The organism is Cohaesibacter celericrescens, assembly GCF_002866925.1.
Taxonomy (GTDB): domain Bacteria; phylum Pseudomonadota; class Alphaproteobacteria; order Rhizobiales; family Cohaesibacteraceae; genus Cohaesibacter; species Cohaesibacter celericrescens.
The window spans coordinates 1-57,671 of sequence record NZ_PKUQ01000012.1 but is presented as its reverse complement, the minus strand read 5'-3'; the positions used below and the strand labels follow the sequence as shown (position 1 = coordinate 57,671).

The following is a 57,671-nucleotide window of genomic DNA, read 5'->3' as shown; positions in this document are numbered from 1 at the left end:
TCCGTCATGCAGCTACTCTGACTGCAGCTATCGGAATCGCGCTCTCACTGAGCGCATGTAAGATTGTCAAAAACGAACCACCACGCAAAAAAGCAGAGGGCGAGTTGGAGATCTTTTTCTCTGACGACAAATTCAATCCAGACAAAATTGTTGCAGACATGTGGAGCGACAAGCTCCTGCCGTTCGCGGATAGTGCAGCCAATGACCTGGGTGAAGTTGTTGGCGCCTACAAAAGTAACGCTGCTGAAGCTGGCAAGAAATACGGCCATCGCGAAAAAGAAGAAGGCAGCCCCTGGAACTTTATAGTCAAAGGCACTGCAAAGATCGTCGAAGTTAACACCAAGTCGCGCGCATCGACTTTGGGCCTCGATCTGCCTCCCTACGATGGCACCAAAGACATGTTACTTCAAATTGGTCCGGTTCTTAAGGGCTCATCAATTCGCGACAGCCTCGATTTCCTGAAATTTGATGACTTTACCAATCAGCTTGAATATGCCCGCATTTCCAACGCCATAAACAAGCGGGTGAATGCCGATGTGCTTTCCGGTTTGGATCGCGAAGCGCTGGACGGCAAAGAAGTGAGCTTCACCGGCATGTTCACCGATGACGGTGCCAGCAAGCCCGTGCTTGTCACACCCGTTCGCCTGACAGTGGGCGATGGAGGCTGATATGACCAAGGAAGATGACGTCATTCTCCGCACAGAAGGCATCAGTATGGTGTTTCCGGGCACCAAGGCGCTCGATGATGTGGATTACAAGGTCTATCGTGGCAAGGTGAATGTATTGGTCGGCGAAAATGGTGCCGGCAAATCCACCTTGATGAAAGTGCTTGCAGGGGTTCAAAAACAATCCCAAGGCAAGATCTTTTTGGCATCGGGTGAAGAAGTGAGTTTTAACTCCACCCGTGATGCTGAAGACAAGGGCATTGGTATCATTTTCCAAGAGTTGAACCTGTTTCCCAACCTCTCAGTTGCTGAAAACATGTTTATGGCGCAGGAAATCACCAAGCCCGGCATGAAGATCGATCATGCGGAGCAAATAGCGCGCGCAGCAAAAATGATGACGCGTTTGGAACAGACCATCGATCCTAAAGCCGAAGTTGCCGATTTACGCATCGGCCTGCAACAGATTGTCGAAATCGCCAAAGCCCTGACCAAGGATGTCAATGTCTTGATCATGGACGAGCCGACTTCGGCATTGTCGTCTGCAGAGGTAGAAATTCTGTTCCGCATCATCGAAGAGCTCAAAGCGCGAGATGTGTCTATAATTTACATTTCCCATCGCCTCGAAGAACTTGTGCGCATTGGTGACTATATTTCCATCCTGCGCGATGGAAAAATGGCCGCCGAAGCGGCGGTCAAAGACATTGATGTGCCTTGGATCATCGACAAAATGGTTGGTGGTGTCAAAAAGACCGTCGAGCTGAATGATCTGGTGGATTATGGCGATGAAGTCATAAAAATTGAGGGTCTGACTTTACCCAGACAAGGCGGTGGATACACCGTGGACCATGTTGATCTTTCTGTACGTGCCGGCGAAATCGTTGGTGTTTATGGCTTGATGGGGGCAGGGCGCTCGGAAATGTTCGACTGTCTGATGGGGCTCTATCCAGAAAGCACGGGGAATGTGTGGTTGGATGGCGAAGCAATCTCTGGTGATGTGGGCGATCGCATTCGGCATGGGCTGGCGTTGATACCCGAGGATAGACAGCGTGAAGGCTTGGTGCAGATCCTTTCTGTGGCGGAAAATATGACCATGTCGAGCCTGTGGAAGTTCCTCAAGGCCAAATTTGTCATCAATGAAGGTGCAGAAAAAGAAGCCATTCAAACCAAAATCGGTGAAATGTCGATCAAGGTGGCTTCTCCGGACAATGAAGTCAGTTCATTGAGCGGAGGCAACCAGCAAAAGGTTGTCATCGGTAAGGCTCTTCTGACATCGCCCAAGGTCCTGCTTATGGATGAACCAACGCGGGGCATCGATGTCGGTGCCAAGGCTGAAGTCTTCCAGATCATGACCGATCTCGCCGCCAAAGGCCTCGCAATCATCTTTGTCAGCTCGGATCTGGATGAAATTAAATCCATGTCTGACCGTATTATTGTCATGTCCAACGGACAGGTCACAGGACGGTTCGAACGCAATGATGCTGCTGAAGAAGCACTCGTCGCTGCCTCCGCTATTGGCCATCGTGCCTCTGAACAAAGCAACAGAGTTTAAAAGGGGGATTCCAATGGTTTCCGTCGCATCTACCCCAGAAGTCAAAAAGCAATCCTCTCTCCCAATCGGCATGCTTTTGCTCAAATTGAGAACTTTCATCGCACTGATTGTCGTAATTGCCTTCTTTGCGGTCCTTGTGCCCAATTTCCTATCGGTCGCCAACCTGATGATCATGTCCAAGCACGTGGCCATCAACGCCTTTCTGGCCGTGGGCATGACTTTCGTTATCATTACAGGCGGTATTGATCTATCCGTCGGCTCCATCGTTGGACTTGCTGGCATGGTTGCCGGTGCCTTGATCCTGCATGGTTTGCCGCTCGACTTTCTCGGATACACGCTTTATTTTAACATTCCAGAAATCGTCATCATCACCCTCTTTTTGGGCGTTGTTATCGGGTCTGTGAACGGTTTTTTGATAACCAGGCTGAATGTCGCCCCCTTCATCGCGACTTTGGGTATGCTGTATGTAGCTCGTGGTATGGCTTTGTTGTCTTCAGGCGGTAAAACCTTCCCCAATCTGGAGGGCACTCCCGAATTGGGGAATACCGGCTTTCCATGGTTGGGTGCTGGCAGCATTGCGGGCATTCCGGTGTCGATTGTTGTGCTCACCTTCCTTGCTCTTGGTGCTGCATATCTGTCGCGCCATACCCCACTTGGGCGGCATATTTACGCGGTTGGTGGCAACGAAGTTGCTGCGCGCCTGTCGGGAATTAAAGTCAATCGCACCAAAATGTTTGTCTATATGTTCTCCGGCTTTTGTGCAGCGATTGCCGGTTTGATCGTAGCCTCGCAATTGGTCGCATCTCATCCCGCGACAGGTAACATGTTCGAGCTGAACGCCATTGCCGCTGCCGTCTTGGGTGGCACATCCATGGCAGGTGGCCGTGGCCGGATTGGCGGCACCATCATCGGTGCTTTTGTGATCGGTATCCTGTCTGATGGACTTGTCATGATGGGTGTGAGCTCCTTCTGGCAAATGGTCATTAAAGGCGTGGTGATCGTCGGCGCTGTTGTTATCGACCAAATTCAACGCGACTTGCAGCGTAAAGCTGCCTTGCAGCAAAATCAGGAACAGTAAGGGGCCCGCTATGAGGACCACAGAAAAACGGACAACACTAGGACTGGTTGTTGGCACACGCAATATCTTCAATGGCGAAATGGCCATTGATGCCCGCAAGCAGCTCATGAAATTGATGGATGAACTGGGCTTTGGCTCAGTTATACTCCCGCTCGATGCCACTCCTTTTGGCGCGGTTGAAACCCGCGCTGATGCCTTCAAATATGCCAAACTGTTCAAGGAACAGCGTGAAGAAATTGACGGTATAGTTGTTATTTTGCCAAACTTTGGCGATGAAATCGGCATTGTCGAAACCATCCATGGTGCCGGTCTCAACGTGCCTGTCCTCGTGCAGGCCTGCAATGACGATGTCGAAAAAGTTGATGTTCGCAGCCGCCGCGATGCGTTTTGTGGCAAGATTTCAGTCACCAACAATTTCTACCAATATGGCATTCCGTTCACTGACACCACGTCGCACACCAGCGATATCGATGGGCAGGAATTTAAACATGACCTGCAGAATTTTGCTGCCACCTGCCGCACTGTTCGCGGCCTGTCCAATGCTCGCATTGGTTCGATAGGGGCTCGTACCGGCGCATTCCAGACCGTTCGATACAGTGAGAAGCTGCTGCAAGCCAGCGGCATCACTGTGGTCACTTGTGACTTGTCGGAAATGATTTTCGGAGCACAACGTCTTAAAGACGACGATGCGGCGGTTCAGCAAAGGCTCGAAGAATTGCAGGACTACGGCAAAATTGCCCCGTGCATTGCCAAAGAAAAGGTCCTTCGACAAGCCAAGTTTACCACGGTCGTGAACCGTTGGATGGAAGAAAATGAATGCGACGCAAGCGCTATTCAGTGCTGGACATCCATTCAGGATAATTATGGTTGCGCCACATGCGCAACTATGTCGATGATGGGCGAAGACCTGATGCCGAGTGCATGTGAAGTGGATGTTGCTGGTGCCATTTCCATGTATGCATTGACGCTCGCCGCCGGTACACCATCGGGGCTGCTGGATTGGAATAACAATTACGCCAGTGATCCGGACAAATGCGTCTGCACTCATTGCTCCAATTATCCAAAGAGCTTTATGGGAAGCGAAGTCGAAATCGGCAATTTGGATGTTTTGGGCACTGTTCTTGAAGAAGATTCATGCTTTGGTGCCATCAAAGGAAAAGTTGCTCCGGGCCCAATGACCTACTTCCGCCTGTCTACCGATGATGCCAAAGGCACAATTCGTACCTATGTCGGCAAAGGAGAATTCACCGATGACCCATTTGGTATGGACGGGGGTATTGCAGTTTGCCATGTAACTAAGCTACGTAAGCTGCTGAAACACATTTGCGCAAATGGATTCGAGCATCATGTTGCTATGGTGCGCGGTGATGTTGCAAATGTCGTCGATGAAGCCATTTCAAAATACTTGAAATGGGATTTGTATCATCATGGCTTGGATGAATAGGAAGCATGAAACAAGATAAGAAGCCTCTGCTCGGCGAAACTCGGCGCAAAAAAATCCTCGATCTTTTGATGGAAGAAGGCAGTGCGCGTGTCGCCAAATTGAGCGAGATGTTTCATGTTTCTGAACCAACCATACGACAGGATTTGGAGAAACTAGAAGCAGAAGGCCATATCGTTCGCGAGCATGGCGGTGCTTTCTCCAAATCCATGCCGAAACAGGTTCAACAGCTGGCCTTGCATCATCTTGACCACTTGGACAAGAAAGAAGCCATTGGGCGCAAAGCTGCTGAACTGATCGAGGATGGTGATACCATCATCCTCGATGCCGGCTCAACAACAACCATGATAGCCAATCACTTGGGCGAAAAGCGCCGGCTAAAAGTGATGACCAATGCGTTGAATATTGTGTTTATCATGGGACAGGAGCCATCCCATTCAATTCATGTCACCGGCGGTGAATTCAAAGCACCAACCCTATCGCTCTCTGGCGAAAAGGCGGGGGCTTTCTTTGAGAATATGTTTGCCCAGAAACTGTTCTTGGCCGTGGGAGGGCTTTCCTTTGAGGCTGGCCTAACCTATCCGGGCTTTAATGATTTGCATGTCAAATCTGCGATGATCAATTCTGCAGCCCATATCTATCTGGTCGCTGACTCCAGCAAACTCGGCGAAGTGTCCTTCGCGTCCTTGGGCGGGATTGAGCTTGTCCATAGCCTGATCATCGATTCCGGTCTGTCAGACGCCGATAAAAAGCGTTTCGAAGACCGTGGCATCGAAGTCATCATTGCAGACTGATCCGCAATTGCTTTAATCTGGTATCAAAATGCCACCTTTGTGCAAGCACAAGGGCAGCTGCCGCCTGACTATGCGGACAGCAGATTTGGCATCCACATGTGTCTGGGCGGGGAAGTGCGATGAAAAATGTAGCAATGATCGGTTTGGGCATCATGGGTGTGCCTATGGCACGCAACCTTGCAAAGGCTGGCATGGCCCTGTCTGTCTGGAACCGTTCTCCAGACAAAGCACAAACACTGGTCGATGAGGGCGCAACACTTTGCCCCGATCTGGTGTCCTTGGCGTCAGGGGTGAGCCACATCGTCATTATGGTTTATGGCCCCGAGGCTCTGTTGGCGATAGCGGAAAAACTGGCCAAATCTGATTTAACTGGCAAGACCATCATCAACACCAGCACGGTCTCCCCACAAGCCACCTTAGCCGCAAATGCCTATATCGAGACAGCGGGCGGGGTCTTTCTGGATGCCCCGGTTTCTGGTTCCGTGGGGCCAGCAACCGCAGGTGAGCTGGTGTTCATGGTCGGTGGCGACAAAGGCTCGATGGAGGAAGCTACAGATCTGTTTGATGCAATGGGCAAAAAGACCGTGCATTGCGGTCCAGTTGGATCTGGCACCCGCATGAAGCTGGCCATACAGATGTTGCTCGGTAATGTGCTGGGGGGATTGTCTGAGGCCATGGTCTTTGCCAATGCGGCAGGGCTTGATTTGTATGATTTTATGGCGGTCGCCAACAATGGCGCCATAGCCTGCCCGATGGTGGCAGCCAAAGGCGGCGCCATCGCCGATCAGGATTTTACTCCCGTCTCACCCATGCATCAATTGGGCAAAGATGTTGGCCTTGCGATTGATGAGGCCAATGCAAAGGGCCTCACATTGCCCCAGTCGTCAGACCTATTGGCATTGCTCACCGCCGCGATGCAAAGCGGATTTATCGAACAAGATGTCTGCGCCATCTATAGTCATTTGCAAGCAAGCCAGTAGAAGCACAGCAATAAGCCCGACCAGAGATGGATCGGGCTTTGTCGGTGATGGACCTCAGTCCATTTGGCCTCTGTTGTGCGGCGCAGAAAAATCAATATCCGGCCCCAACGGTACAATGCGTGTCGGGTTGATGGTGTCGTGGCTGGCGTAATAATGGTTCTTGATGTGCGCCATATTGACGGTTTTCGCAACACCGGGCTGCTGATACAGATCACGCACATAGTGAGACAGGTTAGAGTAGGATCCAATGGTGCGAATATTGCACTTGAAATGCCCCACATAGACCGGATCAAACCGAATGAGCGTGGTGAACAATCGCCAGTCCGCTTCGGTCGCGCCATAGTCGAGCAGGTAGCGAGAGGATGACAGCTTTTCTTCTAACCAATCCAGTGTCTCGAACAATGGCACCACGGCCTCTTCATAAGCTGCTTGTGTGGTTGCAAATCCGCCCTTGTAAACCCCGTTGTTGACCGTGTGATACACGCGTTCATTGATGGCGTTGATTTCTTCTCTGTGCTCGGCAGGGTAATAGTCACCAGCCTTGGCCCCCAAGCCATTGAACGCTGTGTTGAACATGCGAATGATCTCAGAGGATTCGTTGGACACGATGGTACCGGTCTTTTTGTCCCACAATACCGGAACGGTGACCCGCCCTGTGTAGTCTGCATCGGCCTTGGTGTAGATCTGATGCATAAAGTCTGCGCCAAACAGTGGGTCGGGGATAACGCCTTCTTCTGGGGTGAAGGTCCAGCCATCCTGCGCCATATAGGAGTTGACCACCGACACAGTGATAAATTTCTCCAGCCCTTTCAGCGCGCGAAAAATCAACGTGCGATGGGCCCAAGGGCAAGCATAGGACACGTAGAGATGATAGCGGCCCGGCTCGGCCTTGAAACCGCCTGATCCGCTGGGGCCCGCAGAACCATCAGCCGTTATCCAGCTGCGAAAGGCGGCATCTTTGCGAACAAAGCGTCCGCCTGATGATTTGGTGTCATACCATTGGTCTTGCCATTGGCCGTCAACGAGTAGTCCCATTTGAATATCCTTCCAACAGCTCGATCAAAGAGGGAAGGGGGCACCATGCCCCTTCCAAGAGATTGAAATCGAGAAAAAACGCTTCAGTGCGCTGGTTTGATAAAGGTGCCGTTGCGCAGCTCTTTAATGGCCTGCTGAATTTCGGCCTTGGTGTTCATCACGATCGGACCATGCCAAGCCACAGGCTCTTGCAAGGGAGCGCCGGAAACCAGCAAGAAACGCACCCCTTCGGGTCCAGCCACCACTTCGACTTCATCTCCGGTGCCAAAATTGACCAGCGTACGATTGCCGGACATGTCGCGAATATTCACTTCTTCGCCGCCGACTTCTTTTTCCAGCAACACACCCCATGGTTTTGAGGAATTGTCGAAGCTACCAGCCCCTTCAAAGACATAGGCAAAAGCATTGCGATAGGTGTCGATCTGGAAGCGTTTGCGCACACCGGCGGGCACAAAAATATCCAGATACAATGGGTCAGCCGCGATGCCATCCACGGGGCCCTTTTTGCCCCAAAACTCACCAATGACGACTTTTACGCTAGTACCATCGTCATCGATGATCTGTGGAATTTCCTTGCCCTGTACATCCTGATAGCGCGGAGCGGTCATTTTCAGGCTGGCGGGCAGATTGGCCCACAGCTGAAAACCGTGCATCTGGCCCTGTTTGTTTCCTTTGGGCATTTCCTGATGCATGATGCCGGATCCCGCTGTCATCCATTGCACATCCCCCGCGCCCAGCGTGCCATGGTTTCCCAAACTGTCCCCATGTTCCACGGTGCCATTCAGCACATAGGTGATGGTCTCGATGCCGCGATGGGGATGCCAAGGAAACCCCTGTAAGAAGTCTTGTGGATTTTCATTGCGAAAGTCATCAAACAACAAATAGGGATCTGCCATGGCCGGATCGTGAAATCCAAACGCGCGGTGCAGCTTAACGCCAGCGCCTTCCATCGTGGGTACGGCCTGACTGGTGGAAACGACGGGTCTGATAGACATGTGATCTCTCCATTTTGTCGCAGTGGTCTAGGCTGCGGGCAACGCTGTGCGTTGTGACTGTTGGAGCAATCGCTTCCAGCCAAGTTGGTCTGGCGGACAGCGGCTCGTTTCTTCATGGTAACATAAGTAATTCAACGTGGCCGGATAGGAAGAGATACCCCACTCATGCGCCATATGAGTGGTGACTCATGATTCATCAACTTTGGTCATAAATGCAGGAAGGGGGTCGCCTGCCACTGCAATCCTCACTATTGTCGGCTGGAACCCAGACGATAAGGAATCTGAAATACAATGTCCTCGTTTATTGCTGACAACGCCTGCTTTGCTCCGCTGTTTGAAGACACCCAAATCTCTCGGCTTTTTAGTGCGGAGAAAACCATTGAGCATTGTCTGGCCTTTGAAATGGCTCTGACCGAGGCTTTGGGAGATCATGGTCTGGTGACAAAGGACGTTGCCGAGCAGGCCCTCGATAAAATGGCAGATTTCAGTCCTGCTGCTGAAGCCTTGGGGCAGGGAAGCTTGGCCGATGGTGTGCCGGTTCCCGAATTTGTGCGTTTGCTAAAGAAGCATGTCGGTGCCGAGCTTATGCCGGCTGTGCATATGGGCGCCACCAGTCAGGATTTACTCGATACTGCCTTGGTGCTCACCTTGCGCGATGTCAGCGCGATTTTGGTCGAACGCATGGGCATTTTGGCCGAAAAAATATTGATGCGCTATGAAGAGTTTGGCAGCAAACCGATGATGGGCCGAACGCGCATGCAGGCTGCCTTGCCCATTATGGTGGCTGACCGGATTTACACCTGGCTTACGCCACTGGTCAATCATATCGAAGATTTGGGGCCGCTGCGCACAAAAGTCGAGCAATTGCAGTTCGGTGGCGCCGTCGGAACCCGTCATGCCTTGGGTGACAAAGCCAATGATGTCGCAGAGCAAATAGCAGACAGATTTGGCCTCGAAAACCCGATCAAAGCGTGGCACACAATGCGCAGCCCTGTGGTGGCCTATGGTGACTTTCTCTCACAAATCACCGGTAGTCTGGGCAAAATGGGCATGGATATTTGCCTGATGGCTCAGCAAGGTGTTGAAGAGATCCAGCTCAGTGGCAGTGGCTCCAGTTCGGCCATGCCTCATAAACAAAATCCGGTTCTGGCCGAAACGCTGGTGTCCTTTGCCCGTTTTAATGCTGTGCAGGTGTCTGGCCTCCATCATGCGATGGTGCATGAACAGGAGCGTTCGGGTATGGCGTGGACGTTGGAATGGATGATCCTGTCGTTGATGGTGGAAACAACCGGCAAAGCCCTGCTGCATGCCGATGCCCTGATCGACCAGATTGAAACCATCGGCATAGGCAATGGCTGAGTGTGTAAAGCCTGACGATCAAACCATCTTTTGGCTTCATCATCAGGCTTTATTCAGACGGGAAGAATGGTCTGTATCAGATGTCGAAAAACACGGTCTCGTTATCGCCCTGTAAGCAGATATCAAAGCGATAGACGATTTGCCCATCGCGCACTTGGCGCTTGGCTATCAAGGTTTGACGCCGTTTTTCCCATTCGACGATGTTGATCACTGGATCGGACGCATTGGCTGTCTCTTCATCCGAGAAATACAGCCGCGTGTTGAGACCAATATTGATGCCGCGTGCAACAATCCAGAGATTGATATGCGGTGCCATCATTCTGCCATCGCGTCCCATCACAGCGCCTGGTTTGATGGTGTCAAAACCCCATTCACCAGTGTCAAAATCGGTGATCACGCGGCCCCAGCCACGAAACCCTTCTTCCACTTCGCCTGCATGCTCGGGGTGCGCATAAACGCCGGCGCTGTTGGCCTGCCATGCTTCCAGCATGACGTCTTTCACAGGCGATCCGATGCCGTCAATCACCAACCCCTCAACGCGAATGCGCTCGCCCTTGGCGTTTGGTCCGGCAATGTCCCAACCCAGTTCCTTTTCATAGATATCAAATCCAGCAGCCCCTGGAGCAAGACCAATATGAACGTAAGGGCCTGCCGTCTGGGATGCAGTTTCTCTCAAATAGGGCAATTCCTGAGCCATGATCTAGTTCCCTTCCAACCGGTTCTCAAACAAAGTAGAGCGTCGTCCACGTAAGATGATGTCGAATTTGTAGGCGATGGAATCCAGTGGAATGGTGGCATTCATATCTACCAGCGCGATGAGCTGTTCAACGGCATCAGCGTCCGGAATGCTGTTGAGGATCGGACATGTTTTGATCAGTGGGTCGCCTTCAAAATACATCTGGGTAATCAGGCGTTGTGCAAAGGCTGTCCCAAACACAGAAAGATGAATATGCGCCGGACGCCAATTGTTCACCCAGTTGCGCCACGGATAGGCTCCGGGTTTGACCGTGCGGAAGTAATAATAGCCATTCTCATCGGTCAATGTGCGACCACAGCCACCAAAATTGGGATCAATCGGGGCCAGATAGGTATCTTTCTTGTGGCGATAGCGGCCACCGGCATTGGCTTGCCAGATTTCAACCAGTGTCTTGGGAACAGGATTGCCATTTTCATCCAGCACGCGACCGTGAACAATGATCCGCTCACCGATCGCACACGCGCCATTGGAGGCATAATTGTGGATCAGGTCTTTGTCCATCGGGTCGATGTCATTATGCCCAAAGGTCGGACCTGTGATCTCGGAGGCCGAGTTCTGAAGACTTATCAGCGCATAATTAGGTGAGCGTGCGACGCTGGTTTTATAGTCCTTGGTGTAAGCAGGCGGGTGCATTGAACGATCCCGCTGATAAAATTCGCCAGGTTTCATAACTTTTCCTCCCAAACTGTCTTACTTGTTCGCCGTTTCAGTTTCCATCTCGACAAAAGTCTGCTTGGCCAATTTGATGGCATGATTGGCGCGCGGTACTCCCGCATAAATCGCCACATGCAAGAAGGCCTCTAGAACATCGTCTTTTGTGGCGCCGGTGTTTGCGGTGGCACGAATATGCATCGGGATTTCCTCAAAATTGCCCATCGCTGCCAGTATCGCCAAGGTCAGCATTGAACGATCCCGCATCGACACCCGATCTGACGCCCATACGGTGCCCCATGCCCCCTCGGTGATGAGTGTTTGGAACGGCTCGTCAAATGCCTCTTTGTTGGCCTCTACACGATCAACATGGTTGTCGCCCAAGACAGTGCGGCGGGTTGCCATTCCTTTTTCAAAGCGACTAGACATGATTTATTTCCTCGAAAAATGGGATCAACAAGTCTGCGTAGGTCTGGGGGGCTTCCACACAGGGTAAATGTCCGACGCCAGCAATTGTTTCAAAGTGGGCGTTGGGTAGTCGGTCAATAGTGGCACGCACCAATTCTGGGCTGCTGGCTCCGTCAAGCGCGCCTGCAATCCCGAGTGTCGGCTGGGTAATATCTGGCAGGTTGCTCGTCAGATCAGTGTCAGCAATGGCCGCGCAACAGCCCCAATAGCCCTCTTGCGGCACGCGGGTCAGCATGTTGCGCCATGCTTCCAGCTCATCGGTTCGGTGGAAAGGCGGTGAGAACCAGCGCTCCAATATGGGGCCGGCCATCTCCGACAATGCGCCATCCTGAACCATTCCAATACGTTGTTGCCACATGGCAGCATCGCCCATTTTTGCGGCTGTGTTGGACAGAACCAATGCCTTGATCAGGTCAGGCCGCTTGGTCGCCAGTCCTTGGCCGATCAAGCCGCCTATCGACAGGCCGATAAACACCACACCAGTTAGCCCCAGATGGTCCATCAGGTCTTCAGCGTCACAGATCAGATCGTCCATGCTGTAGGGCGCGGGCGGGCAAGAGGACAAGCCATGGCCTCGCTTGTCAAAGCGGATAAGGCGCAGGGATTGGGGCAACAGCGGTATAATTTTGTCCCACAGGCGCAAATCTGTCCCCAGTGAGTTGGCAAACACCACGGGCTTGCCGCTTGGATTGCCATCTTCGCGCCAATGGAGGCGAGCCTTTGATAAGTTTGCAATATTCATCAGTAGGGGAGCCCAACATAATTTTGCGCCAGAGCGCTCTGGGCTTCATTGTTGCTTTGCAAAAAGGCAAGCTCTGCTGACTGCATCTTGAGATCAAAGGCATTCTGCTCTGGGAACCGGTGCAGCAAGGACGTCATCCACCACGAGAACCGCTCCGCTTTCCAGACGCGCGCCAAGGCCCGCTCGGAATAGCGGTCGATGCCCTCGTTGTTATTGTCGTGAATGGCTTGCACCAGACCATGATAAAGATAGTGAATGTCGGAAGCGGCGGTGTTGAGGCCTTTGGCGCCGGTTGGCGGCACGATATGGGCGGCGTCGCCACACAAAAACAATCTGCCCCAGCGCATTGGTTCTGTCACAAAGGACCTCAGCGGCGCGATTGATTTTTCAATCGACGGACCTGTGACCAACTTATCCGCATAGTCGCTTGGAATGCGTCGCTTCAGTTCGTCCCAGAACAGCTGATCTGACCAATCATCGGGACGATCGGACAGCGAGCATTGGATGTAATAACGGCTCAGATTGTCGTTGCGCATCGAACACAGCGCAAAGCCTCGTTCGGAACTGGAATAGATCAGTTCATGATGCACGGGCGGCGTCTCAGACAAAATGCCGAGCCAACCGAACGGATAGACTTTCTCATACTCTTTGCGCACCGTCAGAGGGATGGTCTGGCGGCTGACCCCATGAAAACCATCGCAACCGGCCACATAGTCGCAATCAATGCGCTGTGCGATGCCATCTTTCTGGAAGGTGACATAAGGCCTGTCGCTTTTGGCATCGTTGATTTCGACATGCTCAACTTCATAAATGATCTCGCCATCCGCCGCTTCGCGCGCATCATAGAGGTCGCGCGTCAGTTCGGTTTGGCCATACACCACCACTGGGGTGCCAGTATGCTTGGTGAAATCAATACGGAATTGCTCGTCTCCGCAGGCGATGACCGTGCCGTCATGCACATAGCTTTCCCTGTCCATGCGTTCGGAAACACCCGCCTTGCGCATGAGCTTTACCATTCCCTGTTCCAGAATTCCGGCACGAATACGGCCCAAAACATAGGAGCGGGTTTTTCGTTCCAGCACGATGGTATCAATGCCCTTGCGGTCAAGCAGCTGAGCCAAGAGCAGGCCAGACGGTCCTCCACCAATAATCAACACTTGGGTGCGCATGCCATGTCCTCCCAACACGTCCTCCCTGACTTTTTACCAATAGTGATTATTTGAAAATGGAATGTAAAATGATTAAATTGACGATTTACTTTCCATTTTGGGCAATTAAAAATGATAGACCGCCGTATCAAGTTCCGTCACATCCAGTGTTTTGTTGAAATTTGCCGCCAAAAGAGCCTGAAAAAAGCGGCGGAAAAGCAATTTTTGACCCAGCCCGCTATTTCCAAAACCCTCAAGGAGCTTGAGGAAATCCTCAATACCCAATTGTTGATCCGAAGCCGCGCAGGGGTAACCCCGACGACGGAGGGGGAGGTCTTTTTGCATTTTGCCGAAATGAGCGTCGCCTCGTTGCAGCAAGGTTTGTATGGCGTAGAACAAGTGTCGTCCGGCGGTAAAACGAGGTTAGCTGTCGGGGCTTTGCCCAGTGTTGCTGCCAGTCTGATGCCCGCCACCGTTGAAAAGCTCGATGCCATTACGCAAGATGTGAGGCTGACCATTTCCGACGGGCCGCATGGCTACCTGATCAATCAGTTAAGACAAGGGGAATTGGATCTCGTCATTGGCCGCCTTGGTGCCCCCGATACCATGCAGGGCATTTCCTTCACCCAGTTATATAATGAGCATGTGGTGTTTGTTGCGCGCCCGCAGCACCCAATGACGGTCGATCCCGATTTAACACAGCTCACCAATTGGCCGGTTCTTTTTCCATCGGCAGCCTCTGCTATACGCCCATTGGTGGAGAGATTTTTGATTGCAAATGGCGTTGGCGACATCCCTAATCGGATTGAGACGGTTTCAGGGGCATTTGGTCGGGCTTACGTCGCCAAGACCGATGCTATTTGGATCATATCGGCCGGAGTTGTTGCCAATGAAATAGAAGATGGTCGCCTTGTGCAGCTGCCATTTGAGATGGATGGAACCAAAGGGCCGGTGGGCCTGATGGTGCGGCAGGACAATGAACCCAGTCCCGCAGAACGGATGTTTCGTTTGGCAATTACCCAAGCGATCAAGGATTTGAAAATGGCCTAACGAAAGCAACGATCTGACTTGTTACTTTCTATTTTGGGAAACTAAATGGTCATTTTTATTATTTTACAACGCCGGATTGATAATTCATGGTGAGAATGGCTTGAAAAAAAGACGCATAATTTGAGTTACGGCCAGCTATTTGAGGAAATGCTGGAAATTCACAAGTGATCTGGGAGGAGACACTCGATGAAAAAAACACTAAACAGACGCAATATTCTGACGAATTTACTCAAGGGCATGACCAGTCTTGCTGGTGCTGCCACTATCTCTATTATGGCCATGGGTGCGGTTGCGACTGATGCCAATGCTGCAGATGTTACATTGCGCATGCATCAGTTCCTGCCCGAGCAGGCAAATGTGCCGCAAAATATTCTGATTCCCTGGATTAAAAAAATTCAGGAAGAATCCGGTGGCCGGATCGAAATCCAGCATTTCCCTGCCATGCAGTTGGGTGGCAAACCACCACAATTGATGGATCAGGTCATTGACGGTATCGCTGATATCGTCTGGACGCTTCCAGGATATACGCCGGGTCGATTTTCGCGCACTGAAGTGTTTGAATTGCCCTTCACCATGACCAATGCCGAGGCCGTGTCAAAAGCCTATTGGGAACTGGGTGAAGAGCTGATGCTTGATCAGGATTTCAAAGAGATCAAGGTGCTTGGTTTGTGGGTGCATGGCCCGGGTCTTATTCATTCAAAAGAGCCGATCCGTAGCGTTAAGGATCTCAACGGGGTCAAGCTTCGTGCGCCGACCCGTGTGACCAACGCAATGTTCAAAAATCTTGGTGCTACGCCGATTGGTATGCCGATTCCTGCCGTGCCAGCAGCTTTGTCCAAGGGTGTGATCGACGCAACGGTTATCCCTTGGGAGGTCACCGGCGCGCTCAAAGTTTCGGAGCTGGTCACCAATCACACCACATTCGGTGACGACACGCTTTACACAGCGACCTTCGTTCTTGCGATGAATAAAGACCGCTACAATGCACTGCCTGACGACCTAAAAGCCGTCATCGATGCCAACTCCGGCTTGAATTTCTCTGCTTTTGCAGGCAAGCAAATGCAGGCTGATGATGCTGCTCCGCGCAAAGCGGCGATGGATCGCGGCAACACCATTATCGACCTGACACCGGATCAAGTGGCAGAATGGAAAGCGGCTGCTGCAAAGACCACCACAGACTGGGTGGCCGAAATGGACGCCAAGGGTCTTGATGGCACCGGATTGCTGTCCAAAGCGACGGATTTGATCGCCAAGCATACGAAATGATGCGGTGACAAGACGGCTCTCGAGGGAAATACTCCTCGAGAGCAAAATAGTCTTCTGGAGAAAATGTCATGCTAAATTGGGTAGAGCGTGTCGCACGAGCGATGGCGGTCATTGGAGGTATTGTGCTTATCGCGCTGATCCTTCTGACCTGTATGAGCGTCTTGGGTCGCGGGCTGAACACCTTTGGGCACTCTTCCCTTTTGGAAGGCCTGTCTCAGGGTTTGGCTGATCTGCTATTGGCAACCGGTGTGAGCCCGATCAACGGTGATTTTGAAATCGTCGAGGCCGGTGTTGCCTTTGCCATCTTTTCCTTCTTGCCGATTTGTCAGCTTTATGCTGCGCATGCCACAGTCGATATTTTCACCTCCACATTATCGCCCGCTAAAAACCGGCTCATCAAAGCCTTTTGGGAAGTGGTGCTCACAGCCATCATTTTGTTGATCACCTGGCGCCTTTATGCCGGAATGGAAAGTAAAATGTCTTACGGCGAAACCACCTTTCTGTTGCAATTCCCCGTTTGGTGGGCCTATGCCGCCAGCTTTGTCTCTGCTGTTGTTGCGTCCTTTGTCGGCCTCTATTGCGCCTATGCACGCGTCGCTGAAATCATCACCGGCCGTCACTATCTGCCCTACACTGAAGGAGCGGTTCATTGAGTATGTTGGAACTGGGCTATCTGTCTTTTCCGGTTTTGCTGGTCCTGATTTTTTTGCGGGCACCCATTGGACTGGCGATGATGATCTGTGGAGCAGGGGGGCTGTATCTCGCCATGGGTGGATCGTCCATGGTACTGGCCAAATTGAAAAGCGAAACCTATACGACCTTTTCAAGCTATTCTCTCACCATCATTCCAATGTTCCTTTTGATGGGGCAGTTCGCCTCTCTGTCTGGCATGTCTACCTCATTGTTCAAGGCCGCCGAAAGTTGGCTCGGTCACCGCAAGGGTGGGGTGGCGATGGCCGCTGTTGGGGCCTGTGCTGGCTTTGGTGCGATTTGTGGCTCCTCCCTTGCCACAGCGGCCACCATGAGCCGCGTTGCTCTGCCTGAATTGCGCCAATATGGCTACGCCGGTGGTTTTGCCACCGCAACATTGGCGGCTGGCGGCACGTTGGGTATTCTCATTCCGCCTTCGGTCATTCTGGTGATTTATGCCATTCTGACCGAGCAAAATATTGCCAAGCTGTTTTTAGCAGCGTTCATTCCCGGTATCCTCGCAGCCATTGGCTATATCATCACCATCTCGATCTATGTGCGCGTATACCCCAAGGCGGCTGGCACAAAAGCGCCGGTGCCCTATTCCGAACGGATGAAAGCTCTGCTGGATGTTTGGCCGGTGTTGCTGGTCTTCGGACTGGTCGTCGGCGGGATTTATCTGGGGTGGTTTACCCCGACCGAAGGGGCATCCGTCGGCGCGGCAGGGACCGGCCTCATCGCGCTTGTGCGCGGCAATCTGAACTGGGGCGTGCTCAAGGCCAGCATCATCGCAACCGCGACAAGCACTGCGATGATATTCTTCATCGTGCTCGGAGCGGGCTTCTACAACAGCTTCCTTGCTCTCAGCCAAGTGCCTCAAGAATTGTCCGGTTGGGTCGTCAGTCAGGGGTTTAGTCCATGGACTGTACTCACACTGGTGCTGATCTTCTATTTGGTCTTTGGGTGTCTGATGGATAGCCTCAGCATGATCTTGCTGACCATTCCGATTTTCTTTCCGGTCATCAGTGTGCTTGATTTTGGCATGAGCCAAGAACATGTCGCTATCTGGTTCGGGATTTTGGTTTTGATCGTTGTGGAGGTGGGGTTGATAACGCCCCCCGTGGGGATGAACCTCTTTATTATCAATGCCATGGCAACTAAAACCAAAATGAGCGAAACCTACAAGGCCGTGATCTGGTTTGTCGCTTCCGATCTGGTTCGGGTCGTCCTTCTGGTGCTGTTTCCCGTCATCACGCTCTTCCTTTTGCCAGACTGACCGGGCGATCTGTCGCCGCCAAGACCCTTTCAATAGAGGAATGGAAAAATGCAAATTGCCAACCAGATTGCTCTCGTGACTGGCGGAGGCAGCGGCTTAGGTGCCGCGACCGCCCGACGATTGGCCGCCCAAGGCGCAAAGGTGGCGATCCTTGATTATAACTTGCTAGGCGCCACCAGCGTAGCAGAACAAATCGACGGCATCGCGGTGCAGGCCGACGTTAGCGATGAGGCTGCTGTCAACAAGGCGTTTGAGCAAGTGGAGGCCCATTTCGGCGCCGCTCCGCGCATTGCAATCTCATGTGCTGGTGTTGGTTTTGCCGCGCGCATTGTTGGCCGTGAAGGGAAGACCTCCTTTGATCTGTTTGACAAAACCCTCAAGGTCAATCTTTACGGCTCCTACAATGTCATGACCCATGCGGCCCGCCGCATGATCGAGATGGAGCCGCAGGATGGTGGCGAACGCGGTGTGATCATCAACACCTCATCCGTTGCCTATCAAGACGGCCAATTGGGCCAATCTGCCTACGCCGCCTCCAAAGGGGCTATTGCCTCTATGTGCCTGCCAGCAGCGCGCGAGTTTGCGCGCTTCGGGGTGCGTGTGATGGCCATCGCACCGGGGTTGTTCAACACCCCTATGATGGAAGGCCTGCCTCAAGCGGTGACCGCTGAAATCACCCAAAATATTCCCTTTCCTGATCGTTTGGGCCTGCCGGATGAATATGCGCTGCTGGCCGAACAGATAATTTCCAATCCATATTTGAACGGCACGACAATCCGCATTGACGGTGCAGTCCGATTGCCTCCGCGTTAAAGGAAAAGCCGCATGAGTGAGCCTCTTTTAAAAGTTGATGTGCAGGACGGCATTGCCGTTTTGACAATGAACCGCCCGACCAAACGCAACGCCATGAGCGACGAGCTGTTAGGCGCAATTGATGCCTTTTTTTCAAAACCGCATGAAGATGCAAAAGTTGTCGTGCTGACCGGCACCGCAGGCCACTATTGCTCGGGTCTGGATTTGAGTGAACATGTTGCGCGTGATGCCGAAGGCACCATGCGTCACTCACGCGGTTGGCATCAGGTCATGGATCGCATCCAATATAGCGGATTGCCCGTTATTTCTGCCATGTTTGGCGCGGTGATTGGCGGTGGTTTGGAATTGGCTGCCTGCTCGCATGTGCGTATTGCGGAATCATCCACCATTTTTCAATTGCCTGAAGGCCGTCGTGGCATTTTTGTTGGTGGTGGCGCCAGCGTTCGTATCGGTCGGATTCTGGGTGCGGACCGAATGATTGAAATGATGCTCACCGGTCGCAAATATGGTGCCAATGAAGGTGTTGCACTTGGCTTGGCGCATTACAGCGTGGGCGAGGGAGAGGCGATAGCTATGGCGATGGATCTGGCCCGCAAGATTGCCTCGAATGCACCGCTGTCCAACTACATCATGATTCAGGCTCTCAGCCGTATTGAAGATATGGCAAAAGCTGATGGATTGTTCACCGAAAGCCTTTGTGCAGCCCTGACACAAACCAGCCCAGACGCACAAGAAGGCCTTGCTGCTTTTCTTGAAAAACGCGCACCCACATTCAGGTAAATGCGCAGTGCAATTGGTGATGACAAGGCGTGGGAGGGTCTGACTCGTGACTGTAACAACCGGTTTTCAACCGCATTCTGTTCTGAAAGAAAAGCAGCCAGACGGCACTATCTTATTGCGCTCCAACCACAAATTGGGCGACGTTGTCGATAGAACGGGCGACTGGCTTCATCGCTGGAGTAATGATGCGCCTGACAGAGTTTTTTTGGCTGAACGCAGTGGCGCAGGTTGGCGCCAAGAGAGCTATGCTTCTACGTTGCAAAAAGTCAGAGCGATTGCGGCTTCTCTTCTGGGGCGCGGCATGGGTCAGGACACGCCCATACTGATTATGTCAGGCAACGGCCTTGACCATGGGCTGCTGTCACTGGCTGCGCAGTATGTCGGTGTGCCAACGGTGCCAGTGGCCGAGCAATATTCGCTCATTCACGGCGCTCATGGTCGCTTGCGCCATGCCATCGAGCTTGTTCGTCCCAAAATGGCTTATGTGATTGATGCGGACCATTATGCCGAAGCACTGGCGCTTGATGCCTTGCAGGGCGTTGATGTTATCGCCTCGCGTCCGGGGCATAATACGCGTGTGTCGTCTTTTGCCAGCTTGCTACGCGGGGATGCCAGTGTCGATATCGATACGGCTTTTGCCAAGGTAACACCGGATACGGTTGCCAAAATCCTGATGACCAGCGGTTCAACCTCCAACCCCAAGGGGGTCGAAACCACCCAGCGGATGATGTGTGTGAACCAGACCCAGATCGCCGATGCGTTGCCCTTCTTGCGCCAAAAACCGCCGCGGGTGGTTGACTGGCTGCCTTGGAACCACGTTTTTGGTGGTTCTCACAATTTCAATATGATGCTGGCCAATGGCGGTAGCTTCTATATTGACGATGGCAAGCCCGTGAAAGGCCTGTTCGAGCGTACCATTGAAAATCTCTCGCTGGTGACAGGCTCGCTGTGCTTTAATGTGCCGGTCGGGTTTTCGATGTTGCTGGACGCCTTGCAAAAAGATGAAAGCTTGCGCCAGCGCTTCTTTGATGATCTGGATATGATCTTTTATGCCGGTGCCTCTCTGCCTCAAGATATCTGGCAGGGGTTTGAGAAAATGGCGATGGAGGTCAAGGGGGAAATTCCGCTGATGACCTCGTCATGGGGCATGACCGAGACGGCACCCGCTTGCCTCATGCAACATGAGCCGATTGATCGCGCTGGTGTGGTCGGGGTGCCGCTCAATGGTGTGACAGTTAAATTGCTGCCTGATGCCGATTTGCGGTGTGAAGTGCGGGTCTCTGGCCCCAGTATATTTGAAAATTACTTCAATGACCCGGACAAAACTGCTTCTGCCTTTGATGAGGATGGCTATCTGATTACCGGCGATGCCATGGTGTTTGTTGACAAAGATGACATCGACAAAGGCATGAAGTTCGATGGCCGCATTTCTGAAGACTTCAAATTACTCACGGGGACCTGGGTACGCGCTGGCCAATTGCGGCTGGATATGCTGGCCTGTCTTGCGCCATTGGCTTCTGACTTGGTCATAACAGGAGCTGACCGAGAGCAGATTGGCGTGATGATCTTCGCCAACAAGGCAGAGCTGGAGCGCGAAGGCTTCTCGCTGGAAGATGACAAGGGAGCCTATCGCTGCGCTTTGTTGCAGGGTGAGATCCACCGCCGTCTGGTGGAGCGCTCCCGCGAAATTGCGGGCAGTTCATCTCTGATTTCCCGCGCCATAGTGTTGTCTGAGCCCGCTTCGCTACCAGAAGGGGAAATGACCGCCAAGGGCAACCTGAATTATCGCAAAGTGCTGACCCGTCGGGCGGAGCTCTTTCAGCGCCTATATGACGATGCAGACCCTGCCGTCACGATACTTTAAAAGGAGCCTGATCTATGGTTGATATCACAAAGGTGCGGGCGATCGACATCCACACCCACGCCGAAGAACCTTGCGGTTGCCATACCGATGATGGGTATGATGATTTGCAGTCCACCATGGCGAAATACTTCCGTGCGCCGTGGGAGCATCCACCAACGGTGCCGCAAACCGCGCAACATTATCGTGAGCAGAATATCGCCGCCGTGATTTTTCCTGTCGATGCCGAGCGAGAAACCGGTTATCGCCGCTACAACAATGAAGAAGTCGCCGAGCTGGCGTCCGAAAATGACGATGTGCTCATCCCCTTCGCCTCCATCGATCCGTGGAAGGGCAAAATGGGCGTGCGCGAGGCCAAGCGCCTGATGCGTGATTTCGGCATCAAGGGCTTTAAGTTTCACCCCACCATGCAGGGTTTTTACCCCAATGATCGCATGGCCTATGATCTGTATAACGCGATTGAGGAAGAAGGCGGCATTGCGCTGTTCCATACCGGACAAACCGGCGTTGGCAGCGGCATGCCCGGAGGCAACGGTATGCGCCTGAAATATTCCAATCCGATGTTTATGGATGATGTCGCGGTGGACTTTCCCGACCTCAAAATCATCCTCGCACATCCGTCTTTCCCTTGGCAGGAAGAAGCCTTGGCCGTGGCCCAGCACAAGCCCAATGTCTATATCGATCTGTCCGGCTGGTCTCCCAAATATTTCCCCGACATTTTGGTGCGTTACTGCAACTCAATTCTCAAGAAAAAAGTGCTGTTCGGCTCGGATTGGCCGATGATCACGCCAGAACGCTGGTTGGCTGATTTTGAGAAAATTGCCATCCGCGACGAACTGCGCGAGGACATCATCAAGGGCAATGCGGCACGGCTGCTTGGGTTTGACACATGAAGCCCTTCGTCGCGCCGGTCGAGGACATCCTGTTTTCGCTGACACACGTGGCCGGTGCAGCGGATCTTCCCGATTGGGATCTGGCATTTGCTACCGAGATCGCCCAGCATTTTGCGGCGTTCGCTGAAAGGGAAATAGCCCCTTTGGACGAGTTGGGGGATCGACAGGGCTGTCGGCTCCAAGATGGTCGTGTGTATATGCCGGACGGCTTCGCGCAACTTTATAGGGCCTATGCCGAGCAGGGCTGGCAAGGTCTGACCGCACCGGACAAATTTGGCGGGCAGGCTCTGGGCGATACCATGTTGGCCATCACTGCTGAGATTTTTGTCGGGGCCAATCACAGCCTGCAAATGATCACCGGCTTGGTGCCCGGAGCCATTCGCACTCTGTTGAATTTTGGCAGCGATGAGCAACAAACCCGCTATATTCCGGCGCTGGTTTCTGGCGATATGCTCGCCACCATGTGCTTGACTGAATCCAACGCAGGGTCCGATCTTTCGCAAATTCGCTGTAAGGCCATCAAAACGGATGATGGCTGGCAGATCGACGGTGAAAAGATCTTCATCTCGGGCGGCGATCAAAACATCAGCGACCGCATTCTTCATTTGGTTCTTGCCCGCACCTCTGATGACGGTGTCAAAGGTCTGTCGTTGTTTTTATGCCCCTGTACGCGCAGTGACGGTAGAAGAAACGCCATCTCGGTGACGCGCATCGAAGAGAAAATGGGCCTGCATGCCTCACCCACTTGCCAGTTGGCCTTTGATAAGGCCGATGCCGAGTTGATCGGGACCGAAGGTCAGGGGCTATTGGCCATGTTCACCATGATGAACCACGCCCGCGCCGATGTGGCTTTGCAGGGCGTTGCTCATTCTGCGCGCGCCTATGATGTCGCCAGCAGCTATGCTGCGGAACGGGTGCAAGGCAAAGGCGTCGATGGTGTACCGGTAACGTTGGACCAACATGCAGATGTACACCGGATGCTTAATGAAATAGACACGATGGCCATCGGTGGTAGGGCCATTGCCCATCTCTCATCTGTCACCATGGAGCGCGGCGATAATCCTGATTTGGTGGCATTCCTGACACCACTGGCCAAGGTATTTTGCACCGATGCGGGCATCCGTTCGGCAGAATTGGGCATGCAAGTGTTGGGCGGTTATGGCTATCTGCAGGAATATCGTCTGGAACAGACCTATCGGGATGCTCGCATCGCCGCCATTTATGAAGGAGCCAACGGCATCCATGAACGCATGATTGCCACGCGCCTGCTGAAGGGCCGCGCCGCTGATGCATTTGATGCCTATCTTGCCGTCAATGCTCAAACACCTGTGGCCCAAGACCTTCACGCAAAATGGAAACAAGCGCGACTGGATCTGCTCGCTAAGCCAGATCCGACCCTATACGCTCATGATTTCATGGCGCTAACCAGCGGCACGCTGCTCTATTGCCTGTGGGGCACCATCAAAACGGCTGCCAAACATCACCCTGATCCCCAGCGTATCGAACGATTGGCCCGCTTCGCACAAATGCGGTTGCATGCAGACGCCGACATGCGCGTTCAATTGCTCAAGGGCTGACAATGGTGGGCGCAAGCCGTCGTGAACCGGCTCACGTTCCACAAAATGTCCGATAAGGGCCATAGCCGCTCGGTGCTGGACGTTCATAGGCCTCAAAGCCAGCGTGCCGAGTAAATGGCTGTGTAACCCGTGCAAGCAATTGCTTGAACGGGATGAGGTTGCCTGCATCCTCTGCCGCGCTCAGGGCCTCCTCCACCAGATGATTGCGCGGGATGTAAATCGGATTAACGGCATTCATCGCAGCCGCAATGGTCTGAGGGTCGCGTTTTTCCTGCGCCAATCTCTGTCGCCAGCCCTCAAGCCATGTCGCCAGTTTTTCATCATCGTCAAATAGAGCTTTTAGGTCGTCTTCCTGCCCCAATGCAGCATCCGATAGCCTGCGGAAGCACAGGGTAAAGTCCACCTCTTGGCCCTTCATGCTATCGAGCAGTGACTTGATCAACGCCTCATCGCTCTCTTGAGATGTGGCAAGCCCGATTTTGCTGCGCATACCATCCAGCCAAGCCTGTTTTTGCATGGTGACAAAATCGGCCAGCACATCCGTCGCCAGATTGATGGCATTGTCTTGATCATCGGGGTCAATCAGTGGCACCAGCGTCTCGGCCAACCGCGCTAAATTCCAGCGGGCGATAACCGGTTGATTGCCATAGGCATAACGCCCTGTGTGATCAATCGAGCTGAAAACCGTGCTGTGATCGTAATGATCCATAAAAGCGCAAGGGCCATAATCAATGGTCTCGCCTGAAATGGCTACATTGTCGGTGTTCATCACGCCATGGATAAAGCCGATCTGCATCCACTGTGCGATCAGTTTGCTCTGACGCTTGGCCACAGCGGTCAGGAACGCCAAATATTTGTCGCCTCTGTCGATCAGATCGGGGTCATGCCGCGCAATGGCATAATCTGCCAATTGTTTGACATGGTTCCAGTCCTGACGGGAGGCAAAAAACTGGAATGTACCAACCCGCAAATGGCTCGATGCCACCCGGGCAAGCACCGCACCGGGTTTGGCACCCTCGCGCATTACCTGCTCACCTGTTGCTACCGCCGCCAGCGCCCGTGTGGTGGGAACGCCGAGCGCGTGCATAGCTTCCCCCATCAAATACTCGCGCAGAACCGGTCCAAGCACCGCTTTGCCATCGCCGCCACGTGAGAAAGGCGTTGGGCCAGAACCTTTGAGGTGAATGTCAAAGCGATTGCCATCCTTGTCCAACAGCTCGCCCAGTAACAAGGCACGACCATCGCCCAATTGCGGAGAAAAGCCGCCAAACTGATGCCCCGCATAGACCTGCGCCAAAGGGGTTGCTCCATCGGGAACAAGGCCGCCGGACAAATAGCTGGCAAGATCGGGATCGGATGTGGCTTGCTCCAGTCGCAATTGCTCCGCAAGCGGTTCATTGAACAACAGGATGTGCGGAGAGGGCGCTTTTGTGCCTTCCCAAGGTGCATAAAAACCGGTCAATTCGCGCGCATAACTGTTGTCAAACGGGAAGGACGCTTTGCTGTCGATGCTGGATGTCATGATTTTCCAATGGTTGGAATAGGGCAGCTAATTCTGCTGTATTATATGCGCAGCTTTGAGAACCAGATCATCAAGACCTTGGCCTCCGCTTTCAATATAGCTCAAAAGCTGCGCGCGCATACGTGGTTCCCATAAGTCAGTTAAATGTCCTGCAACCTGATCGGCTCGATTCTCTTCGGGCTGGCTTTTGAAAAAGATAGCAATCTGATTGGCCATATGCACCATTTTCTCAGGGGACATCACGCAACTCCACTTTGATCCGGTCTGGATGGGAATAAACATCAAACCCGCCACCCCGTGCAAAGGCGACCAATGTGATCCCCACAGTTTGCGCAATCTGCTGTGCGTGGGCGGTGGGTGCCGAGACGGCAATCAGGGTCGAACATCCGGCCATGGCGCATTTCTGGACCAGCTCAACCGACAAACGACTGGTCAGTACCAACGCACCGGTGGAGGCTTGAATTTTCTCAGACGCCAGCGCCCCAATCACTTTGTCGAGCGCGTTATGCCGCCCAACATCCTCTCGCACCAGAATAACGCCTTCACCCGGTCGCATAAAACCGGCCCCGTGAGTGGCTCCTGTCAGGCGATAGAGTGGCTGCTGTCGAGACAACGAATCTGTAGCAGTCGCAATATCCAAATGGCTGAATGTCGGCTCCGTAGACTGAATGACCGGCAGTTTGCGAACGGCTTGCTCAAGGCTCTCGATGCCACAAAGCCCACAGCCAACAGGCCCGGCCATTGTTCGTCGGCGCCGCTTTAGAGCGTCTCGGCGATCCTCGCGCAGCCAGAACCGCGCTTCGATGCCCAATGTATGGGAAGCGATTTCATGCCGTTCGATCTGCTCAAGCGACGAAACAATACCCTCGCTGAGGGCAAAGCCATAGGCGAAATCGAGCACATCTTGCGGGCTTGCCATCATGACAGCAAGCGTTGTGCCATCATAAACCATTGCCACAGGCACCTCTTGTGGCAGCGTGCGACGAACGGGAAATATCCCCTCGGCTTGAAAGGAAACGCCGTTTAAACTCTCAACATGCTCATGCGCCATAGCTGATATCACTCCGCAGCTGGCGCAATGCGGCGCGCACGTGTGGCTTGGGCCGCATAATCGTCTTGCCATTCAGTCGGACCGTTGGATGGGCTAACCTGCACCGCTGTCACCTTATATTCAGGACAGTTGGTCGCCCAATCGGAGAAATCAGTGGTCACCACATTGGCCTGTGTGTCGGGGTGATGAAAGGTGGTGTAAACAACGCCGGGGCTGACACGATCCGTTATGGTCGCACGCAAGGACGTGCCGCCAGATCGACTGGCCAGCCTGACCCAATCCCCATCCTTAACCCCGCGCACCTCTGCGTCGTGGGGGTGTATCTCCAGCCGATCCTCTTCGTGCCACACAACATTCTGTGTGCGTCTGGTCTGGGCTCCGACATTATACTGGCTTAAAATCCGCCCTGTGGTTAGCAAAAGTGGAAAACGAGGGCCGGTTTTCTCATCCGTTGCCACATATTCTGTGACAATAAACCGGCCTTTGCCACGCACAAATCCATCCACATGCATAATCGGCGAACCTTCCGGATAGGCGTCGTTGCAAGGCCACTGGATTGACCCCATTTCCTCCAAAAGATCATAGGTGACATTTGCAAAGGATGGCGTAGTTGCCGCAATCTCGGCCATGATTTCAGAGGGATGCTTGTAGGACCATTGTGCGCCCATAGCATTGGCCAACAATTGGGTCACCTGCCAGTCGGCATAGCCATTCAGCGGCTTCATCACTTCACGAACGCGATTGATCCGTCGCTCTGCATTGGTGAAGGTGCCATCTTTTTCCAAAAAACTCGATCCGGGCAAGAAAACATGGGCGTAGTTGGCGGTTTCATTGAGAAACAGGTCATGCACAATCACGCACTCCATCGCGGCCAGACCCGCCGCTACATGCTTGGTGTCAGGGTCCGACTGCAGAATGTCTTCTCCCTGACAATAGAGCCCCTTGAAGCTGCCATCAACAGCCGCGTCCAGCATATTGGGGATCCTAAGACCCGGTTCCGGATCAATATCGACACCCCAGGCATCTTCAAAAATCTGTCGCGCCTCTTTGCCTTTGACATGGCGATAGCCGGGCAATTCATGCGGAAAACTGCCCATATCGCAAGCGCCCTGAACATTGTTTTGCCCGCGCAATGGGTTCACACCCACGCCATCGCTCCCGATATTTCCGGTCAGCATGGCAAGATTGGCTATACCCATAACGGTGGTAGAGCCTTGGCTATGCTCGGTCACGCCCAAACCGTAATAGATCGAGCCTTTGCCGCCTGTGGCATAGAGCCGTGCTGCCAAACGGACCTCTTTTGCTGGCACACCCGTTAATGCCTCTGTCTGTTCGGGGCTGTGACGGGCATCGCTGATGAAGTCGGCATACTGGCAATATTCGTCCCAATCACATTTGGCGCGAATGAACGCCTCATTGACCATGCCCTCGGTAATAATCACATGGGTCATGGCAGAGACCAGTGCCACGTTGGTTCCGGGACGCAGAGCGAGATGGTGTGATGCTTTGATATGGGCGGATTTGACAAGGTCAATCCGGCGCGGATCAATGACGATCAGCTTTGCACCCGCACGCAACCGCTTTTTGAGGCGGCTGGCAAACACCGGATGCCCGTCGGTCGGGTTGGCTCCGATGACGATGGCCACGTCGGTCTGTTCTACGCTGTCAAAATCTTGTGTGCCTGCAGAGGTGCCAAAGGTCTGGCCCAAGCCATAACCGGTGGGCGAGTGGCAAACGCGGGCGCAAGTATCGGTGTTGTTGTTGCCAAAAACCGCGCGCGCCAGCTTCTGCACAAGGAAGGTCTCTTCATTGGTGCAGCGGCTGGACGTGATCACGCCAATGGACTTTGGGCCGTAAGTTTTTTGCAGTCCGCGCATCTTTCGCGCCGCAAACCCGAGCGCCTCGTCCCAGCTGACCTCACGCCAGGGTTCATCAATGTGATCGCGGATCATCGGCTTGAGGATGCGATCCTTGTGTTGGGCATAGCCATAGGCAAACCGGCCTTTAACACAGGAATGGCCACGATTGGCTTTGCCGTTTTTATACGGCACCATGCGGACCATTTGATCGCCATTCAACTCGGCCTTGAAGGAACAGCCAACCCCGCAATAGGCGCAAGTGGTGACGACAGAGCGTTGCGGCGTACCCAGCTCTATCACTGATTTTTCTTGCAACGTTGCGGTAGGGCAGGCCTGAACACACGCGCCACAGCTCACGCAGTCAGAGCTGAGAAAACTGTCCAGAGCCGTTCCTGCGCTGACCCGACTATCAAATCCGCGCCCCTCGATGGTTAGCGCAAAGGTGCCTTGCACCTCCTCGCAAGCCCGCACGCAACGGCTGCATACAATGCATTTGCTGGGGTCGTAACTAAAATAGGGATTGCTGTCGTCTTTGGCCGTCCAAAGCCTGTTGGCCTCGCCTGTATTGTTCCGTGCGGTGAAATGGTTGGCGATTGTACTCTGATCAGGCGCCTTGTAGCGCACATCGCGCAGGCCCACAGCGCCCGCCATATCTTGCAATTCACAATCGCCATTGGCGCTGCATGTCAGGCAATCGAGCGGATGGTCCGAGATATACAGCTCCATCACACCTTTGCGGATTTTTCGCACATGCTCACTTTGGGTTTTGATCACCATGCCTTGGGCAACGGGTGTGGTGCAAGACGAGGGGGTGCCTTTGCGACCTTCAATCTCGACAACACAAAGGCGGCATGACCCAAAGGCTTCCAAACTGTCGGTGGCGCATAACTTGGGGATGTCAATATCGAGATGGCTCGCCGCCCGCATGACGCTGGTGCCATCGGGAACGGTCACGTCAAAGCCATCAATCGTCACCGTGATTGGAGCGCCTTGCCGTTCAGGTGTGCCAAAATCGCGATCATCATGGATGGTGCTGAGGGATGTCATTCTGCAGCCTCCTTGGTGGTCGAGAAGTCATCGGGGAAATGCTCAAATGCCGACATAACCGGATGATAGATAAAGCCACCCAATGCGCAGAGCGAGCTGTCATGCATCAGCTCGCATAGGTCACTCAACAGCGCAGGCGCTTCGTGGTCCCCCGCTGCGATGCGATCGATGGTTTCCACTCCGCGTACCGAGCCGACGCGGCAAGGTGTACATTTTCCGCAGCTTTCTATGGCGCAAAATTGCATGGCGAAGCGGGCCATTTCCAACATATTGGTGGTATCATCAAAGACCACCAATCCGGCATGGCCCATGAGGCCACCCTCTGCACCCAGCTCCTCATAGCCGATGGGCGTGTCGAATTTTTCAACGGGCAAGTAGGAGCCAAGCGGGCCACCAACCTGCACTGCCTTGATAGGGCGTCCATTGCGTGTGCCGCCGCCGATGTCCATGACCGTTTCGCCCAACGTGATGCCAAAAGCGGTCTCGAACAGTCCGCCGTATTTAACGTTACCAGCGAGCTGCAATGTGACCGTGCCGCGCGACCGGCCAACACCAAAACTGGCGTGATGCGCGGCGCCTTTTTCAAAAATCACCGGTACGGTGGCAAGGCTGATCACATTGTTGACCACGGTCGGCTTTCCCATGAAGCCTTGCAGAGCGGGCAGGGGTGGTTTGGCACGCACCACACCGGGGTTGCCTTCAAGGCTATTCAGCATTGAGGTTTCTTCGCCACAAATATAAGCGCCAGCCCCAACGCGCACTTCCATATCAAATGCCTTGCCCGAGCCAAGCACGTTGGTGCCCAAAATACGGTTGATCCGCGCGAGATCGACCGCCGCACTCATGATCTTGATCGCATCGGGATATTCGGACCGGATATAGACAAAACCATGGGTGGCGCCGGTTGCCAGTCCGGCAATGGCCATGCCCTCAATGACGCTAAAGGGGTCACCTTCTATGATCATCCGATCGGCGAAGGTTCCGCTGTCGCCTTCATCGGCGTTACAAACGATATATTTGCGCTCTGCCTGAGCTTGGCGCACGGTGTCCCATTTGACGCCCGTGGGAAAGCCCGCTCCGCCGCGTCCGCGTAGGCCGGATTGTTTGACTTGCTCGACGATGTCAGCGGCACTCATGGCAATGGCACGCTTCAGCCCGACCAGACCGCCATGGGCCTCATAGTCAGCCAGATTCAATGGGTCAATGACACCGCAACGGGCAAATGTGAGCCTTGTTTGGCGTGCCAGAAAAGGAATATCTTCAACTCTTCCGAGGCTTTCAAGGGATCCGTCAAGCATCGCCGAAACCTGATCTGGTGTAACAGCGCCATAGCCCACCCGCCCGTCGCCGCGGTCAATCTCAACCAGCGGCTCAAGCCATGCCATGCCTCGCGTTCCCGTGCGGATGATTTCAATTTTGTGGCCCTGCCGACACGCTTCTTTGACAATGGCGTGGGTCACTTCCTCTGCGCCCAAAGCTTTGGCCATACTGTCGAGTGGAACGTAAATTTTCATGCGCCCGCCTCCTCAAGCAGTTTGTGCAGGCGCGTCTCATTCATGCGTCCAATCACGGTGTCATCGACAATCACGGCAGGCCCACATGCACACATGCCGAGGCAATAAACAGGCGCGATGGTCACCGCTCCATTGTCGGTGGTCTCGTTCCAGCCTTTGCCCAGTCGTTCAAGCGCTGATTGCGCCAATGCCTTGGCTCCAACAGCCTGACAAGCCTCGGCTTGACAGATTTTGATCACATGTGCACCGACAGGGCGCCGCGTGAAATCATGATAAAAACTAAGGACGCCGTGCAATTCGGCTTTGGTAATGTTGAGTGCATCTGTGATGGGGGATTCTGCTGAGGCCGGAATGTAACCAAAGGCATCTTGCAGGGCGTGTAAAATCGGCAGCAGTGGCCCTTCCAAATGCAGATGATGCGATATGATCGAGCTAATTTCGTCAGTTTTTTGCTTGGTGGCAATGGTCATCGGCTGTCTCCCCCCCAGCAGAGTGGGGGATCGAACCAATACCCCAATTTTGCCCCTCCATAGTATCACTTACTTTGTTGTTATCAATGATAATCAAAACGGCAATGGGGGCAATAAGTCTGATTTACAGTTGCGCACTATTCGGTGTCACTTGTGGGGATTTAAAATGTCTGCACCAAACTGAAGCCCTTATGCTGATGGCTTTTGCCAGCGTCCTTGTCTGGTTAAATGGCTATCGATATAGTGGCCCAACCTTTGTCTCAATCTCCGATTGGTCCTATATATCAGATGCGCTGGCTGTCCACCCTATCTGCGATGCTCGCCGCTGCGGCAGTCGTCACTGGGATTTTCTGGCTTTCCTTTGGCTATTTTCAGTCAGAAGAAGCCTCCAAATCACAGGGGCAACTCTCGCTCTACCGCAGCACGTTGATTGCCGAATTGCAGCGTTTCTCGCATCTGACCCATATTCTCGCTCGCGATCCATTTGTGATCGAAACAAGCAATGGCGCAGACACAGCAGTGCTCGACAAGCGGCTGAAAGAATTTGCAGAAGTGTCCGGTATCGATGCCATCTATTTGATGGGAAAAGACGGTGTTACAATTTCAGCGTCCAATGCACACAGCACGACCAGCTTTGTGGGGCAGAACTATTCCTTCCGCCCCTATTTTCTCACTGCGATGAAGGGGGAGCACGGGCATTTTTATGGAATCGGTGCGACCACCGGCTTGCCGGGCTATTTTCTCGCCGATGTTGTGCGCAATCGTCAGGGGACAATCTTGGGTGTTCTTGCCATCAAGATTGATCTTTCAAAGCTGGAACAGCGCTGGCGCCAAGCCGGTGAACAGGTCTTGATGGTCAATGGTGACGGGGTCGTGCTTTTGGCCTCCAATCCCGCGTGGCTCTATCATGTTCTCAGTGATCTGACGCCGGAGCAGCGCAACAAAATCCAACAGGCTAGACAGTTCCCGGGTCAGGCGCTTGAGCCCCTCGATTGGAAAGCAATTCCCCCCCAAAGAGCCAGAATAGGGCGCAATCAGCGACTGCATCTCACAAGTGACGACTTGCCTCATGACTGGGCCTTGCACTATTTTGCCTCCGATGACCGCGCAGTGGCGCGCAGCTGGCTGGTTACCGGCTTTGCAATATTGATAGCTGGTCTGGTTTTTCTTTATTTTCAGCTGCAAAGAACCCGTCGTATCGGCGCAGCTCTCAAGCGATCAGAAGAAGAAGAAGCCTTGTTGCGCGAGGCCAACGAAAGGCTGGCGATTGAAATCGCCGAACGACGCACTGCTGAGCAACAATTACAAAAAACGCAGGATGAGTTGGAGCGCGCCAGCCGGTTGGCCGCATTGGGTCGCCTAGCGGCAATGGTTACCCACGAACTTGGCCAGCCGATTGCCGCCATGCGCAATCATATCGCGGTCGCAGAAATGGCCGCGCAGGCAAAACCCACCTTCACTGACCTGATTGGCGGGCTGGTGGATCGCATGGAAGGCATTACCAGACAACTGAAATTTTTCGCCCGCACAGATGCGGAAGACTTCGACAATATTGATTTGCGTGAGGTTATGCAGGTCTCGCTAGGGCTGGTAGAACCCAACCTCGAAGAAGCGAAAGTTGCCATCACGCTGGAGTTGCCACCGGAACAGCAGTGGGTGCGCGGCAATCGCTTTCGGTTGGAGCAGATCGTGACCAATCTGTTGCGCAACGCGGTGGACGCCTGCGAGGAGGTGAATGAGCCGGAAATTGATGTCAAAATGGGTAAAACAAAAAACACCGTCTGGTTCGAGATTTGGGACAATGGGCAGGGCTTGGGTGATGCCACACTGGATGATCTGCAAGAGCCCTTTGTGACCACGCGTGAGAGTGGTCGCGGTATGGGGCTGGGGCTTGCGATATCGGCCGGGATCGTCAAGGATCACGACGGCCAGATGTCCGCATGGAATCGAGATACTGGCGGGGCGGTCTTTCGGGTCGAATTCCCAGAGATTGTTACTGCGATTGAAACTGAGACAAACAACCAAGCAAGTGAGCCGACATGAGCGAAGAGCAACAACACAGCATTCTCATTGTCGATGATGACAAAGCCATGCGGCAATCCCTTATTGATTTGATGGAGGCGGCGGGCTGGCGTGTTGAGGCTGTGTCCCGCGCCAACCATGTGTTGGACCGATTGGCCGAGTTTCAACCAGATGCCATCTTGTCCGATGTTCGTATGCCGGGCATGTCTGGATTGGATCTCTTGGCCAGCCTCGACAAGAGCATTTCGCCACCCTTGGTTTTGATTTCTGCCCATGGCGACATTCCCATGGCCGTGCAGGCCATTCAAGACGGCGCTTACAGCTTTGTAGAGAAACCCTGCGAGCCACGGCGTCTGCTGACCATCATGCGCAATGCCGCCGAGCAATATCGTATGCGCCAAACCAACGCGCGGCTTAAACAAAGACTGATGCACCTGTCCGGCCTCGATCGCAGATTGTTAGGCCAGACAGATGAAATCAACCTGTTACGGCGTGATGTGATCGATTTGGCCGACAGCACGGCATCGGTTTTGGTGCAGGGCGAAACAGGCACAGGCAAAGAGCTTGTTGCGCGTGCCTTGCATGATCTAGGCCCTGATGCGGATGGCCCCTTTTTGGCGCTCAACTGTGCTGTTCTCTCGCCAGAAACCTTTGAAGCCGAAATGTTCGGCATCAAAGGGGGCAAGGATGGCCGCTTGCTGGCCGCCTCGGGAGGAACCTTGTTCCTTGATGAAATTTGTTCCTGCCCGTTGCCGGTGCAGGCTCAGCTGCTACGGGTGATCGAGAATAAACGCATTTTGCCCGTTGGTGCCAATGTGCCGATCCCCGTGCGCTTTCGGGTGATATCCGCCAGCAATGAAGATATGCAGAAAGCCGTCGCCGAAAGTCGTCTGCGGCAAGATTTGTTGTTCCGCATCAATACGTTGGTCCTCACTTTGCCTACGCTGCGGCAACGGCGGGATGATCTTGCTTTGTTAATGACCCATTTCCTGTCCGACTATGCCCGTATCTATGAGACGGCGGTACCAGAGCTGTCGCCTGATGATCTGGCCGCTATGATGACCCATGATTGGCCTGGCAATGTGCGTGAATTGCGCTCGGTGGCAGAGCGGCGTGTGCTGGCCGCTCGCAGAGGCAGTGCCACCATGATGCAGATGATCCAGAGTGATCTGATGCTTGAGGGCATTCCGAGCACTTTGCGAGAAGCTGTTGCTGCGTTTGAACGCGAACTCATCGGCAAAGCCATCCGTGATCAGGAAGGCCGCATGGACGCCACTGCTGAAGCGCTGGGAATAGGGCGGCGCACCCTCAATGAGAAAATCGTTAAATTGGGGCTCGACAAGGATGCCTTGCTCTAGCCCCCAAGTCGTTACTGGTCGAGTGTCGAAAATAGCAGTTCCAACACACATTGCATCTAGGCCGATGTGAGCATAGTGCGCGATTCATTTGACGGGTAGAATAATTAGTTGTAGCATGCAACTATGAGCAATATCGTATCGATTGATCAACTTGATCAAATCCGCAAAAGTTCTCGCATCATTGTCCGAGAGCTTGGCTTCTTGAAAAAGGGCCTTGCTGGAACAGGTTTGTCGCCCTCCGCAGTTCATGCGATTATAGAAATCGGCAATCAGTCTACTCTGCGTGCTTCTGATCTCCGGGTGTTGTTAGGCTTAGAAAAGTCAACAATCAGTCGGCTGCTAATGAAGCTTGAGGAGAAGGGGCTGTTGATCGCAACAAGGGCCAACTCCGATCCAAGGAACAAGGATCTGGCTTTGACACCGAAGGGTATGGAGCTGTTTGATGACATTGAAGCCTTTGGGCGTGGACAAGTAAAAACGGCTTTGGCCAATTTGCCAGAAGACGAGCAGCATCTGATCTCCCAAGGGCTTGCGACATACGCTGATGCCTTGAAGAACCGCATTTCTAGCCCCCAGCAGGCGCCATCACTGCAAATTCCCGCATTTCATATCCAAAGTGGGTATAGCCCGGGTTTGCTTGCACGTGTGACCGAGATGCACATCCAGTATTATTCTACAAATTTTGGCTTCGGCTCGGTCTTTGAATGCAAGGTAGCATCAGGAATGGCCGCTTTTATGGAACGGCTTTCAAATCCGGTGAATATTACGCTCTACGCAAAAATTGACGAGCGCATTGTGGGCGCTATTTCCGTTGATGGCGAGGATCTTGGACCGCACATTGCCCACTTGCGGTGGTTTATTCTCGACGACGCGGCCCGTGGCAAAGGCATCGGCACAGTGCTTATGAAAGAAGCGATGGCACACATCAAAAAGCACAAGTTCTCAGAATCCCGATTGTGGACCTTCAAGGGGCTCGAACCAGCGCGGCATCTATATGAAAAATTCGGGTTTGTGTTGGAAAAAGAGTGGTTGGGCAAGCAATGGGGACCCGAGGTTAACGAACAGATTTTCGTACGGAAACATGCCAATAGTTAGTGGTACTTATCCGATACCGCTCATCGGGACCATAAAAAGCCTACAATAGTTTAGCCTGCCTGTCGCTAACCGGCGGTTTTGCACCCGATTTTCAGCAGACCCTGCCCTGCGGATTTCCGCAGGGCAGGGTCTGCTGCTTGCGCAATTTTCCTCATAGTCAAAGCGCACAGGATCATCAATGGTTGGAACAGCTATAAACTATTGCATGCATCTCGGGAGGAATATCCATGCGCAAGTTTCTCGGCCAAGCGGCCATTATCGCCCTTTCTGTCTCTTTCGCGTCTGAAGCCTTTGCTGTTGAATGGAATGTTTCCGTTTGGGGCAAACGCCGTGCTTTCACTGAACATGTTGAAAAGCTGGCAGAGCTGGTCAAAGAAAAATCCGGTGGCGACTTTACCCTTAACATCAGCTACGGCGGTCTATCAAAGAACCGTGAAAACCTCGATGGTATTTCCATCGGCGCGTTTGAAATGGCTCAGTTCTGCGCAGGGTATCACCGCGATAAAAACCCATCCATCACCGTTCTTGAGCTTCCATTCCTTGGCGTTTCTTCGCTGGAACAGGAAATCGAGCTTTCCATGGCGGTCTACAATCATCCTGCCGTGAAAGACGATCTTTCTCGTTGGAACGCCACGCTGCTAATGCCTTCTCCGCTGCCACAGTATAACATTGTCGGAATCGGCGATGCACCCAAAAGCCTTGAAGAGTTCAAAGGCCTGACCGTGCGTGCGACCGGTGGCATCGGTGCCGCGATGAAAACCATCGGTGCGGTTCCCACCTCCATGTCAGCGACGGAAGTGCGTCAGGCTATGGATAGCGGCGTTGTGAAGGCGGTCAGTTTTGCTCCGCATGCTCACATGTCTTTTGGTACCATCGAAAACGCCAAATGGTGGACGACCAACCTCAATCCGGGCACTGTGAACTGCCCTGTTGTGGTCAACACCGACGCGCTGGATTCTCTGTCTGATAAAAACCGCGAAGCCTTGCTTGGGTCTGTAGACGAGTCTCTTGCCCACTATGTTGATTATTACAACAACAAAACCATGAAGGCTTGGGGCCCTGCACTTGAAGAGCGTGGCATCGAGAAAATCACCTTTACCGATGATCAAATCGCCAGCTTCAAAGAAGCCGCTGCTGCCCCTGCCGCAAAGGCATGGATCGAAGACAACACAGCAAACGGCTTGCCAGCGCAAGAGTTGTATGACCTTGTGACCGGCATGATCGCTGCTAAAAAATAACGCTGCTTCATCCTGCGCCTTAAGCAACAAGGCGCAGGACTTTTTTCTGTATCATTACCGTTGAATGGAGGCCCGCTATGGCAGGCTCCGCGTTGCTGTTATCGGACGACAGCACCCTTAGTAAGATCGACCAATCGCTCAATAAAGTTGAGGCATTTCTGGCCCTACTTAGTGGTTTGGCCGTCTTTGTGCTTATGTTGCTGGCCGTCTTTTCTGTCAGTGGTCGCAATTTTTTCAATCAACCTTTGCCCGGATATGTTGATTGGATTGAACAAGCCATGCCTTTGATCGCTTTCATGGGCATTGCCTATGTTCAGCGCAACGGTGGCCATATCCGTATGGATATGGTGGTTGGCGCCCTGCGTGGTCGCCCCCTTTATTTGGTTGAAATTATCACCACGCTGGCCATCCTGATTTTGATGATCTTGCTGGTCTGGGGCACATGGGCGCACTTTCTGCGCAGCTTTGATTTTTCTGCCATCATGTGGAGCCGAGACAGTTCGATGGATATTGCGTTACCGATTTGGCCTGCCAAACTATTGGCGCCAGTCGCATTTTTCACGCTCTGCCTACGCTTGGTGCTGCAAATCTGGGCCTATGGTCGGGCCTTTATCCGCAATGACGAAACGCCAATCGCCGTACCTCTGATCGCCGATGCAGCCGCTCAGGCTGCCGAAGAAGCCGGACATGTTTCCGGCCATGACACATAGGGAGAGACATTATGGAACCGATTGAAATTGGCCTGATAGTCTCCGCTGGCATGCTCGTTCTGGTGATTTTGGGAATGCGCGTGGCCTTTGCTGCCGGTCTTGCCGGTCTGGTTGGTCTTGTCTGGATTTTCTGGGCCAAACGCGGGTACGATTCAGAGCAATTCGTTTGGGCGCTGACTGTTGCTGTTAAAACGGCTGGGCAGGTGCCACATTCGAAAGTGTCGTCACAAGCCCTCAGCCTGATTCCGACATTCATTCTCATTGGTTATCTTGCCTATTATGCTGGCCTGACTAAGGCGCTGTTTGAGGCGGCCAAACGCTGGCTTGCTTGGGTACCCGGTGGTTTGGCTGTCTCTACGGTGTTTGCTACTGCTGGCTTTGCTGCCGTTTCGGGCGCTTCCGTGGCGACGTCTGCGGTTTTTGCGCGCATTGCCATTCCCGAAATGCTGGCGATCGGCTACGACAAGCGTTTTGCTGCCGGTGTCGTGGCGGCTGGAGGAACGTTGGCGTCGCTCATTCCGCCATCGGCAATTCTGGTGATCTATGCCATCATTGTGGAGCAGGATGTCGGCAAACTGTTGCTGGCTGGCTTCATCCCAGGTGTGTTTTCTGCCATCATCTATGCAATGCTGATCATTGGCATGGCGATGACAATCAAGGGCTTTGGTCCTCCGGTCAGCGGGTTTACATGGCGTGAACGCTTTGCTTCACTTCCGCCTGCGTTGCCTATTGTCATCGTGGTTTTCACCATCATCTTCTTTGTCTACAACCCCTTTGGTGGTGATGCCTTTGGCACGCCAACAGAAGGTGGCGCTATCGGGGCCTTTGTGGTGTTCGTCATGGCGGTTTGGCACGGCATGCGTTGGTCTGAACTGAAAGACTCGTTGATGGAAACGGCCAAGCTAACCGTGATGATTTTTACAATCATCTGGGGCGTTCTGATTTATGTGCGTTTTCTTGGCTTCGCCCAATTGCCTGATGCTTTCTCAAACTGGATTACATCACTGACGGTGTCCCCGATGCTCATTCTGGTTTGTATTCTGTTGGCTTATGCTGTGCTCGGCATGTTTATGGATGCCATTGGCATGCTGTTGCTCACCTTGCCTGTGGTTTATCCCGCAGTGATGGCGCTCAATGGTGGTGAGCTTGTCTCTGCTGCCGACAGTACTTTTGGCATGAGTGGACCTATGTGCGCTATTTGGTTCGGCATTCTGGTGGTTAAAATGGCAGAGTTCTGTTTGATCACCCCACCGATAGGGCTCAATTGTTTTGTGGTGGCTGGCGTGCGGGACGATCTGACGGTGCAGGATGTATTCAGGGGTGTCACACCTTTCTTTCTGGCCGATGCCGCGACCATTGCGTTGTTGGTGGCCTTCCCTGCAATTGTGCTTTGGCTACCAAGTCAGGCTTAGCTTTGCTGCTGCCGTGTTTGATATGAATAAAAGGCCCGCTGTATGCAGTGGGCCTTTTGCTATTTGTGGCTACCGAACACTTACATATTCACGTCTGTTGCAATTGGTGATATGCATGGCACCGCTGATAGGGATTAGCGTGCCTCTCCGCGCAATGAAGGTCGTTCAGGGGGAAATATGGCAGAAGATGTCTTGACCAAGCCCAATCCGCGTCGACGTGCTCCCGCTCGTCCTCCGACTGGGCCAGCGCGCTTTTTTAGCGAAAGTGGCACGACAAGCAGTGAGGCTCTTTACTGCCAGCTGCATGAGGCCATTGTCAGCATGGAGCTGCTTCCGGGAACCCCGATATCCGAGTCGCATTTGGCTGCAGAGAATGGTGTCAGCCGAACACCGGTCCGAGAGGCAATCAAGCGTCTTGCTAAAGAAAAACTGGTCGAAACGGTCGCCAAATCCGGCACATTTGTGGGCCGCATTCCTATCTCGTCATTGATCGAGGCATCGTTGATCCGGCGCACGTTGGAACTGGAGATGGCGCGCTGCGCAACAGCCTGCCTTACTGCCGCAGATATCGCCAAGTTGCGACGCTGTATTCAACAGCAGAAGCATGCTTTCCGGGATGGCGAGATTAAGATTTTCCATCAAAGAGATGAGGAGTTTCATCAAACCATATCTGTCGCTGCTGGCTACGAGGGCATCTGGGACCACATCCAACAAGTCAAAGTTCAGCTCGATCGGTATCGTCAGCTAACCTTGCCGCAAGCTGGCCGTATCGAAAAAACCATTGATGAACATAAAGCCATTTTAGCGGCGATGGAGAGGGGCGACCCGAGTATGGTTGCCGCTGCACTGGAATTTCACCTAGGAAAATTGAGCATAGACTTACAGATATTGCGCCAAAAGTGGCCAAACTATTTCATCCACGATATCGAAACATGATGTCTGCACCTGAGCGGGCAGGGGATAGCTGTGTTTTTTGAAAGGATGCGAGGTCTATAAATTATGCACCATTAAATTCAGAGTTATGCATTTTATGCATGTCTCCTAAATCATATCAGCGCTTTTACTGATCTCCATTGGTTGTATTGTGTGTGCAAATTCAATGTGTTTTTGGAGATCCATCATGTTTCATCATATTAAAGAAATTGCATCATCTGTTGGCAATATTGTCATGAGCCTGCCTGCTGCTGCGCGCATTGCCAATGATGTAGAAATCGGCCGTCACCCTAATGAGGATGATTTGCGCACTTTGGGCCTTCCAACCGATATCAATCTTAAATAAACGCCATGCGCCATGGAAAAATGGCGCGTGTATCCGACTGATGAATGAGCCCAATCCCCTATTAAGACCATAGACGCAAGGGGAGGGCTCAGTCTCAGCGTGGAATCGGCTCCATATAAAAGCTGCTTTCACCATCATGCTTACGGCCACTGTTGGCATGTTGCATCTGCGAACCCATCTCTCAACCCAGTTGTCGACCCCCTGCTGATGTAGCCCCAACCAGCGATCATTTCCCCAATGATGTGTGCAGTGTGGTGCGTTCAGATGGCTTTTAGCCTCACTTCGTGTGTTGTCATGATGAGTGAGCAGACAGTCAGGTAATTTTCAGCTGATTTCTGATCTTTTTCCATGAAATGTTCTGAACGGTGCCGATGATGCAATCGAGTGCCTTTCCGGTTTATGATCGGTTGCAATTGACCCGACTGTTTTTTGCTCTATCGTTTCTGGCTACTCAACCAAGCCAAGTAGTTTGAGAAACACAGCACACATATTTCAGTATTCATAAATTGGGATTCGATATGAAACTCTTCTACTCGCCCGCATCACCCTACGTTCGTAAGGTTATGATGATGGCTCTCGAAACCGGACAAAAGGTTGAAAAGCTTTCTCAGTCGGGAAGTCCGGTAAATAGAGACCTCGCCATTGTCGAACACAACCCCACGGGTAAAGTGCCGACTGTTATTCTGGATAGTGGTGAAACGCTATATGATAGCCGCGTCATCACCCGCTGGATGGATGAGCAGCATGATGGGACGCCGATGTATCCCGATGCGCCCCGGCTTTGGACAGTCCTGCGGCGAGAAGCCCTCGCCGACGGCTTGCTTGATGCGGCATTGCTCGCTCGTTATGAAACCGTGATGCGGCCTCAAGACAAACTCTGGCCAGCATGGTTAGAAGGGCAGATGCTAAAGATAGACGCATCGCTGGATCAGTTGGAAACCGAGGTTGAGAGTTTTGTAGATATCGATGCTGGCTTGATCGCGATCGGCTGTGCTCTAGGTTATCTGGATTTCAGATTTTCCGATTTGGGATGGCGAGATGCCCGCCCCGCGCTTGATACTTGGTTCAAGACCTTTTCGATGCGGAATTCAATGATTGAGACCAAGCCTTCTTAAAGGATCTGACACTGCCATCTCCCCCGAAAAACAATAGCTTTTCGGGGGGGATGGCGCAAAAAAACGCGCGTGCAGCTCGCTTGGACTATTTGAGGCTTCGAGCCAAGTTCGCAAGACCTTTGGCCAATATGCTCACATCTGATCCAACAGCAAGAAAATCCACACCCATCGCTTTGTATGTTTCGGCCATAGCAGGATCAAACGTCAGAATGCCTGCGGCCTTTCCAGCGCTCTGAATTGTGCTGATGGCTTTGTTAATGACGGTCTGAACCTCTTTCGCCTCTGGGTTGCCCAGATACCCCATATCTGCGGACAAATCCGCCGGCCCGATAAATATACCATCGATGCCGTCTAGCGCTAGGATGTCCTCGAGCGCTGCGATTCCTGCCATACTTTCTATCTGCAGAATCAGACAGACTTCGTCATTGGCCGTGATGAGATAATCGGGAATGGAATTATACAAAGAGGCACGGGCGAGAGCGGCACCTACGCCGCGAACACCTTTGGGCGGATATAGGATGGACTTTACCGCTTCTCGTGCTTGTTCGACGCTGTCAATCATGGGGATGAGAATGGTCTGTGCACCAATGTCCAGCATTTGTTTGATTTCGGCGCGATTGTCATCACGGACACGAACGACGGCTTGGCCTTTATCACCAATTGCACGCAATTGGTCTTGAATGTCCCGCAGCCCGATGGGGCTGTGTTCGCCATCTATGACCAACCAGTCAAAGCCAGCAACAGAACAGATTTCTGCAGCCGTTGCGCTGCCAATATCCATCCACAGTCCGATTTGGGTTTCGCCGGATTTCAGCCGTGCTTTGAAAATATTCTTGGGGGCTGGCATTTGAACCTCACTATCATTCATGGATATGGAACCGAAACAGCCTTAACCGGCATAAAATCAAATCCCGCTAGGGCTTTCGGCTTGCTCAGGTCTCATCGAGATAACTGCGCTGTTTATACAGGTTGGAACCAACCGATTAAAGCTGATTTAGACGATCAAATTTGTTTCTTTGTGATCCTAGCGTGAGTCTGCAGCTGTTGGCAGGACCGGAATTTGCCATGACAATGATCCGTGCTCAGCTTGTGCTGGGAGATAGAGGAGGGCTGGCAGTGGTTTTAACATACCGAGAGAATGCGTACCGAAGGCCAACGTGGCTATTGTCGTACAAATGCGTGATTTTATCAATATTTTGAATGGTGGAGATAAATTTTTAACAGTTGTGGTGCAATACTACAGGAATATCGCAAATAAGAATTTGGTTGTGACTGGCGGAGAAACAACAATAGGTACAATGGTTTGTGTTAAATTGTGCCGTGGGGGCGAGCCGCCGAGAGGAAAAATACATGTTGAAGAACCTATCCATACGAAACCTCCTGATAGGGTCGTTTTCGCTCGTTGCTGTCATGACTTTGGGCTTCGTTGCCGTTTCAGAGTGGATGTCAAGCCGCGTAGAAGAGTCGGCAGAGTTGGCTTTGGAAAAATCAATAAGAATCGCTGGGCCATCATTGGCGCTGACCGCAGTTACAAAACAGATCCAGACTGATGTCGTTCAAGTCCAGCAATGGTTGACAGATATTTCTGCGACGCGCGGCCTTGATGGTCTCAACGATGGATTTGATGAGGCAGCCAACAACGCCAAGGCGTTTTACCAAGATATCGATAGGGCAACCACTCTTGCACAAGAGCTTGGTCTTAACGATCTGGTTCCAAAACTGGATGATGCGCGCACGCACTTTGAAAGTTTCTATCAAGTCGGCCAGAAAATGGCACAGGCATATGTAGATGGTGGCCCAGAGGCCGGTAATAAAATGATGGCGTCGTTTGATGCGGTTGCAGAGAAAATTGGCGCCGATGTGGATATTATTCTGCAAGCCCAAACGGCGGCTACGGCAAATCAAATCGCAGACCTGAAGCATGATATTGTTGCCGAAAAAGATCTTTCTAAAATGCGGGCGATGATCGTCTGGGCCTCTGCTATTTTCCTTCTGGTGCTGTTTGTCGCAACCACATTTATCCTGCTGGTCAGAATCATTCGGCCATTGAATCAAATCACCGACGTGTTAACTGAATTGGCCGGTGGTAATAACGACGTGGCCAATCCTTTAGCCGGTCACCATGACGAAATTGGCGCGATGGGCAAAGCGGTTGAAGTCTTCCGTAGCAATGCCATTGAGCGCAATCAAATGGAAGCAGATCGCGAAAAGCGTCAAGCAGATCGAGCCGCCAGCCACGAACGGACCGAGAGAGTCATTGAAGACTTCCAAAATGAGATGACAGCAGTTCTGGATGCTTTGGTTAGCAATGCGGATCAAATGCAGGATTCTTCAAGAGTTTTGTCTGATATCGCCGACGACACAGCAAGACGCGCCAACGGGGCGATGAGTGCTTCGGATAACGCATCAACCAACGTGGGAACCGTCGCAGCAGCGTCGGAAGAATTGTCGTCATCCATTAACGAGATTGCCAGACATGTATCCGAGACCACGGGTGTGGTAGCGGAAGCCAACCAAAACGCTAGAAGCAGCAATGAGAAAGTGGAAAGCTTGGCCTTGGCCGTCAACAAAATTGGCCAAGTGGTGACCTTGATTAAAGAGATCACCGATCAGACCAATCTTCTGGCACTTAATGCAACCATTGAAGCCGCGCGGGCAGGCGAGGCCGGCAAAGGGTTTGCTGTCGTTGCGGCGGAAGTAAAAGCCTTGGCGACGCAAACCGCCAAAGCCACAGAAGAAATTGCTTCACAGGTGGGTGCAATTCAAGCCCAGACGGGCGAAGCGGTGCTCTCGATTGATGCGATTGCCAAAACCATGGAAAAGGTCAATGGGTACACAAGCTCCATTGCAATCGCGATCGAACAGCAAGGCGAGGCAACCGACGAGATTTCTCGTAATGTTGTGGCCGCAGCAACAGGCACACAAGAGGTCGCTGATAATGTTGCCGGTGTGACGACGTCGGTCTCGGAAACCACTAAGTCAGCCACACAAGTGAAGCAAGCATCAACGGATGTGGTTACTCGCACAAATGAACTTCGGGAGGCGGTCAGTCGCTTCATCAGAGACGTTGCTGCTGCTTAATCTTCCGGCAATTGCTCGACTATATGTCAACTAACAGTGGGGGCGGAATTTTGGCCCCCACCGTATTTAGCAAATTTCCTTCCTTTGACCACTGCTCCATATCCGGTAAGAGGCTTGCCAGTCCATCTGGTGAAGGCCTTCAGATACATGTCGACCTTGTTGCAAACACCTCCCCGTGTGTGTGGTGCGATCGGTGCCGACAATCACAATGTCTATTTCCCCATCCTGCATCGACATAATCCCGCACTGCGCAAACCGGCTGAATGACCAACTCATTGGGCCACAAACGCAAGTCGATGATCTTCAGCGCTTTTAGGGCCCATGCCACAGCAAGGAACGTTAGTGTATTGCCAATGCGTGCAGCGAACGAAAGGGGGAATAACCTTGGAGCTTTAGTCTTTTTACCCCAGCCAAAGCCGTGTCCTGCAATTGATCCACTGGTTTTTGATTTGACTTTCATAGACTGACTAAGCTGTCGTGATGCGACCGGTCGAATAATGCTTCCGGCCGTTAGATAACAAGATCAAAGCACTGCGACTGTTGTAGAATCCAAATTTCCCTACCGATAAATTCATATCATGAGAGGAGAAAAATAATCTCCATCCAGCGGCAAAATTGATCTTTGACGGGGACCAAAATCTTGTGAACTTCGCCCTAAAATGAAACGTTTCATATTTATGTATCGTTTCATATTGACTCGGAGATTGCCTGTGCCTATCGTCAATACAGCCCGTGCCGGAGGACTTTGGAAACGGGCATTTATTTACAATAGGGAGGAAAGTTATGACATTTCTGAAAACGATTGCAGCCGTTGCGCTTGGTGGCATGATGATGACGAGCACTGCTCTTGCTGCAGACAAACCTGTCGTTGGACTTGTTATGAAATCGCTGGCCAATGAGTTCTTCCAGAACATGATGGAAGGCGCCAAAGCGCATGAAAAAGCGCGCGGTGACTATGTGCTCAAAGCTGTCGGTATGAAAAACGAGACCGACTTTGAATCTCAAATCAATGCAGTCGAAAACTTCATCACACAGGGTGTTGATGCCATCGTGCTTGCGCCTGCTGATTCCAAAGCAATGGTGCGTTCTGTTAAAAAGGCAATTGCCGCCGGTGTTGTTGTCATCAACTTTGATGTGGCGCTTGATGCTGAAGCCAAAAAACAGCAGAAACTGGAGTTGGCGTTTGTGGGCCCAGACAACCGTGGCGGCGCAAAGCTGGCCGGTGATGCTCTGGCCAAAAAAATTGGCAAAGGGGCTAAAGTTGTTATCGTTGAAGGCAACCCCGGAGCAGACAATGCGACCGAACGTCGTCTTGGCTTTGAAGCATCTGTAGAAGAATACGGCCTTGATTTGGTTGATAGCCGTACAGCGCATTGGGAAACTGAAGAAGCCAACTCCGTATTCTCAAACATGCTGACCGCACATCCGGACATCAAGGGTGTTATGGCCGCCAATGATTCTATGGCCATCGGAGTTGTCCGTGCCCTGCAATCAGCTGGCCGTGATGATATCGTCGTGGTTGGATTTGATAACATTCCTGCCGTTGCTCCAATGATCGAAGATGGTCGTCTTTATGCGACGGTTGATCAATTTGGCACCGATATGGCTGCCAACTCCATCGATATGGCTCTTGAAGTTGTCAAAACCGGCAAGCAGCTTGAAGGCTGGGTTAAAACACCAATTGAACTTGTAACGAAAAAATAAGTGGCGAGTGCTGTCCGGCCTTTCTGTCTAGGGAGGCCGGACGATCTCTATTTATGAAAGCAATTTCAAATGGTTGTTTCCACTCAGACACCAGATCCGGCGCATCAGATTCTGAGCGTAGCGGGATTGAAAAAATATTTTGGCGGCGTGAAGGCCCTCGACGGCGTCGATTTTTCGCTAGAGCGCGGCGAGGTGCATGCGCTTGTTGGTGAAAATGGCGCTGGTAAATCCACGCTCATCAAGGTTTTGACCGGCGTTTATGGCTTTGATGTTGGCGATATCCAGCTTAATGGCAATGACTACAAGCCCACAGCGCCCATTGATGCCAAAAAACATGGTGTTCAAGTTGTACACCAAGAATTCAATCTGCTCAGTCATTTGAGCGTGGCCGAAAATATCGCTATCGAATCTTTTCCAAGAACACGATTTGGTCTGCTTGATCGCAGCGAAATGGAGCGGCGAGCCCGTCTTGCCCTTGATGCAATCGGATTGAGTGATGTCAGCGTTAGAACGACGGTCGACAGTCTGGGGGTTGCGCACCGGCAGCTTGTCGAGATTGCTCGCGCGCTTCAGTCTGACAGTGAAATCCTGATTTTGGACGAACCTACTGCGACGCTTACAGAACGCGAAACCGAAAGACTGTTTAAAATCATTGCAGATATCAAACGGGATGGCGTCACCGTCGTATTCGTCACCCACCATCTCAATGAGGTGTTTGAAATTTGTGATCGGGTGACCATTTTCCGTAATGGAGAAACGGTTGTATCTGAAAATATCGCAGAAACAACACCGGAGAATGTTGTGCGCCATATGGTTGGGCGCAGTTTGTCCGACACCATTGACTTGCATGATGCGCGTCCGGAAAAGGGCGAGACGGCTCTTAGTTTGAACGCGTTTCGCGTTGCCGAATGTCCCCATGAGGAAGGCGTCTCGCTTGACTTGCGATATGGCGAGATTGTTGGCATTGCCGGGCTGGTTGGCTCTGGTCGCACCGAGATTTTGCGTGGTGTTTTTGGCATCAACGAAGTTTTGTCCGGAAGCATTCAGCGCGATGGACAAGACATAACGATCAAAGGGCCTGCAGACGCGATCAAAGCCGGAATCGGGTTTGTGACAGAAGACAGGAAAGATGAAGGTCTGATCCTCTCTATGTCCATTTCTGCCAATGTTGCTTTTCCCAATATGGAGAAAATCTCGCATGGCGGCATTCTGAACGGGTCAAAGGAAAACGATCTTGCTGTCGAAGGAGGAGAACGTCTTCAGCTGAAATATGGCAAGATCACAGACGCGGCTTCCAGTCTGTCTGGGGGCAATCAGCAAAAGGTCGTGCTCGCCAAATGGCTGGCAACGCAGCCAACCGTGCTTCTGTTGGATGAACCAACGCGCGGCGTGGATGTCGGGGCAAAAGCCGAAATTTATACGATATTGCGCGGTTTGGCAGAAAGTGGTGTCGCCATTTTGGTTGTCTCTTCGGAGATGCCGGAATTGATGCGGCTTTGCGATCGCATTCTGGTTTTGTCAAATCATCAAATTCAGGGCTGTGTGCAAAGGGCGGACTTTAGCGAAGAGAGAATTCTTCAGCTTGCATACCAGCAGGAATCAGCACCACGGGAAGAGAACGAAAATGAGTGAAGCGGCAAAACAAAACTGGTCATTCAAAGATTTTATCAATCAAGCCGGCATCGGCTTGGCATTGTTGGGGTTGGTGGTGTTCTTTGCGGTAACCACCGAGCATTTTCTCGCACCAAACAACATCACCAACATTCTAACCCAGATTACGATCAATCTGGTTCTGGCAGTCGGTATGACATTCGTCATCTTGATTGGCGGTATTGATTTGTCCGTTGGTTCGGTTATGGCTTTTGCGGCGGTCGTCGCTGGTAAAGCAATCACAACTGCGGGCATCAGCCCGGGTGAGGCAATTGCCTTTGCATGTCTGGCAGCTGTGCTGGCTGGCGTGGTCTGTGGCATTCTCAATGGTGTTATCAGTTCTTATTGGGGGCTACCGTCCTTTATCATATCGCTTGGTATGTTGAATATTGCACGGGGTGCCGCGCTTCATATCTCGGACGCAAGAACAATCTTCTCATTCCCGTTTGCCTTTGAAGAGTTTGGATCTGCCCAGTTTTATGGCGTCCCTATGGTGTTCATATTGGCGATGGTGTTGGTGCTGGTCGCCTGGTTTGTGTTAAACAAAACCGTCTTCGGTCGCCTAATCTACGGCATCGGCAACAATGAAGAGGCGGTGCGGCTGGCTGGTCATTCGGTTTTTTGGTACAAGGTCGCAGCTTTTGTGATCTGTGGCCTGTGTGCTGGCATCGCGGCGATCATTTATATGGCGCGTTTGAACATCTCCAGTCCAATCGCCGGTATCGGCTTTGAGCTGAATGCCATTGCTGCGGTTATCATCGGCGGTACTAGCCTGTTTGGTGGGCGTGGGTCTGTGATCGGGACATTGCTAGGGGCATTCATTATCGGTGTGCTTGCCAATGGATTGATCCTCTATGGCCTGAACGACTTCATGCGCCAAATGATTACCGGTGTGGTCATCATCGTGGCTGTCGTGCTTGACTATTACCGGGCCAAATTTGCGGGCTGAACCCACACCATTGCCAACTTTTAAAGCCGAGGTGCGTCATGAACAAAAACATTGCAATAGTTGGCAGTATAAATGTCGACCTGACAACCTATCTTGATCGTTGGCCGCAACGGGGTGAAACGATCAAGACCCGCGAAACCAAAATAGGAACGGGTGGCAAGGGCGCAAATCAGTGTTGTGCCGTTGCCAAGCTCGGTGGTGCCGTCACTATGATTGGTGCCATCGGTGATGATGGGTTTGGTCGCGATTGTGAGCAGACCTTGAAGCAAAATGGCGCACACACCGCCATCATCGTCAAAGAAGATCATTCCACCGGAATGGCCTTCATTGATGTCGGTCCGGAAGGAGACAATATCATCCGCATTACCGCCGGGGCCAACGGGGCCCTCAATGTTGATGATATTAAAGCGCAAGCAAACCAAATTCAACAGGCCGCTGTCCTTCTATTTCAGAATGAAGTGGCCGTTGAAACGTCGGTTGAAGCCGCTCGATTGGCGCGTCAGACCGGTGCTCTTTCCATTATGGATCCAGCCCCTGCAGCAAACCCGCCTTGGGATAAGGACACGCTGAACGCGTTTGATATTATTACGCCCAACGGTGGAGAAGCAGGAGCCATTCTTGGCAGGCAGCTGGAAAGCCTCAGTGACGCAGCGCTCGCCGCCAAAGATCTGGCAAGCTTGTGTCGTGTCGGAAGCATTGTGACAATGGGGCATCTTGGTGTTGCCTGGTACTTGGATGGGATCGCGGGTCAAATGGATTGCCCGAAAGTAAACGCCATAGATACAGTTGCTGCAGGTGACTGCTTTAACGGTGCTTTTGCCTTTGCAGTTTCTGACGGCATGCCTTACGCCCAAGCAATTCATTTTGCGTCTCATGCTGCGTCTTTGTCGACAACGAGGCGCGGAGCTGTTGGTTCTTTGCCAACTTTGAGCGAAGTTCGGGAATTTATTGCACAAGAGGTTGATTTTTCAACCTAATATGTGACAAAGCTTTTACAAAATGAAGCGGGTTAGTTGAACACCGAATGGTAGACCGAATAAAAACCGTCACGATCAAGGATGTCGCCAAACATGCCAATGTCTCTGTTGGTACGGTTTCTCGTGTGCTTGCCAAGAATGCTACGGTTAAACAGCCGCTTCTTATTCGCGTCAATAAATCAATTGAATTGTTGGGCTATAAACCCAATCTCGCGGCGCGGGCCCTCAGAGCCAACAAAGACGATGTGCTCGGGCTGGTCCTGCCCGATATTACCAACCCGTTTTTTGCTCAGGTCGCCAAAGAAATAGAACTCGAAGCCGCTCGGCATGGGCTGGCTGTGATTCTCGCGAGCTCTTTTGATGATCATGAAAAAGAAGCTCGGCAGGTGAGGGCCATTCTAGACAGGTCCCCGACGGGTATTATTGTCATTCCCTCAACGGATTCATTGTCATTCGAGCTTCCCGAGACAATTCCTATCATCACGATTGACCGCCCCGTTAGCAATGTCCATGAGGGCGTTTTCGCTGATCAGGAATTGGGTGCCGCTCTAGCTGCTGACCATGTATTTGAATTGGGGCATCGCAATATTGTCTATATTGCAGGTCCCAAGGACACCATTGTTTCAGAGCAGCGCAAGCAAGGTTTTAGCGCCCGTATCAAAGAGTTGTGCAAAGGTGATCCTGCGTTCAAGCTCTCGGTTCATCATGGCCTGTTCGACTATGAAGCCGGTGAGAAGGTCGCTCGGCTGGTGTTGGAAAACAACAGCGGCTCCCGACCTACCGCCATTGTTGCCGCCAGTGATCAGCAAGCTATCGGTGCCTTGCGAGAAGCCCGTGACATCGGGGTGATTGTACCCACAGAGCTGTCTATTGTAGGCTTCGATGACATCGCTTTGGCCAATATTGTCGTACCTCGCTTGACGACCATTCGGCAACCTATCGAGGCGCTTGCCAAAACGGCCGTCAAAAGGATCATTGATCCAAATAGTAACGAGGCAGACTTGGATTTGACGTGCAATTTGATCGTGCGGACATCCACAACAAAAGCACCTCAATGATCCTGATCAGACTTCAAATACATCGTCTGGTGCAATAACGCCCTTTTTGAAAATGAAGCAGCCATAAAAGCGGGTTTCGCCGGTTTGGACAACAGCATAGGCGTTTTTTGCAGCCTCATAAAAGGCAAAGCGTTCTATTTTCTGTAGCGCTTTATCCTGTCCTTGGGATGCTTTGAGTTCTGCTTCGACTTCTTGCTGCACCTTTGGGGTCTCATCCGCGGCCCCAACAACTTCCATTGCAACGGCATAGTCATCCACAAAATCATCAATTGGCATCACAGACAGAATGATTTTTGTTACTTCACTCGCGGAAAGGTTTTCCATCAAAAGCGGCTTGCCAAGAGTGGTCTGGGCAGCGACCGATTGACAGGGAAAATTGCGGTCAACCAGCACGATGGTATCGCCATGCCCCATGGCGCGTAATGTGCCCAGCATGTCACTGTTCAGTCTGTGATCAATCCCTTTAAGCATCTTGATTTCCTTCCCTAATTCAAAACGTGTTTGATTGTTTGATCTCGAATTCGCAAAGGATAATAAGGCAAAACCATCGGCAATGAAACGTTTCATTTGAGCGCATGGGCAATGGAGCATGGGCAATGGAGTATAATCACGTTGACCATGGCCGTGCAGCGCGGCAGGCATTGGCACAAGCTGTCTCAACATTCATACAGGCATGATCCACGCCACAGATGGAACCAACGTCATTCTGCAAAGGCATATCAGGAAAATGGGCCTTGAGAAAATTTCCAAACTCGCGGATAATTGCGCTTTAAAACGCCCTATAATTTATTTCGGTTGCTTGCTGATATTGATTCTTCTATGGCGTCCGACTGAAAAGTGGCCGCACCTTGTGGTCAAACCCTCCAAGTGATCCATCTCGCTGGCTACTGGTTTTTGCAGCCAAGCAGGATGAATAACACCAAGCAATTGGATATCAGGTAAGCATGCTGACTTTTGTTAGAGAAAATGCCCGTTGGCTCGGCGCAGGTTTCCTGCTGACTTTTGCCGCTGGTTTTGGCCAGACTTGGTTCATTTCCCTCTTTGCATCACAGATCAAACAGGAGTTTGGTCTGACAGATGGCTCTTGGGGCACATTATACACCGTGGCCACGCTCAGTTCCGCAGCTTTGATGTTTTGGTTCGGTTCACTCGTCGACAAGATCTCTCTGATGCGCTTTGCGACGGCAATCACGCTTCTATTCGCTTTAGCAGCGCTCATTCTTAGTTCCACAACGTCCGTCCTGATATTGGGTTTTGCGATCTTTCTGTTGCGGTTCTGCGGGCAGGGCATGTTTGGCCATATTGCCATGACTGCTATGGGGCGCTGGTTCGAGGCGACAAGAGGACGGGCTGTGTCCATTGCCAGTCTTGGCCACCCGGCAGGCGAGGTTGTGATGCCATTGATTGCAGTTTTTGCGGTGTCGGTCATCGGATGGAATGCCACTTGGATCGTTGTATCTGTGCTCCTCATTGTGGTCGTGACGCCACTGCTGTGGGTTCTATTGCGTGGCGATCGATCTCCGCATGGTAAGAAAAGCACGGTATCATCCCGTGGTCTAGGCGGGCAGCACTGGACCCGTTTTCAGGCTGTTCGGCACTGGCTTCTGCCGGCGCTTATTCCCATGCTTTTGACGCCGGGCTTTATTGGGACAGTGATTTTTTTCCATCAGACACACATCGCGGATATTAAAGGATGGTCATTGTTGGAAATGGCACCAGGATATTCCTTTTACGCAACAGCATCCGTTAGTGCTGCTTTTTTTGCCGGATGGGCATCCGATCAGTTTGGACCGGAACGCCTTTTACCGATTATACTGGTGCCCATGGCGCTGGGTGTCTTATTGATCGGGATAGGCACCGAGGTCTGGAGTTGGTATGGCGTTCTTGCTTTATGTGGCCTCACACAAGGTGCGTCAGGTGCTTTTTGGGGTGTTTTCCTTCCTGTTGCCTATGGCACGCGCTATCTCGGGGCCATTCGATCCTTGGTGACAACCGTCATAGTCGTTTCAACAGCCATCGGGCCGGGCATAACGGGCATGCTGATTGACGGTGGCATCAATTTACCTGCTCAAAGTTTCGCTATGAGCATCTGGTGTCTTGTCTTTTCAGTGTTAAGCTTCGCTATCACGCGCCGTATGAAACGCGAAGTCTAATTCAACAAAGATGAGACGTCGCCGGTTTTGAAGTCCTTCGGAAAGGGTGCCGCTTGTCTGAAGAGCCTGAAGATCACCGGCAAAAGTTGATTTTTGTTCCCGTTTGGTGGTGCGTGTCTCAAATGGCGAGCGCCGCAGCAGGCACCCTTTGCAGCCACACCCGGAGCCTCCAAGCAAAGTGAAGGAATATATATATACTGATGGCCTTTGAAAATTTATTTACAAGAAATGTCATTAGAGCGTTGTATTCGCCCAATATATATGGCTAACTTTCGAAAAAATAATTCGGTAAGGCTGGTCGGTTGAATTCGGTATTTGTGTTCCAGGCACCCAATGTAAAATTCTCCCCGTGAGACTGTTACAGATATCGGGCGGTTGTGTGCATGGTTTATCCAAGGCATCGTTCTTCAAGTGACCAAATGACGAAAATTGCAATCAACAGGGAGACAAAGCTAATGATCATCAACAAAACCATGAAATCCGCAATGATGGGCGTAACGGCGCTTGCGGGATTGGCGTTTGTCGCAGGCTCTGCACAGGCGGAAGAACTGCGTCTTTTGACATGGGGTGGTTATGCTCCGGATGAAGTGGTCAAGCTTTTCAAAGAAGAGACCGGTATCGATGTTAAGGTAACCAAATCCAACAACGAAGAAATGATTGCCAAGTTGCGCGCGACTGGTGGCGGTGGTTTCGATTTGGCACAGCCAAGCCAAGACCGTGTGGCTGGCGCGCAGGCTGAGAACCGCATTTACAAGCCTATGGATTTGTCCAAGATTGATGCTAGCCAGTTCATCACTTCCATGCTTGAGGCCACTAAAAAGAGCACCACATATGATGGTAAAGCTTATGGTGTTCCACATGTTTGGGGTACATCCGGTTTGGTTGTCGACACCAAAAAAGCTAGCATGGTCAAAGACTACACGGATCTCTGCTCCGATGATGTGAAAGGCAAAGTATCCTATCGCCTGAAGCGTCCAACTCTCATTGGTTTTGCCTTCTCTATGGGGCTTGATCCATTCGCCGCCTACGCAGACGAAGCAGCTTATGCTGAGGTTATGGGCAAAGTTGAGGAAAAACTGATTTCCTGCAAAGGCAATGTCAAAACCTATTGGGAAGGTGGCGATTCCCTGCTCAATCTGATGCGTTCGGGCGAAGTCACGGCTGCTATGGCTTGGGATACAGGTGGCTGGAAGCTGAATGGCGACAACCCGGACATAACATTTGTGGCGCCTAAATCTGGTGCTCTTGGTTGGATCGACGCGTTTGTGCTGCCTAAAAAAGGTAAGAATGACGACGCTGCCTACAAGTGGATCAATTTTGTCATGCAGCCCGAAATCGCTGCCATGATCACGGCATCTGCAGGCAACTTCACTGCTTCCAAAGGGGCTGATGCCTTTGCAGAAGAGAAACTGAAAGCGCAGTTCCAGACGTCTTTCCCTGCTGCTGATTTGGACAATATCAAATGGTACCCACCAGTACCTGCTGGTCTTGAAACCATTGAAGGTAAGGTTTTGGATCGTGTGAAAGCTGCCAAAAGCAACTGACCTGATCGCTAAATACTGTCCCTCTCGGCTTGGCCGAGAGGGATCTAATAATCTGCAATTTTATAATCTCTCTCCATCGAATAAATATGATGCTTGGTTGTCTGGAGATTAACCCTAGACTGCGTGCTGGATTTTTTCCAATATGCGAGCCGCAAGATGGACCTGAGATGGGAACAAAATACTATGAGCCAGCCGCTAGACCTTGAATGCAAAGACCTTGTTAAAATGTTCGATGATTTTGCGGCCGTCGATGAAGTCTCCCTCCAAGTCCCACAAGGATCCTTTTTCTCCATTCTTGGCCCCAGCGGATGCGGTAAAACCACTTTGCTGCGCATGCTCGCGGGGTTTCAGGAGCCCACATCGGGGACTTTGAACATCAAGGGCGAGTCTATGTTGGGGGTGCCACCCAACAAACGGCCAGTGAATATGGTCTTTCAACATCTAGCCTTGTTTCCCATGATGAATGTGGCCGAAAATATTGCCTATGGCCTCAAACGTCGCAAAGTCTCATCGAGTGAAATTGACCGTCGCGTAAAAGATGTGCTGGAGCGTGTTTCGCTGCCAGGGTCTGGCTCGAAAACCATTGACCAGTTGTCGGGCGGTCAAAAACAACGCATAGCCATCGCGCGTTCGCTGGTGCTTGAGCCGACATTGCTGTTGCTGGACGAACCGCTCGGTGCGCTGGATTTGAAACTGCGCGAGCATATGAAGATAGAGCTCAAACAGCTGCAGGCACAGGTTGGAACCACCTTTGTTTATATCACGCACGATCAATCCGAAGCCCTTGTCATGTCGGATCATGTGGCGGTGATGGACAAAGGAAAATTTGAACAAATCGGCACGCCACAGGATCTATATTATCATCCGCAAACTGCGTTCGTGGCCGGTTTTGTCGGAGAGGCCAACCGCTGGACGGGCGTTGTGCAAAGCATCTCGGGTGACGAGGCCATGATCAGCCTTGATGAAGGCGGCGAGATCGCCGCCCATGCCGCAAACAAAGGCCGTTTTGATGTTGGTGCGCGTGTTGAGCTATTTGTGCGCCCCGAGGCCATCACCATTGAACGGTCCAAAACCGAGGCCAATCATGCTCGTTTTGAAGAGGGACAAAATACCTTTATTGGCAATGTAGCCAATCTTTTGTTTGATGGGGCCAATAGTCGGGTTGAAGTGGTTGATCGCCAGTCCGAGCATAAAATTCTAGTGACGCTGCCACAAACCGGAGCCTTTTCTGATCTTGCCCGAGGTGAGCAGGTCCGTCTGGTCTGGAACATCGACAAGACCCGAGCATATCCACGGCGCCCTGACATTGGTGCCGGTACGCAAGGAGAGGCGCTATGACGCCTGCTTCCAAATCTGCTTTTAAGCTAAGTACCTTGCTGTTGATGATGCCGCTGTTGCTGTGGTTGACCTTTCTGATCCTGCTGCCACATGTCGACTTGATGATTGTCTCTCTGCGCGAAAAGCTGGGATATAGAGACTATGTCTTTAGTTTTCAGAATTACATCGAGTTTTTCGTCGAGCCCCTCTATTGGAACACGTTCTTGCGAACTGCGGTCATGTCAATTCTGGCGACCGTTATCACCCTGTTGATCGGGTTTCCGATTTCCTATTATATCGCCAAGGTGGCCAAGGGTAAGATTAGAGCGGCGTTGTTTCTTGCCTGCCTTATTCCCTTTTGGGTCTCCGAGCTGGTGCGCACCTTTGGCTGGATGATCCTGTTACGCGAGAGCGGAGTGATCAGCTCATTCTTGCAATGGACAGGGATTGTTTCCGGGCCGGTGGAAATGCTCTATAACGACGCATCCTTAATGACGGGACTGGTTTATACCTCCATGTTGTTCATGGTGGTGCCATTGGTCTCCGTTCTGGACACGCTCGATGACAGTCTCATAGAGGCGGGTTATGATCTGGGTGGTAACGGCTTTACCATCTTTCGTGATATCGTCATCCCGCATGCCATGCCGGGCATTGCTTCGGGCTGTATAGTGGTCTTCATGCTAACATTGGGTAACTATCTCACCCCAACGCTGTTGGGTGGCAAAGACAGCCTATGGTTCACCGAGCAGATCTACAACCAATTCATCACGCGCTTCAATTGGGAATCTGGCTCTGCCTTTGGCTTCCTGCTGCTTTTCCTGTCATCGCTCATTGTTTGGATCGGTCTCAAGTTGACCCGCCAGACCCTCGCAGATACCGTGAAATAGGAGGCTGATATGATACCATCCATTCCGCAGCCCAAAGCAGGGGTTCGCCTCTATCAGGCCTATGTCGCGCTATTCTTTCTCTATTTGGCTGCTCCACTGATCGTGGTAGGCGTGTTTGCTTTCAATGACAGTCTGTTCCCCTCTATGCCTTGGGAGGGGTTCACTCTTGACTGGTTCATTGGTGACAGTGCGCCCCGGCTTGGTATTTTTAACGACGGCCCATTGCTGGAAAGTTTGGGATTTTCCGCATTTGTTGCTTTTTGGGTGACGCTTCTGTCCTTATTTGTCGGGACATGTAACGCCTTTTTGTTTGAGCGAACCAATTTCCCGGGAAAAAACCTTCTCTACGTTATGGCGCTCACACCGTTGGTCATCCCAGGCGTCATTCTCGGTATATCGATTTTGATTTTTGCCAACTCCATCGTCAATGGGGTTGAGGATGCATGGGGCTATGAGATCGAAGCATTGCGCCCAGGGCTGGTTTTGGTGATTTTGGGGCAATTCGCTTTTGTCACAACGATTACAACATTGGTGATCTCCGCTCGGTTGCGCAAATTCGATACCAGTCTGGAAGAAGCGGCGCTCAATCTGGGTGCAACAAAACTGGGAGCGGTCAGAACCATAACATTGCCCTTCCTTAAACCGGCTTTGATTGGGGCGGGCATTATCTGTTTCTTGATGTCGTTTGAGAATTTCAACACCACGTTGATGCTGACAGGGTCAGACTCGCCCTTGACCATCACTATGTTTGACCGCTTGAAACAGGGGTCTACACCTGCACTGAATGCTAT

50 protein-coding genes and 1 pseudogene (1 of these 51 running past the window's edge) are annotated in these 57,671 nt (G+C 52.1%); 36 read left to right on the top strand and 15 right to left on the bottom strand.

Going from position 1 to position 57,671, the window contains the following annotated elements; translation table 11 throughout:
• The 6 genes from C0081_RS06845 to C0081_RS06820 form a co-directional block, all read left to right on the top strand.
• Window positions 1–668 carry the 3' portion of a DUF2291 family protein gene (locus C0081_RS06845; protein ID WP_101533073.1) on the top strand. 19 nt of this gene lie to the left of the window's left edge, so only the last 668 of its 687 coding nucleotides appear in the window; its start codon lies off the left edge, out of view; it ends in the stop codon at window positions 666–668.
• A 1-nt stretch (window position 669) separates the two neighbouring features.
• Window positions 670–2,214, top strand: coding sequence for a sugar ABC transporter ATP-binding protein (locus C0081_RS06840; protein ID WP_101533072.1), 1,545 nt, complete (start codon window positions 670–672; stop codon window positions 2,212–2,214).
• Between the two features lie 70 nt (window positions 2,215–2,284).
• On the top strand, window positions 2,285–3,292 hold the full coding sequence (locus C0081_RS06835; RefSeq protein ID WP_245417874.1) for an ABC transporter permease: 1,008 nt from the start codon (window positions 2,285–2,287) through the stop codon (window positions 3,290–3,292).
• A gap of 10 nt (window positions 3,293–3,302) precedes the next feature.
• Window positions 3,303–4,736 (top strand): L-fucose/L-arabinose isomerase family protein, encoded by a 1,434-nt coding sequence (locus C0081_RS06830; protein ID WP_101533070.1) that lies wholly within the window; start codon window positions 3,303–3,305, stop codon window positions 4,734–4,736.
• A gap of 5 nt (window positions 4,737–4,741) precedes the next feature.
• Window positions 4,742–5,527 carry a DeoR/GlpR family DNA-binding transcription regulator gene (locus C0081_RS06825; RefSeq protein ID WP_210200420.1) on the top strand — a complete coding sequence of 262 codons (786 nt, stop codon included), beginning with the start codon at window positions 4,742–4,744 and terminating at the stop codon, window positions 5,525–5,527.
• A 119-nt stretch (window positions 5,528–5,646) separates the two neighbouring features.
• Window positions 5,647–6,507, top strand: a complete 861-nt coding sequence (locus C0081_RS06820; RefSeq protein WP_101533069.1) for an NAD(P)-dependent oxidoreductase — start codon at window positions 5,647–5,649, stop codon at window positions 6,505–6,507.
• Window positions 6,508–6,561: 54 nt separating this feature from the next.
• Here the strand turns inward: C0081_RS06820 and C0081_RS06815 are convergent, their stop codons facing one another.
• Both C0081_RS06815 and C0081_RS06810 read right to left on the bottom strand, forming a co-directional pair.
• Window positions 6,562–7,542, bottom strand: coding sequence for a glutathione S-transferase family protein (locus tag C0081_RS06815; RefSeq protein WP_101533068.1), 981 nt, complete (start codon window positions 7,540–7,542; stop codon window positions 6,562–6,564).
• An 83-nt stretch (window positions 7,543–7,625) separates the two neighbouring features.
• On the bottom strand, window positions 7,626–8,537 hold the full coding sequence (locus tag C0081_RS06810) for a pirin family protein (RefSeq protein WP_101533067.1): 912 nt from the start codon (window positions 8,535–8,537) through the stop codon (window positions 7,626–7,628).
• 291 nt (window positions 8,538–8,828) lie between these two features.
• Between C0081_RS06810 and C0081_RS06805 the strand changes: the two genes are divergently transcribed.
• Window positions 8,829–9,896 (top strand): 3-carboxy-cis,cis-muconate cycloisomerase, encoded by a 1,068-nt coding sequence (locus C0081_RS06805; protein WP_101533066.1) that lies wholly within the window; start codon window positions 8,829–8,831, stop codon window positions 9,894–9,896.
• 76 nt (window positions 9,897–9,972) lie between these two features.
• On the opposite strand, the gene pcaG is transcribed toward C0081_RS06805, so the two are convergent.
• From pcaG to pobA, 5 genes are read right to left on the bottom strand one after another with little or no spacing between them, the layout of a single operon-like run.
• Window positions 9,973–10,593, bottom strand: a complete 621-nt coding sequence (pcaG, locus tag C0081_RS06800) for a protocatechuate 3,4-dioxygenase subunit alpha (protein ID WP_101533065.1) — start codon at window positions 10,591–10,593, stop codon at window positions 9,973–9,975.
• A 3-nt stretch (window positions 10,594–10,596) separates the two neighbouring features.
• Window positions 10,597–11,322, bottom strand: coding sequence for a protocatechuate 3,4-dioxygenase subunit beta (gene pcaH / locus C0081_RS06795; protein WP_101533064.1), 726 nt, complete (start codon window positions 11,320–11,322; stop codon window positions 10,597–10,599).
• 21 nt (window positions 11,323–11,343) lie between these two features.
• Complete coding sequence (pcaC, locus tag C0081_RS06790; protein WP_101533063.1) at window positions 11,344–11,733, bottom strand: 4-carboxymuconolactone decarboxylase; 390 nt, start codon at window positions 11,731–11,733, stop codon at window positions 11,344–11,346.
• Entirely contained in the window at window positions 11,726–12,514 is a 789-nt protein-coding gene (pcaD, locus tag C0081_RS06785; protein ID WP_101533062.1) for a 3-oxoadipate enol-lactonase, read from the bottom strand. The genes pcaC and pcaD overlap by 8 nt, the downstream gene beginning before the upstream one ends.
• The gene (gene pobA / locus C0081_RS06780) at window positions 12,514–13,683 is read right to left on the bottom strand and encodes a 4-hydroxybenzoate 3-monooxygenase (RefSeq protein WP_101533061.1); all 1,170 of its coding nucleotides are present in this window, start codon (window positions 13,681–13,683) and stop codon (window positions 12,514–12,516) included. Before pobA ends, pcaD begins: the two co-directional genes overlap by 1 nt.
• A gap of 111 nt (window positions 13,684–13,794) precedes the next feature.
• Here pobA and pcaQ point away from each other — a divergent pair, with 111 nt between their 5' ends.
• From pcaQ to C0081_RS06735, 9 genes are all read left to right on the top strand, one after another.
• Window positions 13,795–14,712, top strand: coding sequence for a pca operon transcription factor PcaQ (gene pcaQ / locus C0081_RS06775; protein ID WP_101533060.1), 918 nt, complete (start codon window positions 13,795–13,797; stop codon window positions 14,710–14,712).
• Window positions 14,713–14,898: 186 nt separating this feature from the next.
• Window positions 14,899–15,978, top strand: coding sequence for a TRAP transporter substrate-binding protein (locus C0081_RS06770; protein ID WP_245417873.1), 1,080 nt, complete (start codon window positions 14,899–14,901; stop codon window positions 15,976–15,978).
• Window positions 15,979–16,046: 68 nt separating this feature from the next.
• Window positions 16,047–16,631, top strand: coding sequence for a TRAP transporter small permease (locus tag C0081_RS06765; protein ID WP_101533059.1), 585 nt, complete (start codon window positions 16,047–16,049; stop codon window positions 16,629–16,631).
• Window positions 16,628–17,944 carry a TRAP transporter large permease gene (locus C0081_RS06760; protein WP_101533058.1) on the top strand — a complete coding sequence of 439 codons (1,317 nt, stop codon included), beginning with the start codon at window positions 16,628–16,630 and terminating at the stop codon, window positions 17,942–17,944. The genes C0081_RS06765 and C0081_RS06760 overlap by 4 nt, the downstream gene beginning before the upstream one ends.
• A 48-nt stretch (window positions 17,945–17,992) precedes the next feature.
• Window positions 17,993–18,757 carry an SDR family NAD(P)-dependent oxidoreductase gene (locus tag C0081_RS06755; protein WP_101533057.1) on the top strand — a complete coding sequence of 255 codons (765 nt, stop codon included), beginning with the start codon at window positions 17,993–17,995 and terminating at the stop codon, window positions 18,755–18,757.
• 12 nt (window positions 18,758–18,769) lie between these two features.
• The gene (locus C0081_RS06750; RefSeq protein ID WP_101533056.1) at window positions 18,770–19,537 is read left to right on the top strand and encodes a crotonase/enoyl-CoA hydratase family protein; all 768 of its coding nucleotides are present in this window, start codon (window positions 18,770–18,772) and stop codon (window positions 19,535–19,537) included.
• 46 nt (window positions 19,538–19,583) lie between these two features.
• The gene (locus C0081_RS06745) at window positions 19,584–21,401 is read left to right on the top strand and encodes a feruloyl-CoA synthase (RefSeq protein WP_101533055.1); all 1,818 of its coding nucleotides are present in this window, start codon (window positions 19,584–19,586) and stop codon (window positions 21,399–21,401) included.
• A gap of 14 nt (window positions 21,402–21,415) precedes the next feature.
• On the top strand, window positions 21,416–22,291 hold the full coding sequence (locus C0081_RS06740) for an amidohydrolase family protein (RefSeq protein ID WP_101533054.1): 876 nt from the start codon (window positions 21,416–21,418) through the stop codon (window positions 22,289–22,291).
• Window positions 22,288–23,868, top strand: a complete 1,581-nt coding sequence (locus C0081_RS06735; protein WP_101533053.1) for an acyl-CoA dehydrogenase family protein — start codon at window positions 22,288–22,290, stop codon at window positions 23,866–23,868. Before C0081_RS06740 ends, C0081_RS06735 begins: the two co-directional genes overlap by 4 nt.
• A gap of 31 nt (window positions 23,869–23,899) precedes the next feature.
• Here the strand turns inward: C0081_RS06735 and C0081_RS06730 are convergent, their stop codons facing one another.
• From C0081_RS06730 to C0081_RS06705, 6 genes are read right to left on the bottom strand one after another with little or no spacing between them, the layout of a single operon-like run.
• Entirely contained in the window at window positions 23,900–25,390 is a 1,491-nt protein-coding gene (locus C0081_RS06730) for a protein adenylyltransferase SelO (RefSeq protein ID WP_101533052.1), read from the bottom strand.
• Window positions 25,391–25,417: 27 nt separating this feature from the next.
• Entirely contained in the window at window positions 25,418–25,630 is a 213-nt protein-coding gene (locus C0081_RS06725) for a formate dehydrogenase subunit delta (RefSeq protein ID WP_101533051.1), read from the bottom strand.
• The gene (gene fdhD / locus C0081_RS06720) at window positions 25,620–26,441 is read right to left on the bottom strand and encodes a formate dehydrogenase accessory sulfurtransferase FdhD (protein ID WP_101533050.1); all 822 of its coding nucleotides are present in this window, start codon (window positions 26,439–26,441) and stop codon (window positions 25,620–25,622) included. The genes C0081_RS06725 and fdhD overlap by 11 nt, the downstream gene beginning before the upstream one ends.
• A gap of 8 nt (window positions 26,442–26,449) precedes the next feature.
• Entirely contained in the window at window positions 26,450–29,347 is a 2,898-nt protein-coding gene (fdhF, locus tag C0081_RS06715; protein WP_101533049.1) for a formate dehydrogenase subunit alpha, read from the bottom strand.
• Complete coding sequence (locus C0081_RS06710) at window positions 29,344–30,861, bottom strand: formate dehydrogenase beta subunit (protein ID WP_101533048.1); 1,518 nt, start codon at window positions 30,859–30,861, stop codon at window positions 29,344–29,346. The genes fdhF and C0081_RS06710 overlap by 4 nt, the downstream gene beginning before the upstream one ends.
• On the bottom strand, window positions 30,858–31,331 hold the full coding sequence (locus tag C0081_RS06705) for a formate dehydrogenase subunit gamma (protein ID WP_101533047.1): 474 nt from the start codon (window positions 31,329–31,331) through the stop codon (window positions 30,858–30,860). The genes C0081_RS06710 and C0081_RS06705 overlap by 4 nt, the downstream gene beginning before the upstream one ends.
• A 228-nt stretch (window positions 31,332–31,559) precedes the next feature.
• On the opposite strand from C0081_RS06705, the gene C0081_RS06700 reads away from it, so the two are divergent.
• The 9 genes from C0081_RS06700 to C0081_RS06665 all read left to right on the top strand — a co-directional run bounded on the left by C0081_RS06700 (window position 31,560) and on the right by C0081_RS06665 (window position 41,560).
• On the top strand, window positions 31,560–33,374 hold the full coding sequence (locus tag C0081_RS06700; protein WP_245417872.1) for a sensor histidine kinase: 1,815 nt from the start codon (window positions 31,560–31,562) through the stop codon (window positions 33,372–33,374).
• Window positions 33,371–34,711, top strand: a complete 1,341-nt coding sequence (locus C0081_RS06695) for a sigma-54-dependent transcriptional regulator (protein ID WP_101533046.1) — start codon at window positions 33,371–33,373, stop codon at window positions 34,709–34,711. Before C0081_RS06700 ends, C0081_RS06695 begins: the two co-directional genes overlap by 4 nt.
• A gap of 123 nt (window positions 34,712–34,834) precedes the next feature.
• Window positions 34,835–35,806, top strand: coding sequence for a helix-turn-helix domain-containing GNAT family N-acetyltransferase (locus C0081_RS06690; RefSeq protein WP_210200419.1), 972 nt, complete (start codon window positions 34,835–34,837; stop codon window positions 35,804–35,806).
• Window positions 35,807–36,033: 227 nt separating this feature from the next.
• Window positions 36,034–37,044, top strand: a complete 1,011-nt coding sequence (locus C0081_RS06685) for a C4-dicarboxylate TRAP transporter substrate-binding protein (protein ID WP_101533045.1) — start codon at window positions 36,034–36,036, stop codon at window positions 37,042–37,044.
• Between the two features lie 77 nt (window positions 37,045–37,121).
• Window positions 37,122–37,754: a TRAP transporter small permease subunit gene (locus tag C0081_RS06680; RefSeq protein ID WP_101533044.1), complete on the top strand. Its 633-nt coding sequence runs from the start codon at window positions 37,122–37,124 to the stop codon at window positions 37,752–37,754.
• 11 nt (window positions 37,755–37,765) lie between these two features.
• A complete protein-coding gene (locus C0081_RS06675; protein WP_101533043.1) occupies window positions 37,766–39,166 on the top strand; it encodes a TRAP transporter large permease in 1,401 nt (466 codons plus the stop codon).
• 177 nt (window positions 39,167–39,343) lie between these two features.
• Window positions 39,344–40,102, top strand: coding sequence for a GntR family transcriptional regulator (locus tag C0081_RS06670; protein WP_101533042.1), 759 nt, complete (start codon window positions 39,344–39,346; stop codon window positions 40,100–40,102).
• Between the two features lie 184 nt (window positions 40,103–40,286).
• Entirely contained in the window at window positions 40,287–40,445 is a 159-nt protein-coding gene (locus C0081_RS23190) for a hypothetical protein (protein WP_180966791.1), read from the top strand.
• A gap of 518 nt (window positions 40,446–40,963) precedes the next feature.
• The gene (locus tag C0081_RS06665) at window positions 40,964–41,560 is read left to right on the top strand and encodes a glutathione S-transferase family protein (protein ID WP_101533041.1); all 597 of its coding nucleotides are present in this window, start codon (window positions 40,964–40,966) and stop codon (window positions 41,558–41,560) included.
• An 85-nt stretch (window positions 41,561–41,645) separates the two neighbouring features.
• Here the strand turns inward: C0081_RS06665 and C0081_RS06660 are convergent, their stop codons facing one another.
• A complete protein-coding gene (locus C0081_RS06660) occupies window positions 41,646–42,407 on the bottom strand; it encodes an HpcH/HpaI aldolase family protein (RefSeq protein WP_101533040.1) in 762 nt (253 codons plus the stop codon).
• 1,196 nt (window positions 42,408–43,603) lie between these two features.
• Here C0081_RS06660 and C0081_RS23955 point away from each other — a divergent pair.
• The 6 genes and pseudogenes from C0081_RS23955 to C0081_RS06630 all read left to right on the top strand — a co-directional run.
• Window positions 43,604–44,641, top strand: a pseudogene (locus C0081_RS23955) (methyl-accepting chemotaxis protein); the annotation flags it as partial.
• Window positions 44,642–45,424: 783 nt separating this feature from the next.
• Complete coding sequence (locus C0081_RS06650; RefSeq protein WP_101533038.1) at window positions 45,425–46,345, top strand: sugar ABC transporter substrate-binding protein; 921 nt, start codon at window positions 45,425–45,427, stop codon at window positions 46,343–46,345.
• Between the two features lie 69 nt (window positions 46,346–46,414).
• Window positions 46,415–47,977: a sugar ABC transporter ATP-binding protein gene (locus tag C0081_RS06645; RefSeq protein ID WP_101533037.1), complete on the top strand. Its 1,563-nt coding sequence runs from the start codon at window positions 46,415–46,417 to the stop codon at window positions 47,975–47,977.
• Window positions 47,970–48,944, top strand: a complete 975-nt coding sequence (locus C0081_RS06640; RefSeq protein ID WP_101533036.1) for an ABC transporter permease — start codon at window positions 47,970–47,972, stop codon at window positions 48,942–48,944. The genes C0081_RS06645 and C0081_RS06640 overlap by 8 nt, the downstream gene beginning before the upstream one ends.
• Window positions 48,945–48,982: 38 nt before the next feature.
• Window positions 48,983–49,921, top strand: coding sequence for a ribokinase (locus C0081_RS06635; protein WP_101533035.1), 939 nt, complete (start codon window positions 48,983–48,985; stop codon window positions 49,919–49,921).
• Window positions 49,922–49,968: 47 nt separating this feature from the next.
• A complete protein-coding gene (locus tag C0081_RS06630; RefSeq protein WP_101533034.1) occupies window positions 49,969–50,979 on the top strand; it encodes a LacI family DNA-binding transcriptional regulator in 1,011 nt (336 codons plus the stop codon).
• Window positions 50,980–50,985: 6 nt separating this feature from the next.
• On the opposite strand, the gene C0081_RS06625 is transcribed toward C0081_RS06630, so the two are convergent.
• Window positions 50,986–51,450, bottom strand: coding sequence for an RbsD/FucU family protein (locus C0081_RS06625; protein WP_101533098.1), 465 nt, complete (start codon window positions 51,448–51,450; stop codon window positions 50,986–50,988).
• Window positions 51,451–51,923: 473 nt separating this feature from the next.
• On the opposite strand from C0081_RS06625, the gene C0081_RS06615 reads away from it, so the two are divergent.
• The 5 genes from C0081_RS06615 to C0081_RS06595 all read left to right on the top strand — a co-directional run.
• Window positions 51,924–53,132 carry an MFS transporter gene (locus C0081_RS06615; RefSeq protein WP_101533032.1) on the top strand — a complete coding sequence of 403 codons (1,209 nt, stop codon included), beginning with the start codon at window positions 51,924–51,926 and terminating at the stop codon, window positions 53,130–53,132.
• Window positions 53,133–53,587: 455 nt separating this feature from the next.
• Window positions 53,588–54,676 (top strand): extracellular solute-binding protein, encoded by a 1,089-nt coding sequence (locus C0081_RS06610; RefSeq protein ID WP_245417870.1) that lies wholly within the window; start codon window positions 53,588–53,590, stop codon window positions 54,674–54,676.
• A gap of 183 nt (window positions 54,677–54,859) precedes the next feature.
• Complete coding sequence (locus C0081_RS06605) at window positions 54,860–56,014, top strand: ABC transporter ATP-binding protein (protein WP_101533096.1); 1,155 nt, start codon at window positions 54,860–54,862, stop codon at window positions 56,012–56,014.
• A complete protein-coding gene (locus C0081_RS06600; RefSeq protein WP_101533031.1) occupies window positions 56,011–56,880 on the top strand; it encodes an ABC transporter permease in 870 nt (289 codons plus the stop codon). The genes C0081_RS06605 and C0081_RS06600 overlap by 4 nt, the downstream gene beginning before the upstream one ends.
• 9 nt (window positions 56,881–56,889) lie before the next feature.
• Window positions 56,890–57,671, top strand: a 782-nt coding sequence (locus C0081_RS06595) for an ABC transporter permease (protein WP_101533030.1), incomplete at its 3' end; no start/stop codon positions are given.

Excerpts from the sequence above, each read along its gene's own strand:
- C0081_RS06840 (WP_101533072.1), top strand. The coding sequence starts at position 670 with ATGACCAAGGAAGATGACGTCATTCTCCGCACAGAAGGCATCAGTATG.
- C0081_RS06835 (WP_245417874.1), top strand. The coding sequence starts at position 2,285 with ATGCTTTTGCTCAAATTGAGAACTTTCATCGCACTGATTGTCGTAATT.
- C0081_RS06830 (WP_101533070.1), top strand. The coding sequence starts at position 3,303 with ATGAGGACCACAGAAAAACGGACAACACTAGGACTGGTTGTTGGCACA.
- C0081_RS06825 (WP_210200420.1), top strand. The coding sequence starts at position 4,742 with ATGAAACAAGATAAGAAGCCTCTGCTCGGCGAAACTCGGCGCAAAAAA.
- C0081_RS06820 (WP_101533069.1), top strand. The coding sequence starts at position 5,647 with ATGAAAAATGTAGCAATGATCGGTTTGGGCATCATGGGTGTGCCTATG.
- C0081_RS06815 (WP_101533068.1), bottom strand. The coding sequence starts at position 7,542 with ATGGGACTACTCGTTGACGGCCAATGGCAAGACCAATGGTATGACACC.
- C0081_RS06810 (WP_101533067.1), bottom strand. The coding sequence starts at position 8,537 with ATGTCTATCAGACCCGTCGTTTCCACCAGTCAGGCCGTACCCACGATG.
- C0081_RS06805 (WP_101533066.1), top strand. The coding sequence starts at position 8,829 with ATGTCCTCGTTTATTGCTGACAACGCCTGCTTTGCTCCGCTGTTTGAA.
- pcaG (WP_101533065.1), bottom strand. The coding sequence starts at position 10,593 with ATGGCTCAGGAATTGCCCTATTTGAGAGAAACTGCATCCCAGACGGCA.
- pcaH (WP_101533064.1), bottom strand. The coding sequence starts at position 11,322 with ATGAAACCTGGCGAATTTTATCAGCGGGATCGTTCAATGCACCCGCCT.
- pcaC (WP_101533063.1), bottom strand. The coding sequence starts at position 11,733 with ATGTCTAGTCGCTTTGAAAAAGGAATGGCAACCCGCCGCACTGTCTTG.
- pcaD (WP_101533062.1), bottom strand. The coding sequence starts at position 12,514 with ATGAATATTGCAAACTTATCAAAGGCTCGCCTCCATTGGCGCGAAGAT.
- pobA (WP_101533061.1), bottom strand. The coding sequence starts at position 13,683 with ATGCGCACCCAAGTGTTGATTATTGGTGGAGGACCGTCTGGCCTGCTC.
- pcaQ (WP_101533060.1), top strand. The coding sequence starts at position 13,795 with ATGATAGACCGCCGTATCAAGTTCCGTCACATCCAGTGTTTTGTTGAA.
- C0081_RS06770 (WP_245417873.1), top strand. The coding sequence starts at position 14,899 with ATGAAAAAAACACTAAACAGACGCAATATTCTGACGAATTTACTCAAG.
- C0081_RS06765 (WP_101533059.1), top strand. The coding sequence starts at position 16,047 with ATGCTAAATTGGGTAGAGCGTGTCGCACGAGCGATGGCGGTCATTGGA.
- C0081_RS06755 (WP_101533057.1), top strand. The coding sequence starts at position 17,993 with ATGCAAATTGCCAACCAGATTGCTCTCGTGACTGGCGGAGGCAGCGGC.
- C0081_RS06750 (WP_101533056.1), top strand. The coding sequence starts at position 18,770 with ATGAGTGAGCCTCTTTTAAAAGTTGATGTGCAGGACGGCATTGCCGTT.
- C0081_RS06740 (WP_101533054.1), top strand. The coding sequence starts at position 21,416 with ATGGTTGATATCACAAAGGTGCGGGCGATCGACATCCACACCCACGCC.
- C0081_RS06735 (WP_101533053.1), top strand. The coding sequence starts at position 22,288 with ATGAAGCCCTTCGTCGCGCCGGTCGAGGACATCCTGTTTTCGCTGACA.
- C0081_RS06730 (WP_101533052.1), bottom strand. The coding sequence starts at position 25,390 with ATGACATCCAGCATCGACAGCAAAGCGTCCTTCCCGTTTGACAACAGT.
- C0081_RS06725 (WP_101533051.1), bottom strand. The coding sequence starts at position 25,630 with ATGTCCCCTGAGAAAATGGTGCATATGGCCAATCAGATTGCTATCTTT.
- fdhD (WP_101533050.1), bottom strand. The coding sequence starts at position 26,441 with ATGGCGCATGAGCATGTTGAGAGTTTAAACGGCGTTTCCTTTCAAGCC.
- fdhF (WP_101533049.1), bottom strand. The coding sequence starts at position 29,347 with ATGACATCCCTCAGCACCATCCATGATGATCGCGATTTTGGCACACCT.
- C0081_RS06710 (WP_101533048.1), bottom strand. The coding sequence starts at position 30,861 with ATGAAAATTTACGTTCCACTCGACAGTATGGCCAAAGCTTTGGGCGCA.
- C0081_RS06705 (WP_101533047.1), bottom strand. The coding sequence starts at position 31,331 with ATGACCATTGCCACCAAGCAAAAAACTGACGAAATTAGCTCGATCATA.
- C0081_RS06700 (WP_245417872.1), top strand. The coding sequence starts at position 31,560 with ATGGCTATCGATATAGTGGCCCAACCTTTGTCTCAATCTCCGATTGGT.
- C0081_RS06695 (WP_101533046.1), top strand. The coding sequence starts at position 33,371 with ATGAGCGAAGAGCAACAACACAGCATTCTCATTGTCGATGATGACAAA.
- C0081_RS06690 (WP_210200419.1), top strand. The coding sequence starts at position 34,835 with ATGAGCAATATCGTATCGATTGATCAACTTGATCAAATCCGCAAAAGT.
- C0081_RS06685 (WP_101533045.1), top strand. The coding sequence starts at position 36,034 with ATGCGCAAGTTTCTCGGCCAAGCGGCCATTATCGCCCTTTCTGTCTCT.
- C0081_RS06680 (WP_101533044.1), top strand. The coding sequence starts at position 37,122 with ATGGCAGGCTCCGCGTTGCTGTTATCGGACGACAGCACCCTTAGTAAG.
- C0081_RS06675 (WP_101533043.1), top strand. The coding sequence starts at position 37,766 with ATGGAACCGATTGAAATTGGCCTGATAGTCTCCGCTGGCATGCTCGTT.
- C0081_RS06670 (WP_101533042.1), top strand. The coding sequence starts at position 39,344 with ATGGCAGAAGATGTCTTGACCAAGCCCAATCCGCGTCGACGTGCTCCC.
- C0081_RS23190 (WP_180966791.1), top strand. The coding sequence starts at position 40,287 with ATGTTTCATCATATTAAAGAAATTGCATCATCTGTTGGCAATATTGTC.
- C0081_RS06665 (WP_101533041.1), top strand. The coding sequence starts at position 40,964 with ATGAAACTCTTCTACTCGCCCGCATCACCCTACGTTCGTAAGGTTATG.
- C0081_RS06660 (WP_101533040.1), bottom strand. The coding sequence starts at position 42,407 with ATGCCAGCCCCCAAGAATATTTTCAAAGCACGGCTGAAATCCGGCGAA.
- C0081_RS06650 (WP_101533038.1), top strand. The coding sequence starts at position 45,425 with ATGACATTTCTGAAAACGATTGCAGCCGTTGCGCTTGGTGGCATGATG.
- C0081_RS06645 (WP_101533037.1), top strand. The coding sequence starts at position 46,415 with ATGGTTGTTTCCACTCAGACACCAGATCCGGCGCATCAGATTCTGAGC.
- C0081_RS06640 (WP_101533036.1), top strand. The coding sequence starts at position 47,970 with ATGAGTGAAGCGGCAAAACAAAACTGGTCATTCAAAGATTTTATCAAT.
- C0081_RS06635 (WP_101533035.1), top strand. The coding sequence starts at position 48,983 with ATGAACAAAAACATTGCAATAGTTGGCAGTATAAATGTCGACCTGACA.
- C0081_RS06630 (WP_101533034.1), top strand. The coding sequence starts at position 49,969 with ATGGTAGACCGAATAAAAACCGTCACGATCAAGGATGTCGCCAAACAT.
- C0081_RS06625 (WP_101533098.1), bottom strand. The coding sequence starts at position 51,450 with ATGCTTAAAGGGATTGATCACAGACTGAACAGTGACATGCTGGGCACA.
- C0081_RS06615 (WP_101533032.1), top strand. The coding sequence starts at position 51,924 with ATGCTGACTTTTGTTAGAGAAAATGCCCGTTGGCTCGGCGCAGGTTTC.
- C0081_RS06610 (WP_245417870.1), top strand. The coding sequence starts at position 53,588 with ATGATCATCAACAAAACCATGAAATCCGCAATGATGGGCGTAACGGCG.
- C0081_RS06605 (WP_101533096.1), top strand. The coding sequence starts at position 54,860 with ATGAGCCAGCCGCTAGACCTTGAATGCAAAGACCTTGTTAAAATGTTC.
- C0081_RS06600 (WP_101533031.1), top strand. The coding sequence starts at position 56,011 with ATGACGCCTGCTTCCAAATCTGCTTTTAAGCTAAGTACCTTGCTGTTG.